General features: G+C 62.5%; 55 protein-coding genes (1 of these 55 running past the window's edge). 16 read left to right on the plus strand and 39 right to left on the minus strand.

Features of this window, described 5'->3' with window-relative positions:
* The 3 genes in view from NKJ81_RS07200 to NKJ81_RS07210 are tightly spaced (each overlapping or abutting the next) and all read left to right on the plus strand, a layout consistent with a single transcriptional unit that may run on beyond the window.
* Window positions 1-214 carry the 3' portion of a sarcosine oxidase subunit delta gene (locus NKJ81_RS07200; RefSeq protein ID WP_352470571.1) on the plus strand. It extends 68 nt beyond the left edge of the window, so the window shows 214 of its 282 coding nt (coding positions 69-282); its start codon lies off the left edge, out of view; it ends in the stop codon at window positions 212-214.
* On the plus strand, window positions 211-3165 hold the full coding sequence (locus NKJ81_RS07205; RefSeq protein ID WP_352540081.1) for a sarcosine oxidase subunit alpha family protein: 2955 nt from the start codon (window positions 211-213) through the stop codon (window positions 3163-3165). Before NKJ81_RS07200 ends, NKJ81_RS07205 begins: the two co-directional genes overlap by 4 nt.
* Entirely contained in the window at window positions 3158-3661 is a 504-nt protein-coding gene (locus NKJ81_RS07210; RefSeq protein ID WP_352470573.1) for a sarcosine oxidase subunit gamma, read from the plus strand. Before NKJ81_RS07205 ends, NKJ81_RS07210 begins: the two co-directional genes overlap by 8 nt.
* A gap of 65 nt (window positions 3662-3726) precedes the next feature.
* On the opposite strand, the gene NKJ81_RS07215 is transcribed toward NKJ81_RS07210, so the two are convergent.
* The 21 genes from NKJ81_RS07215 to NKJ81_RS07315 form a co-directional block, all read right to left on the minus strand.
* A complete protein-coding gene (locus NKJ81_RS07215; protein WP_352470574.1) occupies window positions 3727-4191 on the minus strand; it encodes a cupin domain-containing protein in 465 nt (154 codons plus the stop codon).
* Between the two features lie 203 nt (window positions 4192-4394).
* On the minus strand, window positions 4395-5270 hold the full coding sequence (locus NKJ81_RS07220; protein ID WP_352470575.1) for an aldose 1-epimerase: 876 nt from the start codon (window positions 5268-5270) through the stop codon (window positions 4395-4397).
* A gap of 5 nt (window positions 5271-5275) precedes the next feature.
* A complete protein-coding gene (locus tag NKJ81_RS07225; protein WP_352470576.1) occupies window positions 5276-6076 on the minus strand; it encodes a FadR/GntR family transcriptional regulator in 801 nt (266 codons plus the stop codon).
* Window positions 6077-6078: 2 nt separating this feature from the next.
* Window positions 6079-7023, minus strand: a complete 945-nt coding sequence (locus tag NKJ81_RS07230; RefSeq protein WP_352540082.1) for an ABC transporter permease — start codon at window positions 7021-7023, stop codon at window positions 6079-6081.
* Between the two features lie 53 nt (window positions 7024-7076).
* Window positions 7077-8600 carry a sugar ABC transporter ATP-binding protein gene (locus NKJ81_RS07235; RefSeq protein WP_352470578.1) on the minus strand — a complete coding sequence of 508 codons (1524 nt, stop codon included), beginning with the start codon at window positions 8598-8600 and terminating at the stop codon, window positions 7077-7079.
* Window positions 8601-8694: 94 nt separating this feature from the next.
* On the minus strand, window positions 8695-9678 hold the full coding sequence (locus NKJ81_RS07240; protein ID WP_352470579.1) for a substrate-binding domain-containing protein: 984 nt from the start codon (window positions 9676-9678) through the stop codon (window positions 8695-8697).
* 30 nt (window positions 9679-9708) lie between these two features.
* A complete protein-coding gene (locus tag NKJ81_RS07245; protein ID WP_352470580.1) occupies window positions 9709-10485 on the minus strand; it encodes an SDR family oxidoreductase in 777 nt (258 codons plus the stop codon).
* A gap of 5 nt (window positions 10486-10490) precedes the next feature.
* Entirely contained in the window at window positions 10491-11663 is a 1173-nt protein-coding gene (gene dgoD / locus NKJ81_RS07250) for a galactonate dehydratase (RefSeq protein WP_352470581.1), read from the minus strand.
* Between the two features lie 207 nt (window positions 11664-11870).
* Complete coding sequence (locus tag NKJ81_RS07255) at window positions 11871-13376, minus strand: aldehyde dehydrogenase family protein (RefSeq protein ID WP_352470582.1); 1506 nt, start codon at window positions 13374-13376, stop codon at window positions 11871-11873.
* Window positions 13373-13861, minus strand: a complete 489-nt coding sequence (locus tag NKJ81_RS07260) for a (2Fe-2S)-binding protein (protein ID WP_352470583.1) — start codon at window positions 13859-13861, stop codon at window positions 13373-13375. The genes NKJ81_RS07255 and NKJ81_RS07260 overlap by 4 nt, the downstream gene beginning before the upstream one ends.
* Window positions 13858-17004, minus strand: a complete 3147-nt coding sequence (locus NKJ81_RS07265) for a molybdopterin cofactor-binding domain-containing protein (RefSeq protein ID WP_352470584.1) — start codon at window positions 17002-17004, stop codon at window positions 13858-13860. The genes NKJ81_RS07260 and NKJ81_RS07265 overlap by 4 nt, the downstream gene beginning before the upstream one ends.
* Window positions 17001-17867 (minus strand): aromatic ring-hydroxylating dioxygenase subunit alpha, encoded by an 867-nt coding sequence (locus NKJ81_RS07270; RefSeq protein WP_352470585.1) that lies wholly within the window; start codon window positions 17865-17867, stop codon window positions 17001-17003. The genes NKJ81_RS07265 and NKJ81_RS07270 overlap by 4 nt, the downstream gene beginning before the upstream one ends.
* Window positions 17868-17881: 14 nt before the next feature.
* Window positions 17882-19255 carry an amidohydrolase family protein gene (locus NKJ81_RS07275; RefSeq protein WP_352540083.1) on the minus strand — a complete coding sequence of 458 codons (1374 nt, stop codon included), beginning with the start codon at window positions 19253-19255 and terminating at the stop codon, window positions 17882-17884.
* Window positions 19256-19294: 39 nt separating this feature from the next.
* Complete coding sequence (locus NKJ81_RS07280; RefSeq protein WP_352470587.1) at window positions 19295-20863, minus strand: GMC family oxidoreductase; 1569 nt, start codon at window positions 20861-20863, stop codon at window positions 19295-19297.
* Window positions 20864-20870: 7 nt separating this feature from the next.
* On the minus strand, window positions 20871-21479 hold the full coding sequence (locus NKJ81_RS07285) for a thiamine pyrophosphate-dependent enzyme (protein WP_352470588.1): 609 nt from the start codon (window positions 21477-21479) through the stop codon (window positions 20871-20873).
* The gene (locus NKJ81_RS07290; RefSeq protein WP_352470589.1) at window positions 21476-21976 is read right to left on the minus strand and encodes a thiamine pyrophosphate-binding protein; all 501 of its coding nucleotides are present in this window, start codon (window positions 21974-21976) and stop codon (window positions 21476-21478) included. Before NKJ81_RS07290 ends, NKJ81_RS07285 begins: the two co-directional genes overlap by 4 nt.
* Window positions 21977-22066: 90 nt before the next feature.
* Complete coding sequence (locus tag NKJ81_RS07295) at window positions 22067-22987, minus strand: LysR family transcriptional regulator (RefSeq protein WP_352470590.1); 921 nt, start codon at window positions 22985-22987, stop codon at window positions 22067-22069.
* On the minus strand, window positions 22988-24790 hold the full coding sequence (locus tag NKJ81_RS07300) for an adenine deaminase (RefSeq protein ID WP_352470591.1): 1803 nt from the start codon (window positions 24788-24790) through the stop codon (window positions 22988-22990).
* Window positions 24791-24826: 36 nt separating this feature from the next.
* Window positions 24827-25462 (minus strand): glutathione S-transferase family protein, encoded by a 636-nt coding sequence (locus NKJ81_RS07305; protein WP_352470592.1) that lies wholly within the window; start codon window positions 25460-25462, stop codon window positions 24827-24829.
* Complete coding sequence (locus tag NKJ81_RS07310; RefSeq protein WP_352470593.1) at window positions 25459-26181, minus strand: Rieske 2Fe-2S domain-containing protein; 723 nt, start codon at window positions 26179-26181, stop codon at window positions 25459-25461. Before NKJ81_RS07310 ends, NKJ81_RS07305 begins: the two co-directional genes overlap by 4 nt.
* A complete protein-coding gene (locus NKJ81_RS07315; protein ID WP_352502545.1) occupies window positions 26178-26405 on the minus strand; it encodes a hypothetical protein in 228 nt (75 codons plus the stop codon). Before NKJ81_RS07315 ends, NKJ81_RS07310 begins: the two co-directional genes overlap by 4 nt.
* 299 nt (window positions 26406-26704) lie before the next feature.
* Here NKJ81_RS07315 and add point away from each other — a divergent pair, with 299 nt between their 5' ends.
* The 8 genes from add (at window position 26705) to guaD (ending at window position 36378) form a co-directional block, all read left to right on the plus strand.
* Window positions 26705-27745: an adenosine deaminase gene (gene add, locus NKJ81_RS07320; RefSeq protein ID WP_352470595.1), complete on the plus strand. Its 1041-nt coding sequence runs from the start codon at window positions 26705-26707 to the stop codon at window positions 27743-27745.
* A gap of 27 nt (window positions 27746-27772) precedes the next feature.
* Window positions 27773-28894, plus strand: coding sequence for a BMP family ABC transporter substrate-binding protein (locus NKJ81_RS07325; RefSeq protein ID WP_352540084.1), 1122 nt, complete (start codon window positions 27773-27775; stop codon window positions 28892-28894).
* Between the two features lie 115 nt (window positions 28895-29009).
* The gene (locus tag NKJ81_RS07330) at window positions 29010-30614 is read left to right on the plus strand and encodes an ABC transporter ATP-binding protein (protein WP_352470700.1); all 1605 of its coding nucleotides are present in this window, start codon (window positions 29010-29012) and stop codon (window positions 30612-30614) included.
* A gap of 2 nt (window positions 30615-30616) precedes the next feature.
* Window positions 30617-31669, plus strand: a complete 1053-nt coding sequence (locus tag NKJ81_RS07335) for an ABC transporter permease (protein WP_502893731.1) — start codon at window positions 30617-30619, stop codon at window positions 31667-31669.
* A gap of 10 nt (window positions 31670-31679) precedes the next feature.
* The gene (locus NKJ81_RS07340) at window positions 31680-32615 is read left to right on the plus strand and encodes an ABC transporter permease (RefSeq protein ID WP_352470597.1); all 936 of its coding nucleotides are present in this window, start codon (window positions 31680-31682) and stop codon (window positions 32613-32615) included.
* A 7-nt stretch (window positions 32616-32622) separates the two neighbouring features.
* Window positions 32623-34023: an 8-oxoguanine deaminase gene (locus tag NKJ81_RS07345; RefSeq protein ID WP_352470598.1), complete on the plus strand. Its 1401-nt coding sequence runs from the start codon at window positions 32623-32625 to the stop codon at window positions 34021-34023.
* 23 nt (window positions 34024-34046) lie between these two features.
* The gene (locus NKJ81_RS07350) at window positions 34047-34910 is read left to right on the plus strand and encodes an aromatic ring-hydroxylating dioxygenase subunit alpha (protein ID WP_352540085.1); all 864 of its coding nucleotides are present in this window, start codon (window positions 34047-34049) and stop codon (window positions 34908-34910) included.
* Window positions 34911-35010: 100 nt separating this feature from the next.
* Window positions 35011-36378: a guanine deaminase gene (gene guaD / locus NKJ81_RS07355; RefSeq protein ID WP_352470600.1), complete on the plus strand. Its 1368-nt coding sequence runs from the start codon at window positions 35011-35013 to the stop codon at window positions 36376-36378.
* 78 nt (window positions 36379-36456) lie between these two features.
* Here guaD and NKJ81_RS07360 read toward each other — a convergent pair whose 3' ends face one another.
* Both NKJ81_RS07360 and NKJ81_RS07365 read right to left on the minus strand, forming a co-directional pair.
* Window positions 36457-37512, minus strand: coding sequence for an alpha/beta fold hydrolase (locus tag NKJ81_RS07360; RefSeq protein ID WP_352540086.1), 1056 nt, complete (start codon window positions 37510-37512; stop codon window positions 36457-36459).
* A gap of 345 nt (window positions 37513-37857) precedes the next feature.
* Window positions 37858-38442, minus strand: coding sequence for a glutathione binding-like protein (locus NKJ81_RS07365; RefSeq protein ID WP_352470601.1), 585 nt, complete (start codon window positions 38440-38442; stop codon window positions 37858-37860).
* A gap of 360 nt (window positions 38443-38802) precedes the next feature.
* Here NKJ81_RS07365 and petA point away from each other — a divergent pair, with 360 nt between their 5' ends.
* From petA to NKJ81_RS07385, 4 genes are read left to right on the plus strand one after another with little or no spacing between them, the layout of a single operon-like run.
* Entirely contained in the window at window positions 38803-39384 is a 582-nt protein-coding gene (gene petA, locus NKJ81_RS07370) for a ubiquinol-cytochrome c reductase iron-sulfur subunit (RefSeq protein ID WP_502893738.1), read from the plus strand.
* 16 nt (window positions 39385-39400) lie between these two features.
* Window positions 39401-40696 carry a cytochrome b gene (locus NKJ81_RS07375; protein ID WP_352470602.1) on the plus strand — a complete coding sequence of 432 codons (1296 nt, stop codon included), beginning with the start codon at window positions 39401-39403 and terminating at the stop codon, window positions 40694-40696.
* A 23-nt stretch (window positions 40697-40719) separates the two neighbouring features.
* A complete protein-coding gene (locus tag NKJ81_RS07380) occupies window positions 40720-42237 on the plus strand; it encodes a mechanosensitive ion channel family protein (protein ID WP_352470603.1) in 1518 nt (505 codons plus the stop codon).
* 26 nt (window positions 42238-42263) lie between these two features.
* Window positions 42264-43175: a pirin family protein gene (locus tag NKJ81_RS07385; protein ID WP_352470604.1), complete on the plus strand. Its 912-nt coding sequence runs from the start codon at window positions 42264-42266 to the stop codon at window positions 43173-43175.
* A 67-nt stretch (window positions 43176-43242) separates the two neighbouring features.
* Here the strand turns inward: NKJ81_RS07385 and NKJ81_RS07390 are convergent, their stop codons facing one another.
* The 9 genes from NKJ81_RS07390 to NKJ81_RS07430 form a co-directional block, all read right to left on the minus strand.
* A complete protein-coding gene (locus NKJ81_RS07390) occupies window positions 43243-43674 on the minus strand; it encodes a DUF1810 domain-containing protein (protein WP_352470605.1) in 432 nt (143 codons plus the stop codon).
* Window positions 43675-43716: 42 nt separating this feature from the next.
* Window positions 43717-43998 (minus strand): GNAT family N-acetyltransferase, encoded by a 282-nt coding sequence (locus NKJ81_RS07395; protein WP_352470606.1) that lies wholly within the window; start codon window positions 43996-43998, stop codon window positions 43717-43719.
* A 52-nt stretch (window positions 43999-44050) separates the two neighbouring features.
* A complete protein-coding gene (locus NKJ81_RS07400) occupies window positions 44051-44785 on the minus strand; it encodes a sensor histidine kinase (protein ID WP_352540087.1) in 735 nt (244 codons plus the stop codon).
* A gap of 127 nt (window positions 44786-44912) precedes the next feature.
* On the minus strand, window positions 44913-45350 hold the full coding sequence (locus NKJ81_RS07405) for a CBS domain-containing protein (protein ID WP_352540088.1): 438 nt from the start codon (window positions 45348-45350) through the stop codon (window positions 44913-44915).
* A gap of 137 nt (window positions 45351-45487) precedes the next feature.
* Window positions 45488-46009 carry a carboxymuconolactone decarboxylase family protein gene (locus tag NKJ81_RS07410; RefSeq protein ID WP_352449835.1) on the minus strand — a complete coding sequence of 174 codons (522 nt, stop codon included), beginning with the start codon at window positions 46007-46009 and terminating at the stop codon, window positions 45488-45490.
* 266 nt (window positions 46010-46275) lie between these two features.
* A complete protein-coding gene (locus NKJ81_RS07415; RefSeq protein ID WP_352470609.1) occupies window positions 46276-46923 on the minus strand; it encodes an HD domain-containing protein in 648 nt (215 codons plus the stop codon).
* Between the two features lie 51 nt (window positions 46924-46974).
* The gene (locus tag NKJ81_RS07420; RefSeq protein WP_352470610.1) at window positions 46975-47376 is read right to left on the minus strand and encodes a cupin domain-containing protein; all 402 of its coding nucleotides are present in this window, start codon (window positions 47374-47376) and stop codon (window positions 46975-46977) included.
* A 46-nt stretch (window positions 47377-47422) separates the two neighbouring features.
* A complete protein-coding gene (locus tag NKJ81_RS07425) occupies window positions 47423-48181 on the minus strand; it encodes an SDR family oxidoreductase (RefSeq protein ID WP_352470611.1) in 759 nt (252 codons plus the stop codon).
* Window positions 48182-48247: 66 nt separating this feature from the next.
* Complete coding sequence (locus NKJ81_RS07430; RefSeq protein ID WP_352470612.1) at window positions 48248-49039, minus strand: alpha/beta fold hydrolase; 792 nt, start codon at window positions 49037-49039, stop codon at window positions 48248-48250.
* A 370-nt stretch (window positions 49040-49409) separates the two neighbouring features.
* Between NKJ81_RS07430 and NKJ81_RS07435 the strand changes: the two genes are divergently transcribed.
* Window positions 49410-49619: a DUF680 domain-containing protein gene (locus tag NKJ81_RS07435; RefSeq protein WP_352470613.1), complete on the plus strand. Its 210-nt coding sequence runs from the start codon at window positions 49410-49412 to the stop codon at window positions 49617-49619.
* Window positions 49620-49903: 284 nt separating this feature from the next.
* On the opposite strand, the gene NKJ81_RS07440 is transcribed toward NKJ81_RS07435, so the two are convergent.
* From NKJ81_RS07440 to NKJ81_RS07470, 7 genes are all read right to left on the minus strand, one after another.
* Window positions 49904-50653 (minus strand): glucose 1-dehydrogenase, encoded by a 750-nt coding sequence (locus NKJ81_RS07440; protein ID WP_352540089.1) that lies wholly within the window; start codon window positions 50651-50653, stop codon window positions 49904-49906.
* A gap of 113 nt (window positions 50654-50766) precedes the next feature.
* Window positions 50767-51012, minus strand: a complete 246-nt coding sequence (locus NKJ81_RS07445; protein ID WP_352470615.1) for a hypothetical protein — start codon at window positions 51010-51012, stop codon at window positions 50767-50769.
* 13 nt (window positions 51013-51025) lie between these two features.
* The gene (locus NKJ81_RS07450; RefSeq protein WP_502893737.1) at window positions 51026-52006 is read right to left on the minus strand and encodes an alpha/beta fold hydrolase; all 981 of its coding nucleotides are present in this window, start codon (window positions 52004-52006) and stop codon (window positions 51026-51028) included.
* Window positions 52007-52566: 560 nt separating this feature from the next.
* Window positions 52567-53250 carry a response regulator transcription factor gene (locus NKJ81_RS07455; RefSeq protein ID WP_031211078.1) on the minus strand — a complete coding sequence of 228 codons (684 nt, stop codon included), beginning with the start codon at window positions 53248-53250 and terminating at the stop codon, window positions 52567-52569.
* Window positions 53240-53629, minus strand: a complete 390-nt coding sequence (locus NKJ81_RS07460; protein WP_352470617.1) for a response regulator — start codon at window positions 53627-53629, stop codon at window positions 53240-53242. The genes NKJ81_RS07455 and NKJ81_RS07460 overlap by 11 nt, the downstream gene beginning before the upstream one ends.
* A gap of 2 nt (window positions 53630-53631) precedes the next feature.
* The gene (locus NKJ81_RS07465) at window positions 53632-54273 is read right to left on the minus strand and encodes a response regulator transcription factor (protein WP_352470618.1); all 642 of its coding nucleotides are present in this window, start codon (window positions 54271-54273) and stop codon (window positions 53632-53634) included.
* On the minus strand, window positions 54270-57107 hold the full coding sequence (locus NKJ81_RS07470) for a sensor histidine kinase (RefSeq protein ID WP_352540156.1): 2838 nt from the start codon (window positions 57105-57107) through the stop codon (window positions 54270-54272). Before NKJ81_RS07470 ends, NKJ81_RS07465 begins: the two co-directional genes overlap by 4 nt.
* Window positions 57108-57215: the final 108 nt, after the last annotated feature.

Genomic DNA, 57215 nt, shown 5'->3' on the forward strand with positions numbered 1-57215 from the left:
CTCGGTCACGCGTCCAACCCATGACGATGCCGATCCGGAGGCCTGGTACCGCTACGTCTATATCAGGACAAACCCGGCCGGCCCGCACCGTGAATTCTGGCAGCACGTGACCGGCTGCCGGCAATGGCTGGTGGTCGAACGCGACACCCGCAACCACGCGATCGCATCCGTCGACTTCGCCAGGAAATCGACTGTCAGGAAACAACCGGCATGAGTTCGAACCGCAAACGCCTGCCAGCGGGTGGCCGCATCAGTCGCGAGGTGCCGGTAGATTTCACCTTCGATGGCCGCAAGCTGATTGGGTATCGCGGCGACACGCTCGCCTCCGCGCTGCTCGCCAATGGCGTCACCCTGGTCGGTCGCAGCTTCAAATATCATCGCCCGCGCGGCATTTTTTCCGCCGGGCCCGAAGAGCCGAATGCGCTGGTTACGCTCGGGAGCGCCGGCAGGCGCGAGCCGAACCTGCCGGCGGCGACGCTGGAACTCGCCGACGGCATGGTCGTGGAGAGCCAGAACCGCTGGCCGTCGCTTGCCTTCGACGTGCAAAGCGTCAACGGCCTTTTCGCGCCGTTTCTGTCCGCCGGCTTCTACTACAAGACCTTCATGGGCCCGACGCGCCGCGCCTGGATGTTTTACGAACATTTCATCCGCAAGGCGGCCGGCCTGGGCAGAGCCGCCACCGGCCCCGATCCCGACCGCTACGAGGTTCATCATGCCTTCGCCGATGTCGCTATCGTCGGCGGCGGCCCGGCGGGATTGTCGGCGGCGCGGGCGGCCGCCGCGGCCGGCGCGCGGGTCGCGCTGATCGAGCAGGATTTCCTGCTTGGCGGCCAGCTTCTGGCGGAACCGTCCGACAGCGCAGCGGCCGCATGGCTGAGGCAGGCCGCGGCCGAGTTGGAGGGCTTCGAAACCATCACGCTGATGAAGCGGACGACGGCTTTCGGCAGCTATGACGGCAATGTCCTTGGACTGGTCGAACAGCGCGATCCGACCGATCCGAAGCCGGCCGGCGAGGCCCGGCAAACGGTCACTATGCTGCGCGCCCGCTCGATTGTTTTCGCCACCGGCGCCATCGAGCGGCCGATCGTGTTCTCGAACAATGACCGGCCCGGCGTGATGCTTGCCTCGGCCGCCCGGACCTATCTCAACCGTTTCGCCGTCCTGCCGGGCAGGAAAATCGTCGTCGCCACTAGCAATGACGGTGCCTGGCGCACCGCCTTCGACTATGCCGCAGCCGGCGCGGAGGTGACGGTTGCTGATCTGCGCGCCGTCCCGCCCGCAGCACTTGCCGCGGAAGCCGCACGGCTCGGCGTGGTGGTGCGGGCCGCAACGCGCATCGTCGACCTGCACGGCCGCCATACCGTCAGGCGCGTAACGCTCAATGGACCGGAGGGACAATCCTCGGCCGCCTGCGACCTGGTCTGCATCTCCGGCGGCTGGTCGCCAACCGTGCATCTCACCTCCCACCTCGGTGTCAAACCTGTCTATCGCGACGACATTGACGGCTTCGTGCCGGGCGTCTTTTCAGCCAGCCAGTTCGGCGCCGGCGCAATGATAGGAGCTTATGCGACCGCCGCTGCCGTCGAGCACGGCCATCGGGCCGGCATCGAAGCGGCAGCCTCCTGCGGCAAGTCGGCGCCGGTGCCCGCTCCATCGAAACTCGATCTCGATGAGACCGCCTCGACCGTGCTTCGCGAAGCCCTGCCCGCTGGACGCGGAAAGGCCTTCGTCGATTTCCAGATGGACGTGACGACCGGGGATATCGAGCTCGCCCATCGTGAGGGCTATGAATCGGTCGAGCATCTGAAGCGCTACACCACGCTCGGCATGGGCACCGATCAGGGCAAGACCAGCAATTTTCCCGCACTTGCCGCCATGGCAGCGCTGCGCGGCGCAACGATTCCCGAGACCGGCACCACGACCTTCCGCCCGCCCTATACGCCGGTGGCGATCGGCGCGCTTGCCGGACGCGCCGTCGGCCATCATTTCAAGCCGATCCGCCGCACGCCGATGCACGACTGGCACATGGCGAATGGCGCCGAGATGCTCGAGGTCGGGCTCTGGATGCGGCCCTATTTCTACCGGCAGTCGGGCCGCGACGTGAACGAGGCCTATGTTGCCGAAATGCGTACCGTGCGTCAGGCCGCGGGGCTGATGGACATCTCCACGCTCGGCAAGATCGATGTCCAGGGCCCGGATGCGGCAATCTTCCTCGACCGCGTCTATGCCAACGGCTTTGCCAAACTGGCGATAGGCCGCGCCCGCTACGGCGTCATGCTGCGCGACGACGGCATCGTCTTCGACGACGGCACCACGACGCGGCTAGCGGAAAACCGGTTCTTCATGACCACGTCGACCGCCAAGGCCGCCGATGTGCTGTCGCGTCTCGAATTCCTGCTCGACACGGCCTGGCCGGATTTGCGCGTGGCCGTTACCTCGGTCAGCGATGAATGGGCGGCGATGTCGGTTGCCGGGCCCAACAGCCGCGCAATCCTCGGTGTTGCTTTTCCTGGTCTCGACGTTTCCGACGCGGCGCTTCCGCATATGGGGCTACTCGAAAGCGAGTGGCAGGTCCGTGGGCTCCGCATCCTGCGCCTCAGTTATTCCGGCGAGCGCGCTTACGAAGTCTATGTCGGCGCCACTGCCGGTGAACAGCTCTGGAGCCGCTTGCTCGAAGCCGGCAGACCCTTCGACCTGAAGCCTTACGGTGTCGAGGCGCTCGGCGCGCTGCGGGTCGAAAAGGGCCATGTCGCCGGACCGGAGATCGATGGGCGCACGACGCTCGACGATCTCGGCCTCGGCCGCATGGCCGGCAAGCGCAGCGGCTTCGTCGGCGATGTACTGCGCCGCCGCCAGGCCTATCAGGCGCCTGAGCGCCAGCGGCTGGTCGGACTGGAATGCGCCGAAGACGGCAAGCGCCTCCGCGGCGGGGCGATCCTGTTCCTGCCCGACGACAAGATCGAGGGCCATGGCCGCGGCCGGGTGACCTCGATCACCTTTAGCCCAGAACTCGACCGCTATGTCGGATTGGCCCTGCTTGCCGGTGATGTCGCGGCAGAAGGAAGCGAGGTCGTGGCGGTCTATCCGATGAAGGCCGAAACGGTTCGCGCCCGCGTTGTCTCGCCGGTATTCATCGATCCGCAGGGAGAACGGCTGCATGGCTAGCTTGACCTCTTCTCGGGATTTCAGTCTGTCCGTGGCGGATTGTCCGCTTATCCAGATCGAGGGCTGGGACGCGACACTGAGACAATTCGAAAAGAGCGTCTCGGCGTCGCTCAACACGAAACTTCCCGCTTCGGTGGGAGAGACGGTTCGCCACAAGGGCCTTTTGACCATCCGCGTTGCACCTCGCCGCCTTTGGCTGGCTCTCGACGAAGGCACAGAAGCGCCAGCCCTTGTCGTCGACCCCGATCTCGGCTGTTCCGTGCCCCTTGGGGAAGGTCGTGTTCGTTTGAAAATGGCCGGCCCTGGTATCGCAAGGCTTCTGTCCGGCTGCATTGCCGTCAACTGGCACGCGCCGACCGCCGCTCCGGGCCGCGCCGTGCAAACATCCTTCCATCACGTGCCCGTGCTCTTCCTGCGCACCGGCGAGACCGCGTGCGAACTCATCGTGCCGCGAAGTTTTTCGCGAAGCCTCTCGGATTGGATTGCCGACGGCTAGCCAATACCGGTTCTTCGGGCAAGGGCCGGCTTTAGCGGCGATCCAAGCCGCCATCACGAAGCCATCTACTCTCTTGCCGGCCAGTCCTGCAGGAGCGTAATCCCAAACTTCGGCGCGGCTACTTTGAGCCGCTCGATATCGGCAGGCGTCGGCGGCCCGACCACCTCTCCCTTGCTGCGTTCATGGCCACCTTCGGCAAGAAACTGCTCGAACACACTTGGCGTGTCTATCAGGATATAGCGAACGAGCTGGTTGCCGGGATTCATAAGCTGGTGCGGGATGCCCCGCTTCAAAAACATGCTCTCGCCGGGCGAGAGCGTTCGGACCACACCGTCCACAATTGCGGTCAAGTGCCCTTCGATGACGTAGACCGTCTCGTCGTCATTCGCATGAACATGGATTGGCGTTTTGGTGTGCCCGTCGCTTCTGTTTTCGAACAGACTCAACAAGCCTCCCGTCTGTTCGCCGGAGACCAGTCGCTTCATGACGATGCCCGCGAGCACGAATTCTTTTGGTTCAACATCCGTCATTGATCCAATCCTGCCAGGCACATTTGGTGGGCCGTCAAGCAGACGAGCTGCGCAGCGACATCCGGCAAACGTCGAACTGGCTCGCGGGTTCCCGGTCGCCGGAGTTCCCTCTTCCCAAGCTCCGTTTGGACGAAAAGACGGCTTCGTTGTCACCGGACATGCAGGCCGACATCCGCCAATTCGAGGGCGCCGCAGAGGTCCGCCTAACTGACGGCAAAGCTGCAACGTGCTGCCAGGCTCTCGCCGGGCCCAAGCACCGACAGTCCATTCCATTTGTCGATCGAACCCCGATTATGAGCATCGACAACATGACTGACCGGTTCAAAACAGAAGAAGTCGCTCTCGTCCGATGGCGAATAGACCAGGTACAAATTCAAGGGCGATGAAGCTTCAATCCGCAGGCTGCAACTGTGCTCTGGCCAAGATATGGAGGCGACACCATCCCAGCCAGCGAACACATTGTTTATCCATCCGCTCGGCAAGGCGGCCGGGGCGCCGAAATTCCAATCGGGATGGGTTTTGATATCCACAAACCGTTCAGGGAGGTGGTTGGGCCGTTCGAGGCAAACCTGTGATGCCGCGGCGTGAAGCGTGGTCAACGCTGTTCTCGGGAACCATGGATGGATGCCAAGCCCGAACGGCAATCTGATCGATGCCCGATTGACGATGCGAAGTTTCAGCTCGAGCCCCTGTCCGGCCAGCGCGTAGCTCACCTCGGCGCGATATCGGTATGGGCCAGGCCCGTTGCTGATGAGCGACAGCTTTGCGTTGTCCTGCGTTACGCTGTCGACGTCCCACTCGCTCGAAAATCCATTGCCGTGAATGGGAAATGGCTCGCGTGCAACATTGGCAGGCAGTTCGTGGAATTTGGAGTCGAATGTGAACCCGCCGCCCGAGATGCGATTTGACCATGGCAAAAGCAGGTTGCAGGCAAGGTCGAACGGGTTGCTGCTCCCGCCGTTCGGCCAAGGCCTGAAGAGCGGCACGCGTCCATGGTCCAGTCTCGCAAGACCTGCCCCAAGCGATGGGACGATTTCAGCAGACAGGTCTCCGCTTCTGATCTTGATCGTCCCGACCATCCGCTTCAGACGGTATTGGCCTTGGCAGCGGCGATCGGCTGTTGATGGCGGCCTTTGCGAGCCACTGCAAGAAGGTCGTTCGACGCGATCCCGATGAGCGCCTTCATCTGATCGTGTGCATCGTCGGCCCTCCGCATCCTGATTGCCTCCAGCACGTCGCCATGCGCGCTCAGCGTCTGCTGGTAATTAGCGGTGGCCGATGTGGTCAAGCGGAAGGAGAAGCTGAGGGCGGCCGCAAGCATATTGCCGAGATTGGCGAACACCGGGTTGCGGCTGGCACGCAGGATGGCCGTATGAAACCTGACGTCGGCATCGAGACACGCAGCGAGATCATCCTGCGGAGCAATGCGCATGGCTTCATAGGCCGCTTCGATGACCGCGAGATCGCCTGACGTCGCCATCTTGGCCGCAAGTTGGGCGGCAGCGGGTTCAATGACCAGCCGCGCCTCGATCAATCCGCGGACGAAATCGAGATCGGGCTCGATATCGCGCATCCATTCCAGAACCTGTGCATCCAGCCTGTTCCATTCGCTCGACACGCGCACACGCGTCCCGGCCCGCTTGCGCGCCTCGATCAATCCTTTCGCCGAAAGCGTCAGAAGAGCATCGCGAAGCGCGGTGCGGCTGGCCCCGTAGATAACGCAAAGCTCGGCTTCCGTCGGCAGGACGGAGTGCTGGGCGTAGGAGCCGGCGAGGATGCGCTGTCCGAGATCGCGTGCGATGCGATCCTTGAGCGATGACGTGGTGCCATCTGCGGCAGGAATGTCCTGCTTGCCTTGGCCAGTCGAAGCGATCGCCGCGTCCATCGTCATGTCCTGTTCAAGTGGTACTCGGCAATTACCACAGCAAGTATCAGCAGCGAGCCCTTGGCAAGCAACTGATAGAAGGTTGGCACGGACGTCAGTATCATTCCGTTGTTGAGGACGCCAATGATGGCGACGCCCAGCAGTGCGCCGACGATCGTGCCCTTGCCGCCCTGCAAGGCGCAGCCACCAAGAACGGCCGCTGTGATGGCCTCGAGTTCCAGGCCTTGGGATCCGGATACGGGCTGCCCGGAGCCGGTACGGGCAGCCAACAGAATCCCGGCCAATCCGGCCGCCACTCCACTCATGATATAGATGCCGACGCGGTAGCGGTTGATGTCGATGCCGGAGAAGCGTGCGACAACGGGATTGCCGCCCAGGGCATAGATGTTGCGGCCAACGATCGAGCGGGCAAGGAAGAGATGGAACACGATCGCGGTCAGCAAGAGAATCCAGATCAGCAGAGGCAGGCCGAGGATTCGTCCGATCCCGATGAAGCGGAAAGTCTCGCTGAAAATCGCGATCGATTGCCCGTCGGACATGATGAACGCGATGCCGCGGAAGATCGCCATCGTACCGAGAGTCGCGATGACAGCGTTGACCCGCCCATAGGTGATGATGATGCCGTTCACGAGGCCGGCAAGACCGCCCAGGACCAGGCCGGCAAGAATGCCCGCGGCGGGTGATCCGGTGGCCTGGATGGCCATTGCCGTCGATACTGTGGTCAGACCGACAATTGCGCCGACGGCAATATCGAGCCCTCCGGCGACAATAACCACGGTCTGGCTCATCGCCAGAACGCCCAGGATGGTAATGCCTAGACCGATGTTCAGCAGGTTTCGGCTGGAGAAGAACACGTCGCCTCTCAGGGTGCCGAAAATGAGCACGAGAATGGCGAGAGCAACAAGAAGGCTTATGTTGTGAATGCCGATGCGCTCTGCGATGCGCAAGGAAGCGCGCCTTTTGCCGGTTTGCGTTGTTGCTGTCCTGAGCTCAAGGCTGTTCACTGAATTTGTCCTCCAAGCGATGCTGCAGATTGAGGCATGGCATGTCTCAGGATCGTGGCCTCGTCGATGTCAGGGCGGGAAAGTTCGGCCGTGATCCGGCCTCCAGCCATAACAAGCACCCTGTCGGCCAGCCCGATCAGTTCCGGCATTTCCGAGGAAATCAGGATTATGCCGATGCCGCTGGCGGCGAGTTCGTCGATCAGGCGATAGATTTCCGCCTTGGCGCCGATGTCGATGCCGCGGGTCGGCTCGTCGAGGATGAGAAGCATCGGCTGCCGCGCAAGCCAGCGCGCGAGAACGACCTTCTGTTGGTTGCCACCCGATAATTTCGAAACCTGTTCGTCGAGGTTAGGCGCCTTGATCGACATCTTTGCTGCAAGCGGTGAGACGATCTCCAGTGCCTTGCGCCGGTTGAAGAAGCCGAAGGTCGACGTTCTGTCGGGCACGCAAAGCGAGGCGTTATCAAGAATGCTTCGGAACAACAGCAGCGCCTCGTGCTTGCGGTCTTCTGGGGCAAAGCCGATGCCCGCCACGATCGCTGCATGCGGACTGTTGGGGCCAACGGGCACACCATTCATCGTTATGGTTCCGTCGAGGCGCCTATCATAGCCGACAATCGCCTTTGCCAGTTCGGATCGACCCGCACCCATAAGGCCGGCAATGCCGAGCACCTCGCCACGGCGGACCTTGAGGCTCACATCGGTGACGTGATCGGTGGTCAGGCCCGCCACCTCCAGCAACGGTTGCCCCGATTGCCACGTCTCGCGCGTAAACAGATCGGCTATGTCGCGGCCCACCATGAGCTTGGCTATGGTCTGCTCGCTGGCACCGGCAGCGGGGGAATCATCGACCAGCCGGCCGTCCCGCAACACGACAATGCGATCCGCAAGGTCGATGACCTCGTTCAGCCTGTGAGAGATGTAGACGATCGAAGTGCCCTCGCCGCGCAGCCGGCGAATTACTGAAAACAGACGGCGCGCTTCGTCGTCGGTCAGTGACGAGCTCGGCTCATCGAATGCGATCAGCCGGCCGCCGGCACGTATGGCGCGCATGATTTCGATCATCTGGCGCTGTGCCGGACCGAGTGTGCTGCAGAGTTGACGCGGCAGCATATCCTGCTGCATGCCGAAGGTCGCAAGCACCTTATCGGTCTGGTCCTCGAGCCTGTGCCAGTCGAGCAGGACGCCTGCCAGCCGCGGCAGTTCGCCGACGAAAATGTTCTCGGCCACGGTCAGGTTCGGAACGATCTCCGGCTCCTGATGGATGACGCGTATTCCGGCTCTGTGGCTGTCGCGCGGTTCGCTGAAAACGATCGGCGTGGAGCCATGCAGCACGGTGCCGGTGTCCGGTGCGAACACGCCCTCGAGAATTCGCATCATTGTCGACTTGCCGGCGCCATTCTCGCCAACCAGGGCAAGCACCTCTCCTGGCCGAAAGGCAATCGAGACATTGTCGAGCGCCTGCACGACGCCGAAGCGCTTCGATATCCTGTCGAGCGAGAAGAAATCCGATTGCGTCAAAAGCTCACTCCCGAGGATCGATCCCGTGTGCCCGTCGACGAACTGCCGGCCCAAAGAGCGTCATGCGCACTGCGGCGCATGACGCATATCTGGTTCAGTGGCAGAGCTTGGCTTTGTAGTCCGACGCAAAATTGTCGGCGGTGATGTATTCCGGGTCAGTGAAGGATTGAACGGGAAGCTTGGTTCCGTCCTTGATGGAGGCCAAGAGAATCTTCACCGCCAGCGCGCCATGATTTTCCGAATTGAGCCACATCGTACCACGGAACGCCGAGGGCTTTCCGGATCCGAAGGCATCGCAGGCGCGGCTCCCGTCGATGCCGATCCCCATGCCCTGGTCTGCGGAATAGCCAGCATTCTCCAGTGCTCGCGCACCACCCAGCACGCCGTCATCGTTGCATGAATAGAATATCCAGTTCGTGACGCTGGGATTGGCCGTCAGTGTGGTGGTCATCACGTCGATGGCGTTGACCATCGTGTTGTCGTAGGGGACGCGAACGATGTTGCCCGGCTTGAAATCGGGCACCGCCTTCAGGAACGCTTCTTCCGCGCCCTTGTTGCGCTGCATGCAGGTATCGGCCTTGCGGTCCTCGATCGAGGCGATGCGCACCTCTTTGCCCGCCCAGCCTTCAGCCTTGTAGAGCTTGGCAAGCTCTTCGCCCACCCGCGCACCGATATTGTAAGCATTCATGCCGACATAGGGGACCTGGGTGCCATCCTGGTAGTAGATATCGTCGTCCACCGCCACCAAGGGAATTTTTGCGGCCTTTGCTTTCTCCGCGATGACCGGTCCCAGTGCCTTGTCGGGGACAACGATGGCGATGCCTTTCACGCCATCGCCGACCATCGTATCGAAGGTCGTGATCGTCAAATTGGCGTCGAACTGAACGTCCTGCGACACGAACGCGGCCCCTGCCGCCTCAGCCGCTTTCTTGGCGCCGCCGACTTCGGCGACGAACCATGGGTGGTCTCCCATCTTGTTGATGTAGCCGATCTTGATGTCGTCTGCGCTTGCTGCGCCACTCATCAGTCCGGCAGCCAGTACCGCAAATGTCGCCAAAGCCTTTGTTGTGGTTTTCATGAAGATCCTCCCTGAGCTCAATGGTGGTTGCTAGTCGTGGTAGAGAACCGAGCGCCCACCATCGATGGTGATCGTCTCGGCATTTATGAACGGCGCTTCGTCCGAAGCGAGGAAAACCGCCGTCATTGCAACCTCGTCCGGCCGGCCAATTCGCTTGGGCGGATGGAGGTCGTAGGCTCGCCGCTTCTCCTCGGCGGGGTTCGGGAATGTGTTCCAGTAGGCTTCCGCGATCGGCGTCTCGATATAGCCGGGTGCTATCGCGTTCACCCGGATACCGCGTGCGGCATATTCGATGGCCAGCGAACGGGTCAGGCCCAAAAGTGCATGCTTGGCGACCGGATACGGGAACGTATGGGGAATGATCTGGAAGGCGTGGCAACTCGCTATGTTGACGATGGACCCCGAGCCCTTCGCCAGCATCGTCGGCAAAACCGCCTTGGCGCAGAACCACGCGGCCTGGAGGTCGAGCTTGAGGCAGCGCTCCCATTCCTCATCCGGCATCAGCAATGGTTCGTAGAACACGTTGGCACCGGCATTGTTGACCAGAATGTCGACGCCGCCATAGGCCGTGATCGTGCCGGCGACCATGTCCGCGACCGCGGATGTGTCCGTGACATCCGTCTCGACGAACAATACGTCGGCGCCTCCGGCACGCAATTCGTCGGCGACCGCTTTGCCGCTTGCCGCATTCAGTTCGGCAATGACGGTCTTTGCCCTATGTGTTGCAAAAGCCCGGGCGGTGGCGGCACCTATGCCTTGGCCGGCGCCCGTGATGATTGCGATCTTTCCTTGCAGCCGGCCTGCCATTGCATTCACCAGTCGACCACGGTGCCGTCCGGCATGACGGCATTGCGGGCATGCAGCACTTCCTGCTTGAAGGGGTGACGCGCGATGACGTCCTCATTGACGGTGACGCCAAGGCCCGGCAGATCGGGCAGGTCCCAGCGGCCTGGTTTACGCCGAATTGGCCAGGTAACGACGTCGTCGTACCAGGCGACGGCACCGGACATCTCCTCCTGAATGACGACGTTTGGCGTCGATATGCCGAAGTGAAGAGCAGCGACGCCAGCGATCGGACCGAGCGGGTTGTGCGGCGCAAGGCCGATGCCTGCCGTTTCCGCCATGGCCGCGATCTTCTTTGTCTCCAGCAGACCGCCAGTGTGGCAAATATCAGGCTGGGCAATGTTGAAGGCACGGGCTGCGATCGAGTGCGTGAATTCGCGACGCCCGATCAGCCGCTCGCCGGAAGCGATCGGCACGGCCGATCGCGCCGTGATATGCGCCAGTCCGGCAACATCTTCGGGCGGCACGGGTTCTTCCGCGAACATGATGCGGGCCGGCTCGATTGCTCTGAGGTAGTCCATCGCAGCGTTAACGGATGCAGGGCGTCCATGGAAATCGACCATGATGTCGATGTCCGGACCTATGGCCTCGCGAAGTGAGCCAACCATGTTGGCGACAGAATCAACGGCTTTCGCAGGCGATGCGTAGTGGGTGTAGGGAATGCAGACGACCTTGACCGCATCGTAGCCTGCCTGCGTCACGATGCGTCCGCGTTCCACGATCGCGTCCGCGGATCCGGTCTCATAGACCGCCTTCATGTCTCCGAGGCCGAGATGCGTATAGGTGCGCAGATAGTCGCGAACCTGTCCGCCCAGAAGGCGCCAGACGGGGACGCCCAATGACTTGCCCAGGATGTCCCAGAGCGCGATCTCGATGCCGCTGACGGCAGACATTCCCTCGACGCCAAGACGCCAAAATCCGTGGCGCGTAAGTATCTGGTAGCACTGCTCCACGTTGCGCGGATCCTGCCCGATGAGCAGGGCCTCAAGGTCCTGAAGCGCCCCAACGACGGCTCGGGTCTTCCATTCCAGCGTTGCCTCACCCCAGCCAAACAGCCCGGGCTCGTCGGTTTCGACCCGGACGAAGACCCAGTTGCGCATTTCCGCATTGCAGACGCGCGCCTTGATGGCCGTGATTTTCATCGGTCCTCCCAGACCTGCCGCCTTTTTTCGATGGCAATATGTATGATTTATTACGGATAATATGGACGAGTCAAGCGCAACGTCGATGTGGACCAGCGCCGCCAAGGGACTGGTCCTCAGGAGGATCCGAGCAATTTTCGATCAATCCTTGTCCGCCGATGGAGGGCTGTCAGCCTCCGATCCGCGAACATCGCGGAAAAGGCGCGGCTAAATCACCGCGCAGACCGTTTTCGTTTCGAGATAGTTCTCCAGGCCCGGTGCGCCGTTCTCATAGCCCCAACCGGATTGCTTGTGGCCGCCCTTCGGCAGTTCCGGCGAGAAGTAGGAATGGCAATTGATCCAGACGGTGCCCGACCGGATACTTGCGGCAAGGCGATGCGCAGTGGATAGGTCGCGGGTCCAGACGCTTGCGGCGAGGCCGTAGGGCGAGTCGTTCGCAAGGCTTATCGCCTCCGCGACATCGTCGAACGGTGTCACGGCAACGACTGGGCCGAAGATTTCCTCGCGCATCATGCGCATGTCCGGGCGCACGCCGGTAACCACGGTCGGCTCGAAGAAGTTGTCGAAGCGCCGGCCGCCGGCGATGATCTCGGCGCCGCTGGAAGCACCATCGCCGACGTAGAAGGCGACGCGCGCAGCCTGGGTCCCGTTGACCAGCGGACCAAGGTCGGTATCCGGGTCAAGCCCGTGTCCGAGACGCAGCTTTCGCGCTTCTTCCGCCAGCCCCTCCGCCAGACGGTCGTAGATCGAGCGATGCGCATAGACACGCGAGCCGGCGACGCAGACCTGGCCGGCATTGGCGAAGATCCCCCGAGCCACTCCGGGGATTGCGAGCCCCATGTCCGCATCGGGCATGATGATGGCCGGCGACTTGCCGCCCAGCTCGAGCGTCAGCTTCTTCAGATTGCCGCGCGCTGCGGAGACGATCATCTTTCCGACTTCCGTCGAGCCGGTGAAGGCGACCTTATCGACATCGGGATGTGCAGCCAATGCTGCGCCCACGGTTTCACCGAGACCGGTCACGATATTGACGACGCCGTCCGGCAAGCCGGCTTCGATCATCAGTTCGCCCAGCCTGAGGGCGGTGAGCGACGTTTCCTCAGCTGGCTTGAGCACGATCGTACAGCCGGCGGCAAGCGCCGGGGCGAGCTTCATCGAGGCCATAAGCAGCGGCGAATTCCAGGGCGTTATGGCAGCCACGACACCGATCGGCTCTCGCACCGTGTAGGCGAAAATCTTGCTGCCCACCGGTTGGTAGCTGATGGAGGTGGGGATGGTCGTGCCGAGGATTTTCGTGGCAAAACCGGCAAAATAGCGGAACTGCTCGGCCGAGGCGGGAATCTCGGCGAAGCGCGAGGTCTTCAGCGACTTTCCTTGGTCAAGCGTCTCGAGTTCTGCAAGCTCATCGGCATGGCGTTCAATCAGGTCGGCGATGCGCCATAGCAGCTTGCCGCGTGCCGACGGTGTCATGTCGCGCCAGCTCTCGCCTTCGAAAGCAGCACGCGCCGCAGCAACGGCGCGCCCGGCGTCATCGGCTGTGCCTTGCGCCAGCAGCGCGAGCGTGTCGCCATTCGCAGGATCGGTCGCGGGCAAGGTTGCGCCATCGCTGGCGTCGCACCAGCCGCCGCCGATCAGGTGCCGCATTCTGGGTTTGGCCAGGAACGCCTCGACGCCTGCGTGCCTGGCTGCACCGTTTCGAATGATGACCGTCATGTCCGTGCTCCGCAAGCGAACGCCTCGACCGCCGCGAGGGCACCGCGGATGATGGAATGATAGCCGGTACAGCGGCAGATATTGCCTTCGAGCGCAGTGCGGATCTGAGACTCGTCTGGAGCCGGATTCTCCAGCAGCAGAGCGGTCAGCGCAACAGTAATGCCGGGTGCGCAGTAGCCGCACTGGAAGGCGTTTTCGGCCGCCAGAGCCTGGCGCAGGACAATGGCTTCGGGAAGGTCGTCGAAACCCTCCGGCGTGATGATGGTGGCCCCGTCGAGTTGCCACGACATGAGCAGACAGCCATTGACCGCGCGATCGTCCATCAGCACGGAACAAGCGCCGCAGCGGCCGATGCCGCAAGCCATCTTGGCGGCAGTCATGCCGAAATGATCGCGCAGCAGGTCGATCAGGCGCAACTCGGCGGGCACGGCCAGCGCCTGGCGGCAGCCGTTGAGGTTAAAGGTAATCGCGATCTCGCCACTCACGCTGCACTCCTCTGCAGGGCGTCGAGTACCCATTCAGGATCGACCGGGAGGCGCTCGGGCCAAGCCCCTGTGGCGTCCGCAATCGCGTTGACGACGGCTGGCGACACGGCACCAATGCCAAGCTCACCAACTCCGCGCGGGCCGAACGGGTCGTCCTCGTCCAGATCCTCCAATGCGAAGGTCGCGAAGCTTTCCGGCGTGTCGGCAATGCCTGGCAGCATGTAGAAGTCGAGGTTGCCGGCAAGATACCGGCCATCCCGCATCGCCGCGTCCTCAGTGAGGGTGAAGCCCAGCCCCTGGACGCCGCCGCCTTCGATCTGGCCAAGATAGGCGGCGGGATCGAGCATCGGTCCGGCCGCGGTGTGCTGATGGAGGTCGAGCACACGTACCTGTCCGGTGATGCGGCTCACGGCAACGCGCGCCAGTGTCGCGCCGAAGGCGAAGATCAGGCGTGCATTGCCTTCCAGATAGTCCGATTTCGGAAACTCGAAGCTGACGGCAGCAGCTGGCAGCCGGTCGGGAGGCAACGCCTCGGCAAGCTCGGCGAAACTCATGAGCAGTGAGCCGCTGTTGGAATGTCGCTCGACGATACCGCCGGTTGCCAGCGCCAGCGTCCCGGCTTCGCGGCAAAGCAGCTGGCCCGCTGCTGCCAGCAGGTCGCGCGTAAAAGGTGGTGCGGCGACTGCCGCGACCCGCCAAACCACGTGAGTGCCGCGCGAGGCGGTGGAGGAGCCGGATTCGGGCGTCGCCGCCGTATCACCGGTGACCGGCCGGACATCGTCGCGGCCGCAGCCGAGCGCTCCGGCGACCGCGGCCTTCACCGAGGTGAGCAGGCCTTGTCCCATCTCGTCCAGGCCATAGAGCGCTTCGATCATGCCATCCGGAGCCAAGCGCAACGCGCCTCCGGCCGGGTCCGGCGGCAGCGTGCCTAGTCCATTGCCTTGATAGTTCATCGCCATCCCGACGCCGATCGTCTCAGAGCCGTCGAACGACGGACCACGCGGCTTGGCCCAGATCGGGTCAGCAGCGGCGGCTTGCAGCATCTCGGCCAGACGTTCGGACGGCGCGACCTGCTGGCCGAGATGGCCTCGCGTGCCAGGCTCGCGCAAATTGCGGCGCCGTATCTCGATAATGTCGATGCCGGCGGCTTCGGCCAGCCGGTCCAGCTGGCACTCTACCGCGAAGGCCATCTGGTTGGCACCGAAGCCACGAAACGCGCCGCAGACGCCGTTATTGGTATAGGCGAGCCTGCCCGAGCTGAGGACGTTGGGAACGACATATGGCCCGCAGGCGTGTTCGAGCGCCGTCTCAAGCACGCCCGGACCGAGCGACGCGTAGGCGCCGGCATCCGCGATCACATCCACCTGTTGGGCGAGCAGACGACCCTCGGCGTCGCAGGCGGTGCGCATATGGATGTGCATGGCATTGCGCTTGGTACCCGCGATGACGGATTCCGCCCGGTCGAGATGCAGCCGCACGGCGCGTCCGGTCTTCAGCGCCAGCAGGGCCAGGGCCGGCTGCACGGTCAGCTCGTCCTTGCCGCCGAAAGCGCCGCCAGTCGGGCTGGTGACCACCCGTATCCGCTCTTGCGGCATACCGAGGATGCGCGAGAGCTGCATGCGGTCGCGGCGGCCATGCTGCCCACCGGCAAAGACGTTCAGGGTACCATCCGTGCCGACGAAAGCGTAGCCGCCCTCCGTCTCCATAAAGCCGTGCATCTGGCTCGGCGTTTCGTAGACAGCCTCGACGATATGAGCTGCCTTGGCAAAAGCCGCGGCGGCATCGCCACGCGTGAACTCGAAGCTGCACTGCAGATTGCCTGAGGCGTGGACCGGCTCGGCCCCAGCGGCGAGTGCCTGTTGGGGATCGCTCACAATTGGCAGCGGCTCGTATTCGACGCTGACGAGAGCAAGCGCGCGTTCGGCCGTCCGTGTGTCAACAGCGGCAACGGCAGCAACAGCGTCGCCGAAATAGCGGACCTTGTCGAAGCACAGTGCCGGCTGATCCTGCACGACAATGCCGAAGGCATTGCTGCCGGCAATGTCGCGGTGCGTTACAACCGCCGCGACTCCTGGCAGCGCCTCGGCCGCGCTCGTATCGATGGAAACGATCCTTGCATGGGGAATGCCGGCACGCCGAATGCGCCCGACCAGCATGGCGGGCTCGCGACGGTCGGTCAGGTATTCGAGCCTGCCTGCGATTTTCGGCGCAACGTCCGGCCGCTGGTGCCAGCGTGCGCCGATCTCCGATCGCGACACGAGAATTTCGGCAGGTGGATTTCCGGACGGCACGGTCCGCCGGCGCGGCGAATGTGCTCCTTGGGACAACTTTCCGCCGAGCCCGAAGACCAGCGCATTCGCCACGACACTGCGCCGATAGCGGTCGGACCGCCATGCATCATCGATCGCCGGCGCCTCTTCGAGAATTGCGGCGTGCAGCTCGGCCCAATCGATCTCTTGGAGGCGCCGGCCGATGAGCAGCGCTTCGGCGTGACCGAGACGGGCTGCTTCCCCGCCGCCGCTGGCCGCGAGCCGCGCGATCGTGACACGATCGTCCGCCGTTTCGATCAACCCGGCGACACCGGCCACGCTTGGGGTGAAGGCGGCGCGCAGGCCGACTTTGCGATGGGTCCAGCGAGCGGCAGGCTGCGGTGGAACGATGACCGTCTCAATGAGGCCCGCTGACGGTGCGTCGGCCAACCATTGCGCGAGCGGCACGACGGCGCGCCCAGCCGGTGAGACGATCTCCAGCTTCGCATCGATCGCGAGCAGGGCCGGCAGAAGGCAACCCGTGCCCCCCGCGACGTTGCCGCCCAGCGTTGCGAGATTGCGGACGGCGGGTCCCGCCGTGGCGCGGACTGCGGCTGCGAGCAGAGGCAAAGTCTCGCCTATCGCCCGGTCACGCTCCAAGGCACCCAGGGTCGTCAGTGCGCCGATCCGAAACCCGTCGCCGGCCAGTTGGATGCCCTTCAGGCAGGCGATACGGCCGATGTCGATGAGGCGCCGCGGCTTTGGCAGGCCCTTCGCCCAGCCGAGCTGCAGCGCCGTGCCCCCGGCGACCAGTTGCGACGCGCCCTCGCCTGCCAATGACAGCGCCTCGGCAACGGAGGTCGGGCGAAGCACCTGGAGACCCGATTCGGTCATGTGGCTCTCGCGGTCGTGCCGAAACGGATGCCTTTTTCCTTCAGCCAGCGGCGGTAGGCGATGGAGGACCCGTCGGCGCGGGTCGGGATTTCCATCCGCGGCTCGAGTGGAAGGCGCAGCGGCCGCTGGTTCTCCACGATGATCCGGTCTTGCAGGAAGATGACCTGTTCGAAGTTGAGCAACGCCGTCTGCGTCGAAGCCGAGTCGACGAGATACATGACCGGCTGGGCGCGGCAGCGGTCTTCCTCGATGGGCTGGATGAACAGCGCGATTGCGTCGAGCCGGTCCGGCGCCACGGGGCACACGCGATAGAGCATCACCACGAATGGGCTCGGCACGCGATAGGTCAGATGCACGAACGCGCCGGAGCTTTCCGTGGCGGCAATGCGCGGCTGGAAAAACGTGCAGTTGGTCGCCCAGACCTCGTCTACTTCGCGACGTATCTCGCTCAGATAGGCCGGTACTTCCGTGTGCGGCTCCGAGCCGAGAATGTCGGTATGCACGAAGGGGAAATGCGCCATGTCGAGGAAGTTCTCTACGACACGCAAACCCGACGCCCGCATCGTCACCCAGCCGCAGGGCACGTAGCGGCGGTCGGGTTCCGATGCCTCGGCGATCTCGAAGATTTCCTTCCCGGGCAGGCCCAGCGTCGTCCAGACGCAGCCGTAGCGCTGCCGGACGGGCAGCGCGGGGCCGCGGTTGCCGTCGTCCAGGACCTCCCGAACCGTGATTTCGCCCGTGATGTCACGGACCAGTTCGATGTCCTGGCCGAGCAGCCGCGTATGGCTCGGCGCGCCATCCAGGTCGGCGACCGTCTCCACCGCGTACCAATCGTCCAGTGCCGCCCTGTCCGTCGTCTTCATGACCGGGGCTCGCCTTATTGAGTCCATTGCAGGCTGCCGCCGGAATTCTGGGCAAGGAAAGCGGCGCGCCGGGCGAACAGGCCAGGCGCGACGCGATGGATTTCGGCGATGATCTCGCGCAGGTCGCCGGTGCGCAGCGCGCCGTCCTCGGCCAGGATCTCGCCATCGACCATCGTCAAAGACACGTCGCTGCCGCGCACGGCGTGGACAAGATTGTGATGGAAGTTGAAATAAGGTCCGTCGCGGAAGACCGGCGTCATGCGCGGTGTATCGGTGCGGACCGCGATGATGTCGGCGCGCTTGCCGACTTCAATCGAGCCGATCTCGTGGTCGAGACCGATCGCCCTGGCGCCGAGAATGGTGGCCATGCGCAGCACCTGCCAGCTATCCATGGCGGCGGCGTCGAAGTCCTTCAGCTTGCCCAGCAGCGAAGTCACCTTCATCTCTTCGAACATATCGAAATTGTTGTTCTCCTTCTCGCCGTCGGTGCCGATCCCGACAGGCACGCCGGCCTTCAGCATCTCGGCCACCAACGCGATGCCGCTTGCCAGCTTCATGTTGGAAACAGGATTGTGGGCCACCGAAACGCGGCGCTTGGAAATAAGCTCGATCTCTTCCCGATCGAGCCAGACGGCGTGGGCGATCATGGCGCGCGGCGTTTCGAAGAAGCCAAGGTCGTCCAGCGCGAACATCGGGCGTTTGCCGTAGCGCCGCTTAAATTCCGCGATCTCGATCTCGGCCTCGCTGCAATGCGTGTGGAAGCCGGTGTCGTGTTTCCTTGCGAGTTCGATCGCCCGGCGTTGGCCGGTTTCGTCGGCATAAAACAGATGCTCCAGCCCGACCCACACATTGATACGGCCGCCCGCCTTGCGATGCCAGCCCTCGATCATCGCCTCGTTCATGTCGAGCGTGTCGAAGTAGTTGTAGTCGGGATGCTCGCCGACGTAAGGCACGGCGACCAGGCGGTTGCCGATCGCCTCGGCCGCCCTGGCGCTGCCTTCCATGAACCGCCACATGTCGACGACGGTGGTCGTGCCGCCGAGCACGGATTCCGCGTAGCAGAGCCACGATGCCGCCTCGGCCTCGTGCGGCTGCAGCACGCGATGCATCGGATTGATATGGAGCGTCAGCCAGTCCCAAACCGGCAGGTGCTCCGCCGTGCCGCGCAAAAAACCGGAATGCGCATGCGCATTGACCAGCCCAGGCAAAAGCACCGCATTGTCGAGTTTCTTCACGGCCACGGCCGGATACGCAGCGCGCAATGCTGCGAGTGCGCTGACCGCGGCGATACGACCATCCTCGACCAGCACGGCGCCATCAGGCAACGCGTGGTTATCTTCATCCATGGTGAGCAGCGTGTCGGCAGCAAGGATGAGGCTTTGGGTCATCGCGGGTACTCCGTGTGCGGTCCGTCGGTCATGACATCCTCAAGCTGCCGCCGCGAGCAGGAAATCGGCGGCGCGCTCGCCGATCATCGTGGCGGGCGCGTGGGTATTGCAGGTCGGGATCGTTGGGATCACCGAGGCATCGGCAACGTGCAGACCGTCCAGCCCGTGCACGGCGAGACGGCTGTCGACGACGGCCATCGCGTCCTCGCCCATCTTGGCTGTTCCGCAGGTGTGGAAGAACGTCGTGCACGCCTCGCGGATGAAGGCGATTGTCTCGGTGCGGGTCAGTCGGCGGTCAGGTGCGGCAAAGTTGCGGAAGACACCGGCGTTCGCCCTTGCAGCCGCCATCTCCATCACCATCTCGATCGCAGTGACCATGGCGTCGAGGTCTTCCGGTTCCGCCAGAAAGTTCGGTTGGATTTCGAGCGGCCCGCCGGGCTTGCCGTCGAGCAACTTCAAGTGCCCGACGCTCTTCGAGCGCATCAGGCCCGCACCGAAGGAAAAGACATCGCCGGATAGATCGTAGCGCGCGCGGATCGCCGGTTCGGCGCTGTTGCCCTGGACGGGGAAGGCATGCAGGTCGGGCTGCGGCAGGTCCGGCCGCGACTTCCAGTTGACCATCGAGCCACCGCCATTGCCCACTATCGGTCCGATCGGTCGTTTCGCGCGGAAGACGCAGGCCTGCGCCAGCGGATGGTCCTGAAGATTCCTGCCGACACCCGGCAGGGCGCGAACGAGCGCAATGCCAAGGCGCTGCAGTTCGATCGGATCGCCGATGCCCGACAGCATCAGCAGGCGTGGCGTGTCGATGGCCCCGGCCGCGAGCACGATGCTCTCTTGCGCGCGCGTTTCGCAGATTTCGCCGCCGACGAGGTGCTTGACCGCGACGCATCGGCTGCCTTCGACCGTCAGGCCGATGGCCGCGGATCCGGTCAGCACCGTCAGCATCGGGTGATCCAGGATCGGCACGAGATAGCCCGTCGCCGAACTCCAGCGCTTGCCGTCGCAGATGTTGAAATTCGCGGCCGCCGCCCCCTCGTTGCTGGGGCCGTTCGGATCGTCGATTACGGGGATGCCGATCTCGGCCGCGCCATCGATCAGCGCATGCGCGACCGGGTGCAGTGCCGCCGGCCGCTCGATGTGGAGCGGACCGCCCGCCCCGCGAAACTCGCTTGCACCGTCGCGCCAGTCCTCGCAGCGCCGGAAATAGGGCAGCACGTCGGCGAAGCTCCAGCCCTTGGCGCCGCCAGCCTCCCAGGCATCGTAATCTTGCGGATGGCCGCGATACCACATCATCGCGTTGATGGCGCTTGAGCCGCCAAGCAGGCGCCCGCGCGGGATGCCGATGGTACGCCCATTCACCCTCAGTGTCGGAGCATAATCATAGCCCCAGTCATAGGTGCTGCGGCCAAGCGGCACCCACTTGCCGGGGTCCTCGATCTCTTCGAACCCAAGACCCGTCGGGCCGGCCTCGATCAGGAGGACGTCGGCGCCGGCATCGACCAGTCGCCGCGTCACCGCACAGCCACCGGAACCCGAGCCGACCACCACGTAATCGTAGCTGCGTTTCAGTGCGCGTCGGGGGACGACAGGTCCGAGGGTGCCCATGATCTCGTCAGTTGTGCTCGCTCGGGCCCATGATGACGATGCCTTCGCTCGCCTCGACATGGCGGACGAAGATATACTTGTCCTCGCGGCCGTCGCTGTGTTTGCGCTTGATGTCCGGCTGGACCGTTCCCGAGACCTTGGCGACCACGATATAGGGCGCATCCACAGCGAGCCCCCTTGCACAATGTGCGTCGAACTCCTCCACCGTGCGCGCCGTATGGGCGTTCTCGAGGCCGGCGCCGCGCGCGATCGCGGCAAGGTCGACGCGGCCCAGCGCCGTATGGGTCGGCGGGCCGCCGATCGACTGGTAGCACTCATTGTCCCAGACCACGACGAAGAGGTTCTTCGGCTGCTCGTTTCCGAGCGTGGCCAGGATGCCCAGGTTGAAGAGCAGGCCGCCATCCGTATCGAGCGAAATGACGCGGCGGTGCGGCAGGCCGGCGGCGAGCCCGAAGGCCTGCGGCGTGACGCAGCCGAGTTGCTGCTGGAACAGGCTCGCCTCGCGCATATGCGGCGCGGCGTTGTACCACTCGTCGACGCTGCCGCCGAGCGAAAGGACCACCAGCTCATCCTTCAGCCGCGCGGCGAGTGCCTTCATGCAGTCGAAGCGTCTCACCGCACCACCTCGCCGCCGAGCGCCACAGCCGAATGGTAATAGGACGCATAGGACCAGGAATAGGCGTCAAGGATGGCGCGCTCGATCTTCGCCTCCTCGGTGACGATCCGGTACGGCACGCGCAGCGCGTTCAGCACCGGCTCCATGGTGATGCCATGCGGGACTGCCCACCAGTTGTTCTCGCCGAGCTCGCCGCGATAGCTCATCAGCATCATGACCGGGATGCCGGCTCCAAGGCCCATGCGGGCCAGCGGCTCGACCGAGGCGCGCAAGCCGGAATTTTCCATGACCAGCGCCGCGCGCTTGCCCGACAGGAAGACCCCGCCACATATCGCCGCGCCCTCACCCTCGTTGGTGACGCGGATCGTGCGGATATCCGGATCGGCATCAAGGGCCGGGTAGAGCTCCTTGAACAACGAATCGGGCAGATAGCAGACGATGCTCACTCCCGCCCGCTTAAGCCCCCGAATGACCGCGTCGACCGCACTCTGCTTCATGACATCCCCTTCGGCCGGGAAGTCTCGCAAAGCTCAGTTGTTCGAGATAGGGACAAATTACTCTCTTTATCGATGCGCAAAATGCAACAACTAATCATGCAACGCCTCGACCATGCGGGCCAGCAGCGCCGCGAATGCGGAGGCCGCATCCGACATTTCGCGTTCAAGCCGGGCGAGCAGCATCAGCCGGTGCGGGTTCATGCGAGAATCGCGCAACGGCACGAAAACGAGCGATCCGTCAGCCACTTCCGGCTCGATGCCGAGCTTGGTGCGAAGCACCACGCCGAGGTTGAGGCGCACCATCTCGGTCATCAGTCCGATCGAGTTGGTCCGTGACCGTCGCGTGATGTCGATCATGGAGCGCCCGATCGCATCGTCGATCGAAATGCCCAAAGCAAGGCTGTTGTCCGAGACGATGACCTGTTCGCCGGCAAGATCGAACAGCTTCACTTCCTTGCGGCCGGCAAGGCGGCTGCCCGGATGAGCGACGACGCCCAGCGGCAGAGGCGTGCTCGCGATCTTGCGCACGTTGCGCGGCACGCGCACGTCGAAAGCAAGCGCCAGATCGCATTCGCCGTCGGCAACCGCATCGCAGGCGCGCTGCGACCCGGCGACATGCACGTCGACCGATATCTGCGGGTGGCGCTTCCAGAATTCCTTCAGCGCGTTCGGCACGAGCCCGCGCGCCGCGCTCTCCACGATCGCCACGGACAACGAGCCGCGGTTGAGGCCACTGAGATCATTGATCTCGGACGAGGCGCGCGCCAACTCGGTGATGCTCTGACGCGCGTGGTAGAGCAGAAGCTCGCCTGCGCTGGTCAGTTTCAGTCGCTGGCGCACACGCTCGAAGAGCGGCGTGCCCAGTTCGTCCTCCAGGCCCTTGATGACGCGGCTGATGGAGGATGGCGCCACGTTGAGCGCCTGCGCGGTCTGGCGAACCGAGCCCAGCCGCGCGACCATTTGGAAATAATGGATGCGCGGTGAGACCAGCCCAAGTCGGAAGGGATCCACTCAGGCGGCCTCAAAGGCGGGGACGATCTCCATTTCCGGCACCAGCACGAGACCTTTGTCGGTGATACGGATTTCGGGGATGACCGAGAGCGGGATGAGGTTGAAGCCCATATAGGGAATGCAGCAGCCGGCCGCCTCCCATTCCCGTTTGAGGATCTTCACCTCCTCCGCGACCTCAGTGACGCGCTTGTCGGACAAAAGGCCGGCGATCGGCAGTTCAACCATGGCAGTCACTTTGCCGTCGACGACGACACAGACGCCGCCTTGCGTTTCCTCGATCGCCCGCAGCGCCACCTGCATGTCGGCCTCGTTGAGGCCGGCGATGATGATGTTGTGGCTGTCGTGACCGACAGACGATGCGACGGCGCCGCGTCGCAGCGTGAAATTGCTGAGCAGCCCGTAGGCGACGTTGCCGTCCGACTTGCCATGGCGCTCGACCACAGTGACGAAGCACAGGCCGTGGCGGTCGAAATGGTTCTGCCAATCGTTGGACGGATCGAGCGTGATCTTCTGGTGGCCGAGCGTGATCCCCGGCAGTTCGGTGCGGATGGTATGCGCCACCACCTTGCCGGTTGGCAGCTCCGGCGTCAGCTTGATCTGCTTCGGCAGCTTCACTGTGTGGTAGGCCGTGTCCGGATAGCGGTAGCGGGTCGAGAGGGCCTGGTCGAGCAGCGGCATGATCTTGCCGTCATCGACGACGAGTTCGCCGCCATACCACGTGCTAACGGGATCGAAGCCGTCGTCGAGCAGCACCAGGTCGGCACGGCGGCCACCACCGAGGCCTCCGATTTCGCCTTCCATTGCAAAGCGCGTCGCGCCATGCAGCGAGCCCATCGACCAGGCCTGCTCCGGCGTCATGCCGGCCTTCATCGCCTCGCGCGTCACCCAGTCCAGGCCGAAGAGCATCAGGTCGTCAGCATCGCGGTCGTCGGTGCAGACCGCGATGCGCTTATGCGAGGCTCCGAGTTCCGTAATCGTCTTGATCGCTGCGGGCAGGCTGTGCCACGGTGTCGTCGGCGGGCCGCCACGCAGGAACAGCCAGATGCCGGCCTCGAGCATGTCGTCGGCGATCTCGCGGTCGATCGCCTCATGGGTATCGGTGACGCCGGAGGCCGCATAGGCCGACACGAATTCGCGTCCATAGACGTGTCCCGACACCGGGCGGCCGCGTCTCAGCGCCGCAGCGAGGATGGCATGGCTGCGTTCATCGCCCATAGCCACTGGCACGAAATCCATCTTCTCGCCTAGCGCCACGGCTTCCGGCCATTTGTCGAACAATGCGCCGATCTTCTCGGCTGTCAGGTCGCCACCGGCCGTTTCCAGCAACGGCGAAGTTGCCGGGACGGTGCTCGGAACCGTCAGGAAAATGGACAACGGCGCCAGGCGCGCGTCCTCCAGCATCGCCTCGATGCCAGCAACGTCCATGACGTTGCCGATCTCGTGGCTGTCGCAGAAGAGGGTCGTGGTGCCGTTGAGCAGCGCCGCCTCGGCATAGGCGCAGGCCGTCACCATCGAGGATTCGATGTGGATGTGCGGATCGACCAGGCCGGGGGCGACGATGCCGCCCCTGGCGTCATATATCCTGGCGCTGCCACCCTTATAAGTGCCGGCCGGCTTCACAGCGGCGATCCGCCCTCCCGACAACCAGATCTCGCGGCCTGGAAGCACGCGCTCCGAATAGGTCGACAACACGCGTGCGCCGGCAATGACCAGATCGGGATCGGCTCGCCCGGAAGCGACGCCGGCCAGCCGCCGGGTCATGGACGAGAGCGGCTGGACGGAAAAGCGCGTGAGAGAGGTCATTCTGTTGCTTGCCTCGTTCTCGTCGAATGTTGGGCGTCAATGGTAATCGGGGATGCCCGGCATGGTCGTGAAGCCCGGAAGCGCGCGGAAGCGACGCACCCAGCGGCGCAGCGCCGGATACTCGTCATGGTCGACGCCGAAATCGCGGCTCAGCGCAAACGCCGGAAAAAGCGCGATGTCGGCGATGGTCGGGCGGTCCGCAGCGAACCATTCTTTCTTCTCGAAACCCCGCGCGGTCATATGGTCGTCCATGGCGCGGAGTGCGTGCGCGGCACCGGCCCGCAGCGCAGCCTCGTCGCCGCCGGCGCCGAACATGGCATGGCGGCGCGCGGCGCTGGCAACGCCGAGATCGCCGGCCGCGAAGAAAAGCCACTGCATCACCTTGGCGAAATCCGAACCATCCGCCGGCAGCCATGCACCCGTTGAATCGTGGCTGCGCGCCAGATGGACGATGATGGACTCGGCGCCGAACATCGTCACCTCGTCGTCGCGGAGAATGGGCAGGCTGCCCGCCGGGTTCATGGCCAGGAATGGCGGCGTCTTCTGCTCCGCCCCCGGAAATGCATCGACTGCAACGGTCTGCCATTCCAGGCCGAGCATGGAAAGCGCCAGCCGCACCTTGTAGCAGTTTTCGTCCAGCTCGTAGTTGTAGAGCGTGATCCTCGCCATCATGCAGCCCGCGTCGTCGAGGTCGCGCCGGTACGCCCGGTCTCGAGATGATGACGCAGCTCGCTCGTCCAAGCGAAGAAATGCTTCTGCCCCTTGCCGGCATACTTGGCTGCCGGTCCGTCAATCACGATGTGTAGGGCCGATCGTTTGTCGGTCAGTTCCTGCAGGCCAAGAAGCAGCGTGTCTTCGCCGACCGTCAGGCTGAACAGCATCCCGCTCAGCGCCTTCAGCTCAGCGAGCCCGGATCCGCGGGAGAAGGGCCTGGGCGGCATGGCCCTCACGACATCGATCACCATTGCGGCGGGACTGTCGAGATGCAGGCTGCGGACCGGCACCACCTCCTCTGCCAAGGCAGGCAATTCGGGCAATGCTGCTGCCGGATCCAGTGCCGTCCAGACTATCCCAGCCGCCTCGGCCGATCTGTGGGCAGACACGGTAATGGACGCCGGCACCCTGAGATCGGGGTGGGCCGGAATGTATCGGCACTGGCCGGCCGCATCGTACTGCCAGCCGTGATAAAGACAGGCAATATGATCGCCGCGGACAAAACCGAAGCTCAGCTTCATACCGCGATGCGGGCAGCGATCCTCCCACACATGCGCTGCGCCACTGTTGTCGCGCCAGACCACCAGCTCGTTTCCGCCAAGGCGGATTCCGGCCGAACTGCCCGGCTCGATCGATCCCGACAGCGCCACTGGGTGCCATCCAGCCTGTATCGTCATTCTGCGTCTTTCCCTCTGGAATATTCCCAAATTTCGGCCCGTTCGCAGTCCATCACCAGACAGTCGATTGGCCCCAAGCTACATGCCATCTCGAAGGCATCGATGAGATCGGGCTGGCCCGAAACCTGGACGACAAAAAAATCGTCCGCGGCTTCGTGCACCAGCAGATCGAGATTGAGCCGAGCGGCACGCCTGTCGGCGAACTCGCCAAAGCTCGACGACACCAGTCGGCCGATGAAGCGCAGGCGCGTTGTTTGAGGCGGAGGCGCAGGGTTCTGCGCTTCCCGTAGGTGCTTCATGCCTATATTTCTCCCGGCCTGCACATTTTTTAAGCAGTTTTAGAATGTGTCTAGTTAGGCATCATTTTTTGGCTTGTGCAAGCCCCGTTTCCCTGACATCTGTTGCGTATCAGGTGATCGGACAGTTGGAAAAAGCCGCGATTATCGAACAACTCGGCAGCCGTCCGTCGCCCAAGAAAACCAGGTACGGCTTTGGGGTTGCCGATCCGGGCGAGTGAGCGTCGATGTCGTTGTCAAGTTTCATTCAGCTCATGCCGAAGGTCGAGTTGCACTTGCACCTCGAGGGCGCCGTATCCGCGGAGACATTCGCCGAGCTGGCGGCGCTGAACGCGGTGCCGCTGCCGGACGGCAGACTGACATCGGAGCTCTACAGCTACGGTAACCTGCTGGATTTCCTGAAGATTTACGATCTGGTTTGCGCCTCGATCAGGACTGCGGACGATTTCTCTCGCATCACCTTCGAGGCACTGGAGCGCTGCGCTAAAGCCGGTGCGCGCTACGTCGAACTGTTCTTCAGCCCGCATGCGCATCTGGCTCATGGCGTGGCCTATTCGACTATGCTCGAAGGCATCCTCGACGGCTTTCACCGCGCAAAGGAGCGCTATGGGCTTATGGCAAAGCTGATACCGGCGCATGCGAAGCCGCTCGGCGCGGCAGGTGGCGAGCGCTTCCTGGACATGGTTCTGGCCGAGCGCCCGGCTGAGGTGATCGGCATCGGCTTCGATTACGACGAACGCCCGAACCCGCCGCCGATGTTTGCGCGCATCGTCGAGCGAGCGCGGGCTGCCGGGCTCAATGTCACCAACCATGCGGGCGAGGATGGCCCGGCGGACTATGTCCGCGATACCGTCGACGTCCTCGGCCTGAGACGGGTCGACCACGGCTACCATGTCGTCGACGATCCGGCGCTGATGGAGCAGTGCAAGGAGATGGGCATCGTCTTCACCTGCTGTCCGAGCACGACGCTGGCCACCACCGTCTGGCGTGACCTCACCGCGCCCGACCACGCGATCCGCCGCATGATCGAGGCCGGGCTTACCGTGACGATCCACTCCGACGATCCGCCCATGTTCGCCACGACGCTCGACCGCGAATACGCGCTGATCGCCGAAAATTTTGCGCTCGGGCCGTCGGCACTGAAGCGGATCGCGCTGGCTGGCCTGTCCGCAGCATGGCTCGATGACGACATCAAGCAGGCATGGTCGGCCGACTGGTCGGCAGAAATCGACCGCCTCATGGAAACCGAACTGTCTCTCCCGAACTGAACACGACACGGAACAAAGGACCGAAGCATGATCGACCTGCGCAATCTCTCCCGCCGAGGCTTCCTCAACATGGGCGCCGCGGCCGGCGCCTCGCTGCTCCTGCCGAAATCCGGCCTTATCACGCCCGCCAATGCACAGACGCCGCTCGCCGCCGTCGCCGAGGAAAACGCGGTCATCGCCTTCGGCCACACCGGTCCGGTGACCGATGAAGGCTGGACCTGGAGCCACGACCAGGGCATGAAGGCCGTGCAGGAAGCGTTCCCGAAGCTGAAGACGCTGTTCGTCGAAAGCATCCCCTATTCGGCCGACGCGACCCGCACCTTCCGCCAGTTCGTCTCGGAAGGTGCCAACATGGTGTTTGCCACCTCCAACTATGGCGACTTCCTCTACGACGTGGCCAAGCGTTCGCCGGACGTCGCCTTCTATGAATGCGATGGCCGCAACCCGCTCGAAAATCTCTCGACCTACTATCTCGCCCACTGGTACCCAACCTACGTCACCGGTGTCGCCGCGGGCCTGATGAGCAAGAGCGGCAAGCTCGGCTACGTCGCCTCCTTCCCTGTTCCGTCGGTCTTTTCCGGCACCAATGCCTTCCTGATGGGCGCCCGTTCGGTCAATCCCAACGCCACGATGCAGACCATCGTCATCAACTCGTGGTTCGATCCGCAGGCTGCCACCCAGGCCGGCACCGCGCTCATCGACAACGGCGCCGACCTTCTGTTCGGCATCATGGACGAAGCAGGCTATCTGCAGGTGGCCGAGCAGCGCGGCGCGAAGGCCGTGATGTGGAATACCGACATCCGCCGCTACGGGCCGAAGGCCTACGTCTCCTCGATCGCCATCGACTTCAAGAAATTCTATGTCGACCAGGTGCGCCTGCGCCTCGAAGGCAAGTGGACGCCATCGCAGACCATCCTGCCGATGGGCGGCGGTATCGACCGCGATGCCTGGGGCGAGACGGTGCCCACCGAGGTCGCAAAGCAGGCCGATGCCGTGCGCGACAAGATTCTCGGCGGCTGGAGCCCGTTCGAGGGCGAGATCAAGGACACCAAGGGCAACGTCAAGGTGGCTGCCGGCCATCGCATGACCGAAGAGGAACTCTACAACTGGGATTGGTCGATCGAAGGCGTCAGCGGCCTCCAAGCGTAGTCCTGAAAGATTGCAGAGTTTTCGGATAGACTATGCGGCAGAAGGCAAAGAGCTAAGCGGGATGAATGATTTTGTTCCAGTTCATCATGCTTCGAGCGAGCACCGCTACGGCGGCATGGAGGTGCCGTCCACCTCCCCGGGACGTTACGAGCCTGGCTCCGGCGCACCGCCGCTCGTGCTGCTCAAGAGCATCAGCAAATATTTCCCCGGCGTCGTTGCCAACCAGGACGTCGACCTGGACGTGATGCCGGGGGAGATCCACGCCTTGCTCGGCGAGAATGGCGCCGGCAAATCGACCTTGATGAACATCCTCACCGGCATCTATCAGCCGGATGCCGGTGAGATCGTCGTCGACGGCTATGCCAAGCATTTCGCATCTCCAGTCGATGCGATCTCCGCCGGTATTGGCATGGTCCACCAGCATTTCAAGCTGGTGACCGCCTTCACGGTCGCTGAGAATATTCATCTCGGCTGGTCCGAAACGCCCAAGCGTATTGGCTCGTCGGTGCTCGAGGCGCGGACTGCCGCACTGGCCGAGAAGCTGAACCTCGCGGTACGGCCATCCGCGCGCGTCGCCGATCTTTCGACCGGCGAGCAGCAGCGCGTGGAAATCCTACGCGTGCTCGCGCGCAATGCCCGTGTTCTGATCCTCGACGAGCCGACTGCAGTGCTTACTCCGGCGGAAGCGCGCGAGCTCTTCAAGGCGCTCAAGCAGTTCGTGTCCCGGGGCAATGCGGTGATCTTCATCAGCCACAAGCTCGACGAGGTCCTGGAAATATCAGACCGCATCACCGTGCTGCGCGGCGGCCGCAAGGTGGCCACCGAAAATACCGCGGACTGCGGCGAGAAGATGCTGGCGCGCCTGATGGTTGGCCGTGAGATCGTGCTCAGCAATCTGCGTGCCAGGCAGCCAGGCGCGGCCGGCATCTCCGCCGAGCCGGTGCTCAGCCTCAAATCCGTCGTCGCGCGTGACGACGTGGGCGGCATCCTTCTCGACGAGGTTTCGCTCGACATCCATGCCGGCGAGATTCTCGGCATCGCCGGTGTGGCCGGCAACGGCCAGAAGGAGCTGACCCAGGTCGTCACCGGCTTGCGGCCGATCCACTCGGGCCAGATACTGCTCGGCGGAAAGGGCGTCACGACCGCCGGCGCGGTCGATTACGCGAAGTTCGGCGTCGGCCACATTCCCGAAGACCGGCTGCACAGCGGTCTGGCGCCGGCGCTTTCAATCACCGACAACGCCATAATCCGCGAATATGCGTCGGCGCCTGTTTCAAAGGGCTTCGCGTTCCGACCGCGCCTAGCGGCTGCTCTTGCGCGCACGATCGCCGAAGCGGCATCCGTTGCGGTGCCCAATTTCGGCATGCCCATGCGCAACCTTTCCGGCGGTAATCAGCAGCGCCTCGTCGCACGCCGCGAGATGCGCATCGCAAGCAAGGTTCTGATCGCCGCCTATCCGAGCCGTGGCCTCGATGTCGGCGCGATCAACACGATGATGCACTATCTCGTCGAATTGCGCGATGCCGGCGTCGGTGTGCTCTTCATTTCCGAGGAGCTGGAAGAGCTGTTCAACCTGTCGGATCGCATCGCCGTAATGTTCCATGGCAGGATCATGGGCGCGGTGGAGACTGCCTCCACCGACATCGAGGAAATCGGCCTGATGATGGGCGGGCAGATGCGGTCCAGTGCTGGCGCCCAGGCCGCTGCCGGGAAGCACTGACCTTGGCGATCAAGCTCCAGCGCGTTCCATCCGCGCAGCCCTCCGTTGCCTTTGCGGCACGTGCCCTGGCGATCGTGCTGGCACTGGGGGTCGCCGGCCTGGTTCTGGCCGCTCGCGGCAATGCTCCCGTCGAACTCGCCTGGGAGGTGCTCAACTCGACTTTTGGCTCGAGCTTCGGGCTGGAAGATGTCGGACTTCTGGTCACTCCCCTGATCCTGACCGGCCTGTCGGTCTGGGTAGCGCTGAGAATCGGCGCCTGGAACATCGGCGCGGAGGGCCAATTCTATGCCGGCGCCTTCAGCGCCACGGCAGTCGCGCTGTTCATTCCCGGCCCGACCTGGCTGATCCTGCCTGTTATGTTCATCGCTGGCGCGCTCGGCGGGCTGCTCTGGATACTGGTGCCGACGCTGGCGCGCGCCTACGCCGATGTCAGCGAACTCATCACCACCCTGCTTCTGAATTTCGTGGCGACGCTGATGGTCTACTACGTCGCCACCGGACCATGGCTCGACCCGAGCGGCCATGCGCTCGCGACCACTGCACGTCTGCCGCATGACGTGCCTGAATTCTGGGGTATCGTGCACTACGGTTTCCCGCTGGCGATCCTGCTCACCTTTGTCATCGCAGGACTGCTCAACTACACGCGCTGGGGTTACGAGGTGCGGGTCGCTGGGTCGAACCCGAGCGCGGCGCTTTATGCGGGCATGCCGTTCCGCCGCCGCCTGATCGTCGTCCTGCTGATGTCGGGAGCGATCGCCGGCATCGCCGGTATGCTGGAAGTAGCTGGCACGGTGCATCGCCTGCAGGGCGGCATTTCCAACAATTTCGGCTATCTCGGCATCATGGTCGCGGTGCTGGCGCGCGGTTCCTCACTTGGCGTGCTCGCAGGCGCGGCTTTGATGGGCGTCATCCTGAATTCGGGCATCATCCTGCAGACGCAAGGCATCACCGTCTCGGCCGTGCTCGCCATCACCGGACTGATCCTGTTCTTCACGGCGATCGGCAACGAACTCGCTCACTACCGCATCACGCGGACCGAACCGGTCGCGAGCTGAGGAAACACCCATGGACATGATCGCCGGACTGATCCAGACCTCCATTCTCGCCGGCGGCGTGCTGGCGCTGGCGGCGCTGGGCGAGACGCTCTCCGAGCGCGCCGGCGTCGTCAATCTTGGCGTCGAAGGGCTTATGGCGCTCGGTGCAATCACTGGCATCGCGGTCGTCGTCGCCACGCCGCACCCTATGCTCGGCTTCGTCCTTGCGCTTGCCGTCGGTTTCCTCATTGGCTGCGTCTTCGCTCTTGGCACCGTCGTCATTAAAGCGAACCAGGTGTTGTGCGGCCTGGCGCTGACGCTGATGGGCACCGGCATGGCCGCAACGATCGGTCGCGCCTATTCCGGCATGCCGGCGCCGGCGACCTTCGCGCCGATCGCTATTCCCTATCTTAGCGACATCCCGCTGCTCGGTCGCGCGATCTTCACGCAGAACATCCTTGTCTACCTGATCTACATCGTCCTGCCGGTTGTGCTGCACTACATCATGTTCCGCACGCGCCACGGGCTGAACATGCGCGCGGTGGGCGAAAACCCCGCGGCAGCCGACGCCGCCGGCATTTCGGTGCTAAGCATCCGCTTCTGGTATGTCGCCGCGGGCTCGGCGCTGGCGGCCGGCGCCGGCGCTTACCTCACGCTTGCCTTCGTTCCCTCCTGGTCGGAAGGCGTCGTGGCCGGCCGCGGCTGGATTGCCGTCTCTCTCGTCATCTTCGCAGGCTACCGGCCCCTCAACGCCGTGCTGGCCGCTCTGCTGTTCGGTCTCATCACCTCGCTCGGCTTCGTCGGCCAAGCACGCAACTGGCCGATCGCGGCGCCGATCCTGTCGATGCTGCCCTATCTCGGCACGATCGCCCTGATCATCGTGCCGGTGCTTGCCTGGCAGCGCATGCGCCGGGTAATGGCCGCGCCGGCTGCTCTCGGCGAACCCTATTTCCGCGACATGCGTTGAGACCGTCATGCCCCGCCTGCTTGTCAAGAACATCGATCTGCTCGCCACCTTCGATGATACGCGCCGCGAGATTTCCGACGGCGCCTTGATGATCGACGACAACGTCATCGAAGCGGTCGGCACCACCGCGGAACTCAGTGCCTCCAGTGCCGACGAGGTGCTCGACCTATCGGGCCATGTCGTCATGCCGGGCATGGTGAACACGCATCATCATATGTACCAGAACCTCACCCGTGTGATGGCTCAGAACGACGAACTGCTTGTCTGGCTGAAGACGCTCTATCCGATCTGGGCCGAGCTCGACGACGATGCGATAGGTGTCTCGGCGCGCGTAGCGATGGCCGAGCTTATCCATTCGGGCTGCACGACCAGCTCCGATCACCTCTACATCTTGCCCAACAACTGCACGCTCGACGCGACGATCGGTGCGGCCCGCGATATCGGTCTGCGTTTCCACGCTGCGCGTGGAGCCATGTCGCGCGGCGAAAGCCAGGGCGGCTTGCCGCCGGATCGCTGCGTCGAAAAGGAAGAGGATATCCTGAAGGATGCCGAACGGCTGATCGGCGGCTATCACGACGCGTCGCGGCATTCAATGAGCCGAATCATCCTGGCTCCTTGCTCGCCTTTCTCGGTGACTCCGGAGTTGATGCGCGATGCGGCATCGCTGGCGCGCAGCCACAAGGGCGTGAACCTGCATTCGCACCTTGCCGAAGAGCTTTTCGAGGAGAAGTACTGCCTCGAAATCTATGGCAAACGGCCGGTCGAGTTCGCCGAATCCGTCGGCTGGCTCGGTGACGACGTCTGGTTCGCCCACTCGATTTTCATGACCAGCGACGAGATCGACCGCTTCGCCGAAACCGGCACCGGGGTCGCCCATTGCCCGTCGGCTAACATGCGCTGCGGCCAGGGCATCGCGAAAATCCGCGAGATGCTCGACAAGGGCGTGAAGGTCGGCCTTGGCGTCGACGGCTCGGCCTCGAACGACACGTCGAACCTGTTCATGGAAGCGCGGCTGGCGCTGATGCTTCAGCGTGTCGCGCCGCACCACTACCTCTCCGAAAAGCCCGGCGGCCGCGGCGGTTTCGGCGGCACGCCGACGGCGCTGTCCGCGCGCGAGGCCCTCGAAATGGCGACGCGCGGTGGCGCTGCCCTGCTCGGCCGCAATGACATCGGCCATCTCGCGCCCGGCATGTGCGCCGACTTCATCGCGGTCAAACGCAGCCAACTCGGCCTTTCCGGCACCGAGCGCGACCCGCTCGCCGCGCTGGTGCTTTGCGGACCCTTCAAGGTCGACTATTCCTACATCAACGGCCGGCAGATTATCGCGAGAGGCGACTTCGCCTCTTTCGATGTCGAGGCGGCGATGGCCGACCACCGGGCCGTGATGGACCGCATCTATCGGCAGTGAGATAGCACAGGAAGGACGCAACAATGACGATTAAGCGAGCTGCGGAGCAGGCGGCCCTCGACCAATGGTATTGCATTGACGCGCTGAACGAGATTCCGGTCGGCACGATGCCGAACCGGCTTCTGGGCGTCGATCTGTTGGTAGCCCGCGATACGGCAGGCCCGGTCAATGTGTCGCGTGCCGGCGACGGCAGCCAAGTCCCGGCCAAGGAACGCTACGGCTATCTATGGATCACGCTCGGCATGCCGGCCGGCGATGTGCTGTCGATCCCGGAGGCCTATGAGGACGATCGCCGGCCTGTCGTTTGCGGAGCGATCGCGGTAAAGGCGTCCGGCCTGCGCATCGTCGAGAATTTCCTCGACATGGCGCATTTCCCCTTCGTCCATACCGACATATTGGGCGCCGAGCCGCACACGGAAGTGCGGCATTACACAACCGAAATCCGCCGCGACGTGGATGAGGTGTGGGCGACCAACTGCGAATTCTTCCAGCCGCAGGCAGCACTCTCGGCGACCGGCGGCATCATGACCCAATACATGTACCGGGTCGCCAATCCTTTCGCGGTGATGCTCTACAAGACCTGCCCCAACTCGGCTACCCGGTGGGACGTGATCTGTCTGTTCATGCAGCCCCTCGATCCGGACCGCTGCCGCGCGCACCCCGTCATGTTCCTGATCGACGACGTATCGACCACGACCGAACTTGTGCAGTTCCAGCAGCTCATCTTCCTGCAGGACCGCATCATCCTGGAGAACCAGCGGCCACTTCTTTTGCCGCTCGAGCCGCGCGCGGAAATCCCGACGCGGGCCGACGGCTCGTCGATCGCCTATCGCCGCTGGCTGAAGGAGAAGGGCATCACCTACGGCACGACGGCGCAAGCCGCATGAGCGGCAGCCCTTCCGATATTGTCATCGGCATCGACGGACGGGCAATCACGCTCTGGCGCTTCGCGACGGCAGTGCGTAGCTGTTCTTCGGCGGAGGACAGGTGAGCGACCTGAGCGGCAAGACGCTTCTGGCCAGCGGCTTTCACGCGCCGGAGCGCGGGCTCGTGGAAGAGTTGCTCCATGCCCTGATCGCAATCGATCAATCAGGCATCATCGCCTCGGTGCTGCATCCGCATGATGCCGGCTATGACGAGGCGCTGGAGGCCGCGCGCCGGACCGGTTCGCTGGCGACCTTGCCGGCGCAGAGTTATCTGCTGCCCGGCTTCGTCGATCTTCACGTGCACGCGCCGCAATATCCGCAGCTCGGCAGAGCGCTGGACGTGCCGCTCGAGGCCTGGCTCCACAAACACACGTTTCCCCTGGAGGCGCGCTACGCCGATCTCGCCTTCGCGCGGCGCAGCTACGGCCTGCTGGTCGACGACCTGATCGCTAACGGCACGACCACAGCGCTCTATTTCGCAACCATCCACCAGGACGCGACAAGGCTGCTCGTCGACATTTGCCTCGAACGTGGGCAACGTGCGCTGGTCGGTAAAGTGGCGATGGACAATCCCGACGAGTGCCCGGCCTATTATCGCGATACCTCGGCGGACGCGGCCATCGATGGCACGCGCGCTCTGATCGACTACGTGCATGGGCATCCGGACAATGCCACGGGACGGGTAAAGCCGGTCATTACGCCGCGCTTCATCCCCTCCTGTACCGACGCCGCCCTCAAAGGGCTCGGCACGCTTGCGCAGGAATGCGGCTGCCATGTGCAGACGCATTGCTCGGAGAGCGACTGGGCGCATGGCTACGTGCTGCAGCGCCACGGGATCAGCGACACGTCTAGCCTTGATCGCTTTGGCCTGCTGCGCGCCGGCAGCGTGCTCGCGCACGCCAATTTCATTACGCTTGCCGACATGGAGACGATCCGCGTGCGCAAGGCGGCCGTGGCGCACTGCGCCGTCTCCAACGCCTACTTCGCAGGCGCCGTGTTCCCGTTGAGGGCGGCCCTCGAGAAGGGTGTCAAGGTCGGGCTCGGCACCGACATTTCCGGGGGACCGAGCGCCTCGATGTTCGATGCGATGCGCGCGACGGTCATGTCGTCGCGCATGCTGGAAACCGGCACCGACCCGGCGCTAGCGGCCGAGACGCGCGGCACGGCCGGAACAGCACGCGTCGACTTTCGCGAGTCCTTCCACCTGGCGACGGCAGGCGGTGGCGCGGCACTCGGCTTGCCTGTGGGGCGATTCTCGCCTGGCTACCATTTCGATGCGATCCTGGTCGACACCGCCGCGCCCAGAGGCACAATTCACCTGTGGGACGAACTCGACGACGGCGACGGCATCCTTCAGAAGATCGTCTACTCCGCTTCCAGGGCCAACATCGCGTCGGTCTGGGTCGGCGGGAGAGCTGTTCTCGCCTAAGCGGACCGGAGGCTGTGCCGAGAACCAGGACTCTTCCCGTTTTATTCCTTGCGGTCGGGGGCACGTCATGGATTTTGATCAGTATTCGCCGACGTCGATGACAGCCTGGGCAAAGGCTTGCGGGGCTTCTTGAGGCAAGTTGTGGCCGATACCGCCGGTGATGATCCGGTGCGTGTATCTGCCCGAGAATTTCTTGGCGTAGGAACTGCTGTCGGGATGGGGTGCGCCATTGGCATCGCCCTCAAGGGTAATGGTCGGCACTGTGATCACGGGAGCTTCGGCCAGCCGGTTTTCCAGAACGTCATATTCCGGCTCGCCCTGTGCCAGGCCGAGCCTCCAACGGTAATTGTGAATGACGATGCTGACGTGATCCGGGTTGTCCAGTGCTGCGGCGCTGCGCTGGAAGATGTCATCATCGAAATTCCACTGCGGCGAAGCGAGTTGCCAGATGAGTTTGGCGAAATCGCGCGTGTATTTCTCGTAGCCGGCGCGGCCGCGATCCGTGGCGAAGTAATACTGATACCACCATTGAAGCTCCGCCTCCGGTGCCAGCGGCACCATGCCGACCTGCTGATTTCCGATGAGATAGCCGCTCACCGAGACGATCGCCTTGCAACGCTCAGGCCAGAGCGCGGCAACGACATTGGCCGTTCGAGCGCCCCAGGCGCAGCCGGCGATCGTGGCCTTTTCGATCCCCAGCGCATCCATCAGGGCGATCGTATCCGCGGCGAGCGCCGACTGCTGGCCGTTGCGCATCGTCTCGTCCGACAGGAAGCGCGTAGTGCCGTAGCCGCGCAGGTAGGGCACAATCACGCGGTACCCCTTTGCGGCAAGCAGGGGAGCGACATCGGCGTAGGTGTGAATGTCATAAGGCCAGCCATGAAGCAGGATCACTGGGGCACCTTCGGCGGGCCCCAGCTCCGCATATCCGACGCTCAGATTTCCGGCATTGACCTGCCCGAGCGAGCCGAATGATTTCTGCGTGGCTTGCGTAGCAGATGCCCTCGCCTCGACCGTCCAAGTGGCCGCCGGCTCGCTCAAGCCGAGTTCGGTGGCGGCGAACGTCATTGCTGCAGCACCAACAATGCGCCGGCGGCGATGATCGACCGTGTCGGGAGCCTTACTCGCATTCATGATGAAGCCTCTGTAATGACCAACAAGCAGGAACGACCGGACCGCCCGCCTCATCGGCCGACAGGAAATGTTGCCTATTTCGATGGTGACTGCGGGCGGCGGACCAACCACTGTAACACTCGGCCAGGAGGCAGTGCGGCGAACTCTGATTGAATGCCGGTCAGGTCAAGCGTTTCCTCGATTTCCCTCCTCAGAAATTCGAGACCTAGGCCGTCCCCGCGCTTGGAAGCGGCTGGATGTAGATGTAGCATCCGCAGGAACGGCAGCATGAGAATGACTCCTGATCTTCTGTTTGGGCGAGAGGACATGTTGCATCTGGTCTTATGCTCGAAGTCGCCCTCAGCTTCAGACGAGGCCCTCACGATCCATTGCGATGCGCACGGCCGGTCGGGCAGCCATTCGGACGCGAAGGGCTTGCAAAGGCGCGGGAACAGGGACTTGGAAGCGGGCCGCCCAAAGCAGCATCACGAAAAGATAAAAATCCGCGACGCTCGGCTTGTCGCCGAACAGATAGTCGGTCTCGAGCCCGTCAGCGACGAACTCGAGTTGGCTCGTAATCGTCGCGCTCGCCCTGGCCTTTTCGGCATCGCTGCTTTGGTGCCACATCGGCTTGAAGCTTCGGTGTATTTCAGTTGAGATGTAGGTCAGCGCTTCGAGAAGGCGGGTACGGCCCAACGGCCCCGCCACTGCCAGTGGCGGGTATTGCGACGCAATCCAGTCGAGGACGGCGATATTTTCCGTCAGCGTTTCGCCGCTATCCAGCACGAGGGCTGGAACATAGCCCTTGCGCGTGACGGTAGTGAAATCATCCCCGGAGCCTGTCCGTTTGGTCTTGAGGTTCACACTTTCGCGCTCGAAGGAAACACCGGCCTCTTCCAGAGCGATGTGGTCCGCCAGGCTGCAGGCGAGAGGGCTGTAGTAGAGTTTCACCGCTTTTCCCTTTTCTGAACCCGATTGAATCCCGCAACTGGTCGTCGCCGAGCGGAAAACCTGCCCCGCGCCACGCGAGACAACCGCTCCAGAAACTCGCACTTGGCGGAGACGACGACTACGACACCGACAGCTAGACGTGCCTATGCCGAGGTATGGTCGGACTGAAGTTCGGGATCGCCGTGCGCAATGCCGGGACGTATGCCAGCTCAGCGGCCAACGGTTATCTGGAGGAATCCAGAACCTTCCATAATGGCATCATCGCCGGCCCGGCCAGTCCTTCGCTCAGGAAATCCTAAACGAAAGTATTGGACGCACGTGCCGTTGGCACGATGGCTCACACCCGGCCACGGCCGGCATATTCCGCGCGGCACGAGCAGACTGGAAACGCGAAAGCCGTGGTCTGACTTTTGCTCGATTGCCACCAACGCGATGACGCAGCTTCCGACAATAGGAGTCGCCATCATGGCCGACCTTTCCGAAACCTCCACAGCCGAGCACACATTGCGCGTCGAGGCGCCCGCCGCGATCGAGGTCGACGTCTCCTCGCTGACGCCGGGAACGTCGCTGATCGTCGACTGGCACGGCAAGCCGGTTGTCGTGCGCAACCGCACCGAAAAAGAGAGGAAGGACGGCCAGGCAGTCAGTCTCGCCGAGCTCAAGGATCCAATTGCCCGCAACGCCAACCTGCCGGCCGATGCGCCGGCAACCGACGCCAATCGAACTATGCCGGGCAAGGAAGCCTGGGTGGTGATGATCCAGGTCTGCACCCATCTTGGCTGCATCCCGCATGGTCAGGGAGGCGATTTCGACGGCTGGTTCTGCCCCTGCCATGGTTCGCAATACGACACTGCCGGCCGCGTCCGGAAGGGGCCGGCACCCGAGAACATGGCGGTACCGGTGTTCCAATTCGTTTCCGACACCAAGATCCGTATCGGCTGAGGCAGGGGGCATTTCGATGAGCGGCGGCAAACACTCGACCTATACGCCCAAAACCAGAATCGAACGTTGGTTCGACGCCCGCCTGCCGCTGCCGCGGCTGGTCTATGACAGCTTCATCGTCTATCCCGTCCCGCGCAACCTGAACTATGCCTATACGTTCGGCGGCATTCTCACGATCATGCTGGTTTCACAGATCCTGACCGGCATCGTGCTGGCGATGCATTACGCCCCTGATACGGGGCTGGCCTTCAACTCGGTCGAGCAGATCATGCGCGACGTGAATTCGGGCTGGCTGCTGCGCTATCTCCATTCCAACGGCGCGTCGTTCTTCTTCATTGCCGTCTACCTCCACATCTGCCGCGGGCTCTACTATGGTTCGTACAAGGCGCCGCGTGAGCTGCTGTGGGTGCTCGGTTGCACCAACCTCCTGCTGATGATGGCGACGGCCTTCATGGGCTACGTGCTGCCTTGGGGACAGATGTCGTTCTGGGGCGCTACTGTCATCACCAGCTTTTTCACCGCCATCCCACTGATCGGCGACTGGCTCCAGCAGCTTTTGCTCGGCGGCTTCGCGGTCGATAATCCGACGCTGAACCGCTTCTTTGCGCTGCATTACCTGCTGCCATTTGTGCTTGTGGGCGTGGTGACCTTGCATATCTGGGCGCTTCACGTCGTCGGCCAGAACAATCCGACCGGCATCGAGGTCAAATCGAAAACCGATGTCGTGGACTTCACGCCCTATGCCACCGTCAAAGATGCCTTCGGCATCCTCGTGTTCCTGTTCTTCTTCGCCTATTTCGTCTTCTACCTGCCGAACTACCTCGGCCATCCCGACAACAACAGCATCGCCAATCCGCTGAAGACGCCGGCCCACATCGTGCCGGAATGGTACTTCCTGCCGTTTTATGCGATCCTGCGGGCCATCACCTTCAATATCGGGCCGATCGATTCCAAGCTCGGCGGCGTGCTCGCGATGTTCGGCTCGATCGCCGTGCTGTTCCTGGTGCCGTGGCTCGACACCTCGAAGGTGCGCTCGGCGGTCTATCGGCCCTGGTACAGGGTGCTCTTCTGGCTGTTCGTTGCCAATGCCCTCTTTCTCGGCTGGCTCGGCTCCCGGCCGGCGGAAGGCGCATACGTCGTCATGTCCCAACTGGCGACGCTTTACTATTTTGCGTTCTTCATCATCGCCATGCCGGTGCTCGGGCTGATCGAAAAGCCGCGACGGCTGCCGAATTCGATCACCGAAGCAGTTCTCGAAAAAGACAAGGCCAGCGCCAGAGGCCCGATCGCCGGGCCGGAGACCAAACGTTGAACCGGGCATCGCGGTGATCGTTCATGAACTGGTGGAACTCTCCTCTGGTCTACATCGTGTTGCTCGGCCTCGCCGGGATCGTCGTTTGGTCTCTCATCCCCAGACGCTTCGCCAATGCGAAGCTGGTCGTCCAACTCGCCTTTTTCGTCGCGATGTCGGCCATGGTTCTCCACCTGCGCGTCGTGCCGTACGAGGCCGCAGGGGACAACGAGACAACCGGAGGAGCGATCCTCATCGGCTCGGTCAAGCTGCTCTGGTGGGTTCACCTTGCCTGGGCGCTGATCGGATTTGTCCGTATCTATCTCGTCTTCGAGCGAAAGCCGCGCGAGGCACGTCTCCTGCAGGACGTCGTGGTCGGTGTCGTCTACGCTGGAATGTTCCTGTCGATCCTGGCGTTTGTCTTTGCAGTGCCGGTCGGAACGCTCATTGCCACGTCGGGCGTGTTTGCCGTCATCCTGGGACTGGCGCTCCAGAATACGCTTGGTGACGTATTTTCGGCGATCGCGCTTAACCTCGGCCGCCCTTACGTGCTTGGAAACTGGATCATTCTGGGCGACGGAACCGAAGGCCGCGTTATCGAGACCAATTGGCGGTCGACCCAACTTCTGACCCCGACACACAATGTCGTGGCGCTGCCAAACAGCCTTCTCGCCAAGATCGGGGTAACAAATCTAAGCGGTCCGGACGAGAGCCATGGACTTGCCGTAACCGTCAAGGTGGCGCCAACGAAGACGCCGGCGATCATCGTAGACCTCATGCGCACTGTCTTGCTGAGCTGCAATTCGATCCTCCAGGACCCTTCGCCTTCGGTCACCATCAGAAGCCTGGATGCCACAGCTATCGAGATCGAGTTGTTTTTTCGCGTCGCAAGTATCGACCAGCGAAGTGCCGCTCGGAACGAAATCTTCGATCTCATTTATCGCCATTCAAAGTCGACCGGCATGCTGCTGGCGGAGCCATTTTCAGGCTCGATTGCCATGACCAACCGGCCGGGCCACGAGACGGCGGCCTCCCAAGGCTTCACCCCGATCGAACTCATCAATTCCATACCGGTATTCTCGGCGCTAACGGATACCGAGCAGGGTTCGCTCGCCAAAGCGGCCTCGGTTCGCACCTACCATAAGGGCGAAATCATCGCACGACAGGGAGAGATGCTGCCGTCGCTCATGATCGTTCGGACGGGCGTCATCGTCCGGCAAATTGGCGAGGACGATGATCAACTGCAGGAGATCTCCCGGCTTGCACCTGGCGATTTCTTCGGCGAGACCGGCTTGCTCGCCGGTATTGGCGAGATGTCGAGTTTGCGGGCAATGACCCCTGTCACGGTTTACGACATAGACCAGGAAAGCTTTGCGCCGCTGCTGCACGACAGGCCCGAAATGGCCGAAGATCTTGCCGCGATCCTGTCGATGAGGGTGTCGGCTTTTAATGAAAGCGGCATCGCCGGACAGCACCACGCGAGCTCCAAATTCGCGCTCCTCAAAGCCATTCAGACAGTCTTTCGAGCCGCTTCGTTCAAGCGCGTTCGAGCACCTGGCTGACAAGGCATGCAGAAGGACAGAGATCCATGACCATCCGCCAAAGCGGTATCACAGGCATCGATACACTCATCCAGCCAGCTATCCGTGATTTTGCGGACGGACTGAAGATAAGGCGCGTATTGCCGTCCTCGGATCGCCTGATGATCGGGCCCTTCATCCTGTTCGACCATTTCGGCCCCGCTATATTCGACGCAGGTCACGGTTTCGATATGGGACCGCATCCGCATATCGGCGTTGCGGCCGTGACCTACCTGATCGATGGCGAGATCGTCCATCGCGACAATTTGGGAAAAGTGCAGACCATCCGTCCTGGCGAGGTCAACTGGATGACGGCCGGGTCGGGCATCGTCCATTCCGAGCGCACGCCACCGGAAGTCCGGGCGTCGGCAAGCAATCTCTTCGGCGCTCAGGCTTGGATCGCCCTCCCCTCCCGCTATGAAGAAATTGCCGCCGACGTCGCACATTTTGGCGCTCCCGAAATACCGAGGATCTGTGCCGACGGCGTCGAGTTTACGTTGATCGCCGGCGCGTCCGACCGGTTGGTCTCGCCGGTAAGGACGTTCTCCGACATGGTCTATGCCGAAATTGTGCTCACGAGCGGTGCGCGCTACCAGGTGAAACCCGAACACCGTGAGCGTGCGATCTACATCGTCGCCGGTGAGGTTGGAATTGTCGGCCAGTTCGGTACGTTTCATGAGGCCGAATTAGTAGCTCTGGCGCCCGGCGCTGAGATTGTGCTCCAGGCGCCTGCCTTCCATGCGGCGAGACTGATGCTGATAGGAGGTGAGCCCCTGGCCGAGCCACGTCATATCTTTTGGAACTTCGTCTCCTCTTCAGCCGAACGGATCGAGCAGGCAAAGGCGGATTGGCGCGAACGCCGCTTCCCCGGCGTGCCGGGAGAGCACGAGCTCATGCCTCTGCCAGATGGCAGCGTGTGAGGGATAAGGCAGCGGATGGTGACCTCAGCGCCGCGACAGCTTTACGCCGGGTGGCGCAGGCAGACCACTACGATATCAAGTAGAGATCGTTCATCGTTTCCTCATCGAGCAAACCGTCGAACCAGACGTCGAAGATTGTCTCGAGCAGGAACTCGTCGTTGCTTGCTTCGGAAAACAGCGTGAGGGACGCGTGCAACTTCTTCGCATCAACGTCACCGAAGACAGCGCGAGCGCTTAGGCCGGAGAGCCGTTGCAGGGTGCCAACGCATTCCCGATAACGGCCTCCGAGGATCGGAAACGAGAGATAGGCGCTGGCTTCGTCGAGCGATGTGATTGCATATGGCTCAGGCGCTGTACCACTTCGCCTTGTGGCCAACCTTGGGAAGATGAACTCCATGTAGGGAGTGCACATCATCCCTCGAGGTAGAATGGCCAGCGCGTCGTCGTAGACCGGATCCTGTGCGCTGACGAATCTCTGCAAATCATACTCGTCAGGCATTTGGATGGATCCTTGGGAAACCCTCAACATTCGTGCCCATGACTAGCCGCCGACGACATCTGCATAGTCCGGGTGCTTGGCGAAAAAGCGGCTCATGAAGGGACATTTCAAGATCGCTTTACGGCCGGTCTTGCGGAGCAGTTCGAAGGTTCCTTGGGCCAATTGCGACGCGATCCCTTGTCCGGAAAATTCCGACGGGACTTCGGTGTGTATCAGCGCAACCTTCCCGCCCTCGAGCCGATAACAGGCCGCCGCAAACATATCACCGGCGATCGGCAGCTCGAAACGGTGCTGTTGGACGTTTTCAACGACTTGTGCATCCATCTTTATCTCTCGATTGTATGTCACGTGTCACCGGAGGCAGATTGGCGGGCCGCTATCGCATCGCAGGCAACCGCAGAGTGACGGTCGTGCCTGCCCCAAGTGTGCTCTGAATATCGATGCTTCCGCCTGATTGCTCGGCAAAGTGCTTCACCATCGGCAAACCGACGCCGCCGAGGCCTTCGCTTTTGGTGGTGAAGAACGGATCGAAGGCGCAGACCATCGTCTCGCTGGTCATCCCGATACCGTTGTCCGCGACGCGGATGTCTACCTGACCGGCGGCAGAGTTCTCAGAGGCCAAGCCGGCATCGATCGAGATGAAACCGCCGTCAGGCATTGCATCGCGCGCGTTGAACAGAAGATTCAGAACCGCATTTTGCAATCCAAAGCGATCGCATCTCACCAAAGGCAGGTCGGACCCAACCCGAAGCTCAAGACCGAAATTGGCATCCAAGGCGCTCCGTACGAGGGTTTCGATCTCAGCCAGGCAAGCACCTACGTTTGTGTATTCGATTTCCGCGTGGCTCTCTCGGGCCAGGCTGATGGTTTGCCGGACAAGGCCACCAGCCCGCTCCAAAGCCGTTTTGGCGCCGGCTATTACAGGCCCGAGCGCCGGAGCCGCTTGGATGCTCGGATCGCGGGCCAGGTGGTTCAACGCCGACGAGGCGACCTGAATGAGATTGCCCAGGTCATGGACGATGCCGGCCGTCGACATTTGCACGGACATACCACCTCCAGGGCCATCGGGCGGGCCGTCGAAGACATCTTCTTTTATGTCCGGACGAAACATTTCGTTCCCCGCTGGCTAAGTCGGCACCTATTGGCTTCAACACGCTATAATTTATGGCTTTTATTTTCCATTATATCTAAGAAGACGCCGATACATACTTCCGTATATTCAATCGCGAGACGATGCTCTATTGATAGCCGATCCCGCTGATGTAGTTGGCAAGCAGCCGTTCCTGCAGTTCCTCTTGTTTGAAGAGCGCCTTCATCGCATCACGGATATCGAGGACGCCTAGCGGTTTCGAGTCGGCCCCGAGCACCGGCACATTCTGAAGGCCTCGCGCGGCCATGGTCTGCCACACTGAATGAAGGTCGTCATCGGGACCACAGGACACGATGGACCTGCTCATCAAAGCCGCAATCGGCGCTTCTGTTGGCCCTGAATTCGCCAGATGGCGGACAAGGTCGGACTTGCTCAGCACGCCTGCCGCCTCCCCACTGCCGAGGCACACCACGACCAGGCCTATTGCGGGCCTGGAAAGTGAGAGTGCCGCACTGCGGAGTGGAGCGTCGACATCGACCACCATGAGACGGGCCGATATTACTGGATGCAGACTGTCAATTCGCATGACGCCCTCCTGAGAGCGCCTCGCGGCCGCGGCCGCGGGGCTGGGATCGGTTCCAGTGTTGGTCGCCGAGCTCGGCGCCTTCGTCCGGCCGGTCAGAATGGCGCGCAAACAAGCGCCATTCTGACCCATTCCAAAGATTAGCTCAGTGCTGCTTTGCTCAGGCCAAACTTCGCATCGCCCGAGCCCGGGACGGGTTTGAAGCCGATATTCAGACGGTTCCAAGAGTTGACCGCCATGACAACGAAGGTCAGATCGGAGATTTCCTTCTCGGAAAGCTGCGACCTGACCCGATCGTAGATCTCGTCGGGGACACCCTGCTCGGGCAGCTTGGTCAAGACTTCCGTCCATGCCAAGGCTGCGCGCTCGCGAGGAACGAACAAGGTCGAATCCCGCCAGGCTGCCAGGTGGTAAAGGCGCAGTTCGCGCTCGCCATGGATCTTCGCCTGTTTGACGTGCATATCGAGGCAGAAGGTGCACCCGTTCAGCTGCGCGGCTCGGACTGCAACAAGGTCGCGGATTGGCTCTTCGATCGACCCCTCTCGCGTCGCACCAAGAAATTCAATAAATTTCTTCAGAAGTTCCGGCGACTGCTCCGCATAACTCGCGCGTTGGGCGACGGCTTTTCCTTTCGGAGCGACCGGTGGCGCTGCAATATTCATTACTTATCTCCTTGAGGTGTTTGCAATCCATTGCACCGTAAGGATGACCGGTGAGACGAACTGTTGCTATCGTGCCGATGATATGTATTGCCACTCGATTGGGTTGGGGCGCCTAAACCGAAGTATAGGAGGTGGAAATTGGCACCTGACCGCTGCCCTCGGCAATTCGCTTTGCCGCATGCATCCGACAGACGCACAGCGTTTGGGTCACTTGAAGGGCAAGGCTGAACCGACCGGTGTCGATAGAACCTGGATCGAAACTGCGGTCACTCTTCAAAGGGAGCGTTCATCACAAGATCAACTGCCGAAGTCGCCTTGTAGCCTGAAACAAAGCGCTCGCCGAAGTCCCGGGCAAAGTTGTCGTAGGTGGTTTCGGGCCTGATCTCGGCGATATGGCAAAAGCATCGCGTCATCCGCCGCTTCATCCCGAGGCGCGGAAATTCGCCAACGATCTTTGCAATCTCGGCTGACGAAACGAGGCTGTATTGCAAGCCGACGACATCGAGGCAGATGCCGGCTGTGCACAGCGCCACCTCAGCCTCCTTGTAGAGGCCAATCGACGGCGTCGAGTTGAGGGCGACGCTGTCCCAGATCAATTGGGCGCGCCGCTCGTCGAAGCCGCCCTCCCGAACGAAGGCGCGGGCGAGATCGGCGCCTTCCACTTCGAAACGGCGCGGCCCGGCGAAGTCCTCATTGAGCGTGACGTCATGCAACAGGGTTGCAACCGCAACAACCTCCGCGTCGTGCTGGATATTCTGAATCTGTCCGATCCGGGCCGCGAAAAGCCAGGATCGGACCACGTGGTTGAACAGGTAGGGTTCACATCGAGCGCGGGCATGTTCGATCGCTCGGCCAACAAGCGGAGTATGGGGGACCAAAATCCCCGCAAGTGTGCGGATGGCGATCGAATTCATGTCACTGACCGTCCCTTCGCGTACGCCCCGATGGTCCTGGGGGCTACGATTTCATTTCGCGTTCGTCGTCAGTTCCGTCTCGCTGGTGTCGACGACGAAAATAGCAAGCAGACGAGCGCCTTCCGTCTTGCTGGCGTTTTCGCTGACGGCATGACGGTCGCCAGGGAATTCCGAGAAACTCTCGCCGGCGCGATAAGTCTTCACCGGCCCGTCATTGACCTGGCTTCGGATCGCCCCCTGCAGGACCGTGGCATAGATGAACGCGGATTTGGGATGGGTATGAGCCGGCGACGTACCCCCAGGCGCGTACTCGACGAGCACGGCTTTCATGCTCTTGCCGGGCACGTTTGGCAGAGCCTGGTCGTAGACAAGCTTCACGCTGGCGGCGTCATTGGCCATTGCTGCGGTGACGGAAGCGGCGGTGAGCGCGGCGCAGAGAAGTGTTTTGATCATGTCTGGTCTCCTTGTTGTGCGAATGGCGGGCCTATCCGATGATTACTTACTTCGGTGGTGTGTATCGGCTGAGCCAATCATCGAAACGCACGGCGCCGATGCGCGCGTTCTCGCCGGGCACCAGCGTTCGATCGTCGATTGCCACTTGGCCGTAGTAGAGCGCGCCGGGATCCGGGACGACTTTGCGCGGGTCCTTGGTGGCCTTCAGGAAGCGCTCGACAAGTTCGCTCATGCGAACACGCTCCGGGCCGGCAATTTCGATCATGCCGTTCAACGGCGCGGCAAGCGCGACGTCCGCCATCGCATCGGCAACATTATCAGCCGCCATGGGTTGGAAGTAGGCCGGCGACATATGAATGGTATCCCCGACGGCGCCCGTGTTTGCGATGGCGGCGGTGAATTCGAAGAATTGAGTGGCGTGAACGATGGTGTAGGGAATTCCGGACTCCCTGATCAGCTTTTCCTGAAGCAACTTGCCGCGGAAATAGCCCATGCCCTGCAGCCGGTCGGTACCGACGACCGACAGCGCCACGTGATGACGGACGCCGGCGGCCGTTTCGGCGGCAAAAAGATTACGCCCGGATGCCGAGAAGAACTCCAGGGCAGCCTTTTCCTCGAACGACGGCGAGTTCGCGAGGTCGATGACGACCTGCGCACCGGCAAGCGCGGCCGCCAGACCCTCTCCCGTAACGGTGTTGACGCCCGAATTCGGCGACGCCGCAAGTACGTCGTGGCCTTTGTTTCGCAGTCTCTCCACGGTCTTTGAACCGATCAGCCCGGTTCCGCCGATGACGACGATCTTCATGTCTGGTCTCCTGGTGTTGCGTGTCTATTTTCGTTGCTCGATCGGATGCTGGGCGTTTCCGGCCTGCTACTGACTGACCGATGCAGCAGCATCCTCGATGAGTGACGTGACCTCGTCGGGATGCGAAACCATGAGCGCGTGGGACGCACCTTCGATGACGACGGTCTTTACCGCGTGCGCACGCTTGGCCATGAAGCTCATGACGGCTGCCGGGATGTTGCGGTCATCCGAGCCGTAGATCATGTAGGACGGCAGCGTCTTCCATGAGGCGACGCCCGAGGCTTCAGCCAGAGCCGCCTGCGCAACAGGGCGTTGAGTGGCAGCCATCAGCAAAGTCTGCTCTTGCGGAACGTCGGCGGCGAACTGCGCGCGGAACTTGGCCGGCTCGATGAAGAGATCTTGTCCGCCGTCCGGCAACGCGACTGGAGCAAGCGCGCTCCCCAAGGTGCTACCGGGAAACATGCTGGACAACGTAAGGCTCGATTCGCCCGTATCGGGCGCGAAACCCGCCACGTAGACCAACGCCTTCACATTGGGATTGCCATTGGCGGCCTCGGTGATGACGGGCCCGCCATAGGAATGCCCCACCAGCACGACCGGCCCGGAAACCGACCGGACGATGGCTGAGACTGCTTTCGCATCGCTGGCAACGCCGCGGAGCGGATTAGCTGCGGCTTTCGCCACATAACCGTCTTTGCTGAGCTTGGTGATGACTGCATCCCAGCTCGACGATTCCGCGAAGGCGCCGTGCACCAGTACGATCGTCGGCTTGGGCTGAGAATTCGCGGCCTGCGCCATCCCGCCGCCCGACGCGGCAAGCGCTGCGGTGAGGGCCAGGACTCGAGTTATGTTTCGCATTTGCTTTCTCCCGTGTCGCCTGTGGTGACCAATGCTCAGGAGAATGCGCCGACGCGGCCCGCCAACCTATTGTGCGGAAGGGTCTGTCATACAATGCCAAGGTGCAGGGTAGGTCACCGGGGAGATCAGGTGCCCTGCAGCAAATTGAGGTATCTATGCCGGGTGTGCATTGTCGGCGGTCGCCGGAACAGACACTGAGGGCGCGCCGCAAAGCCTCCTCTCGTCAACGACATAGTCCCTGGCCTTCGGCCTGAATCGCCCAATGCCTTCGTATGGATCAAACAGCCGGACTGTCTGATCGTGTCGCTGCGTCACGACATTTATATTTGTATGGGTGAATACCATCCAAGCCATCAATGGAGTTACTGAAATGAAAATGACAGTCCTTGCTGTCGCCGTGCTTGTTATTACAGCAGGAAGCGCCACTGCCGGAAGCGACCACTATGGATCAAACGGATCCCAGCAGCCTGCGACTGCGTCTTACAACATGTATACATCCTCGATCAAGAAAATGAACAATGATATCGGGGTGCCGAAAACCGTACGCAAGCCGACTGTTCCCAACGATGAATATGGCTAGGGCATCTGGGGTCACTGATCCCGACCTACAGAAAATTGAAGGACCGGGGCGAGACCTCGGTCCTTCCGCCGTATCGGCGAGCCGACTTCTCTCTTGCGCGTCGATCCCTGCAATGCGACTTGCTGCTTACGTGGCTCAATTTGCGCCACGTCGACAAAACGTCTCGCCTCCGACCTATTTGGCGCGACTCGTGCGGCAGCTTCCCGGAAAATCGTCTTGAGGATGACCGATTGCTCAGCCATTTATTCGGAAGTCTATTGGCGCGACGACATCGCAGTCGTGGCTCAGAGCACTGCCATCCCGCCGTCGACCCGCAGATTGATGCCCGTTACGAAACTGCTCGCGTCCGAGGCAAGGAACAGGGCGGCTTTTGCCAGCTCTTCCGGCTGCCCCATCCGGCCCAGGGGTATTGCCCCTGCCATCGCCTTTTCAAACAGCCCGCGCTGCTCAAACGGTATGCCTAGCTTATCGAGAATAGCCGTATCCACCGGACCTGGGCTGAGCACGTTGACCCGGATGCCGCGAGACTTCAGTTCGATCGCCCAAGCGCGCGCAAAGGCATTTATGGCCGCCTTCGAGCCCGCGTAAACAGCATGACCGTCCAGAACCTTCTCGCTGGCCAGCGAGCCTGTGAGGATGATTGCGCCGCCATTCCGCATGATCGGAATCAGCTTCTGGACGCCGAAGAAGACGCCTCGCGTATTGACGGCAAATTGCGCATCATATTCCGCCTCGGAGACGTCGGCCGAGTGCGTGATGGTGTTTATGCCGGCGTTCGCCATATAGATGTCGAGCGCCCCGAACCTCTGACGGATCTGTTGCGCTACCTCGTCATGGTGCGACACCTCGGCCACATTTCCCTGAATGCCCAGCGCGCCTGCCCCGATCTGTGCGACCGCTTCCTCGACCGCCTGCCGCCGGCGGCCGGTAATGACGACTTGCGCGCCCTCGGCCGCAAAGATTTTTGCAGCCGATAGTCCGATCCCGCTGTTCCCGCCGGTGACCACCGCGATCTTGCCCGAGAGTACGCCCATTTCGTTCCTGCCTTCGAAAAATAGCGCCGGTGCTGCTGCGATAGTCGCAACTGCTGGCCAAGAAAATTTCACGCCTAATTGAGACCGCCAAAATGAGCGGCAATCGCAAACGGCTAGCGATTGATAAACTCCCGGTGCTTAGCCAGTTTGACGTCTTGGAGAGCGCTTTGGCCATCAAGGCAGAACAAGCGCGCGGCGGCGACCCCCGACAGCGCGACGTAGTGTCGAACGCCGGCGATCGCCTCCGGGCTGCACAGGCGCAGTTGCCCGAGTGGCAGCCGTGGCGCAGCATATGTTTCGCGCCCCTGCCAGCGCTCCAGCTCGATGGCGCAGTGGTTCGGTTCCACAATCCGGGACATGAGCCGACAGAAGCTATCCTTTGATGAAGGCGAGCAGGTCAGCATTGACCTGATCTTGGTGCGTGGCCGTGATCCCGTGGGGCGCGCCGGGGTAATAGATATCCTTTGCGCCTTTGATCAATCGGGCCGACTTGACTGCCGAGTCCTTGACGGGGACGATCTGGTCGTCTTCGCCATGCAGGACGAGGGTTGGTACGTCGAATTTCTTGAGGTCCTCGGTAAAATCGGTCTCGGAGAACGCCTTGACGCTTTCGTACGCGTTCACGAGACCCGCCTGCATGCTCCAGAGCCAGAACTGATCCAGAGTCCCCTGGGAAACCTTGGCGCCTGGCCTGTTCGCGCCATAAAACAACGGTGCGAGGTCCCGGTAGTACTGCGACCGATCCTTGACGAGGCCAGCCCTTATGCCGTCGAATACCTCGATCGGCAGGCCTTCCGGATTGGCCGGCGTCTTCACCATGATCGGCGGAACAGCGGCGATAAGAACAGCCTTGGCCACCCGCTTCGTCCCGTGCCGTCCGATATAGCGAGCAACCTCGCCTCCTCCGGTCGAATGGCCGACCAGCGTGGCGTTCCGGAGATCCAGCGCCTCGATCACGGCTGCAAGATCGTCCGCATAGCCGTTCATGTCGTTGCCGGACGTGGCCTGGCTCGATCGGCCATGGCCGCGCCGGTCATGCGCAACGACGCGAAAGCCGTTATGGGCAAGAAAGAGCATCTGGCCGTCCCAGGCGTCGGAATTCAGCGGCCAGCCGTGCGAAAACGTGACGACAGGACCCTTGCCCCAATCCTTGTAGTAGATTTCGGTGCCATCCTTGGTCGTGATGGTGCTCATCGTCTTGGTTCCTTTGATTGAGGGGGAAGAGGGAAGGTTTTGTTTTCGGCTCGTTGCCGAAGCAGCGCGGGGCAGTCCGGCGGCTGCCGTAGAGATCAGGCCTGCCAACATGACATCGCGGCGAGATCCGCCGACGGAGAAAAGTCCGTCTTTGTTCATCGTGTCCATCCATGTGCTTTGAACGTCCTGCTCACCATCACGACCGTCGAGTCGGCCTGAGCGGTCGCGTTCGGGGAGGAGCGAGCGAGGAGCGGTAGAAACGCGACGGTCGTGATGGCTTGCGAGGAACAGGATGCACCGATCCGGGCCGCGAACCTACTCTACGGAGGCATCTGTCATACGATGCCAAGGTGCAGGGCAGGCACGCCGAAGATAGGGCCGGGCTAAGGCAAGCTCTTATAGACACACGTCAATTAGGCTTGGGTAGCGGCGCGGGGACCGACGCGGCATGGCCGGCGTCAGTTGCTGTTGCATGAAATGTTGCGCGTTTTTCGGTCAGGCTGGCGCTGCCAAAGAGCGCCGCTCAGTAGTAACCGATGTTTGGCGCGGGCCTTGCCGCGAAACACCAAACAGGACCACCGATGTACATCAGGATCACCCGCAGCAGGACGAGCGTATCAACAGGCAGGAAGGCCTGGGCGCGCTGAGAAAGCACCTGAAATGGCCCGGCGCGCCGGGCGATCCTATTGGATGGGGCATGGATCGGCTTGTGCCAAATTCTAGACCTCGCGCATCGGCGCGGGCAGCGTTTCCCACGCCCGGATCAGCTCACCGATGGAAGCGGCTTCCATCTTGCGCATGACATTGCCGCGGTGAAGCTTGACCGTCACTTCACTGATGCCGAGGTCGAAGGCGATCTGCTTGTTGAGGCGCCCGCGCGCCACTTCACGCAGGACCTCGCGCTCGCGCGGCGTCAGCGTCTCGACGCGCTCGATGTTGCGCTTGACGATCACGGCATCCGCCCGCCGCTTGGCATCCACCGCAATGCCGGCGATCACAGCGTCAAGCAGCGTCTGATCCCGCACCGGTTTGGTGAGAAAGTCCACGGCGCCGGCCTTCATCGCCTGGACAGTCATCGGGATGTCGCCATGCCCGGTCAGGAAGATGATGGGTTTGGGGTTGCCGTTTTTCGCAAGATGGTGCTGCAGATCGAGACCGCTCGTCCCTGGCATGCGCACGTCGAGGATCAAGCAGCCGGGGCTCTCCAACACGTCGGCGTCAAGCAATTCACGGGTTGAGGTAAAGCACACCGGCAGGAAACCCGCCGACAGGATCAATTCAGACAGCGCCTCCCGAACAGAGGCATCATCATCGACAATAATGACCAGCGGCTGCTCGGCTTCAGCCCTTCGCTGCTGTGATGACGGCGTCGATCTCGGTAAGGGCAATTGGTCAACTCTCATGTTTAGCCTCCGTTTCTGGGTTGCGCAAAGCGTCGCCGATCGCCGCAAGCAGTGCCTGGCCATCGAACGGCTTGCGGAAAAGCCTGCCAATGCCCTTGGCGCGGTGCTGATCCACTATCTCGTGGCGGCCGGTGATCAGGAACACAGGCAGATCCGGACGCGCCTTCTTGACCAAGTCGCGAAGTTCAAAGCCGTCCATGCCGGGCATCCCGATGTCGGTGATAAGCATGTCCAATCCAGACAGGCCGCTGACCAGTAACGACCCTGCCGACGAGAAGCTGCGGGCCACATAGCCGGCGGACTCCAGAAGGTCCTCCAGCGACTCGAGCAGCCTTGGGTCATCGTCGACAATCGCCACGACAGGCCTCCGCTTGCTCACCCTCAGTTCCCCCCTGCCCGGCGCGAGTGCGTGATCGGTATTCCCAATCGCTCGGCGATGCGAACGAGGTCGGCGAGCGACGCCGCGACCATCTTCTGCATGACGTTCCTTCTATGAATTTCCAGCGTAACTTCGCTGATCCCCAGTTCAGCGGCCGCCTGCTTGTTGAGCAGACCGCTGACCACCAGCGGCAGCACCTCACGTTCGCGCGGCGTCAGCTCGAGATAACGTTGCTTCAACACGCCCAGCTCGGCGCGCTCCGATCGCTGTACCCGATCCTGGGCAATCGCCGCATGGATTGCGGCCATGAGGTCTGCATCGCTGAAGGGCTTAGTCAGGAAATCCACGGCGCCGTGCTTGATCGCACGCACCGAGGACGGGATATCGCCATGTCCCGTCAGGAAAACGATCGGTGGATGATCGCCCTCGGCAATCTGCCGCTGCAGATCGAGGCCGTTAATATCCGGCAACTCGATATCGAGGATGAGGCAGGCAGGGACGTCCGGCTTGTCAGCGCGGATATAATCGCCCGCCGATCCGAACGCTACGGCACACATGCCGTGTGCAGCCAGCAGCTCGCTGAGCGCCTCCCGAATGCGTTCATCGTCATCTACGATGAAGACAATTTGGCCGTCCGTCGTCATGACGCCGCTTTCGCTTCAATCGGCAACGTGAAGATAAACGTCGCTCCACGTGGTTCGTTCTTCTCGACCCATAAACGCCCGCTGTGCGACTCGATGATCGAACGGCAGATCGCTAGTCCCATGCCCATCCCTTGCTCTTTCGTGGTAAAGAACGGTTCGAATATCCGGTCGGGAAACTCGATGCCCCGGCCGCGATCTCTGACTTCGGTCTGGACAACATCCCCGATATGGCGCACGCGGATGCTGATGACTCCGTCATCCGCACCAGAGTCCATCGCCTCCATGCCGTTGCGGATGAGATTGACCAGAACCTGCTGGATTTGGACGCGATCGAACGCGACTAGCGGACTGTCGCTTCCGACATCAACGCTGGTGCGAACGCCCCGCCGCATCGCTTCCTCGGCCACGAGGTCGCGTGCCTCTGTGATGACACTGCTGAGCGTCGCATTGGTCCTCGTCTCGGTGGATTGCTTGAACAGCGCGCGGATGCGGCCGACGACGTCCGCCGCCGAATTGGCGTCCCGGATTATGCGCTCGGCCGTAATCTTCGCGCGTTCGACGTTCGGAGGGGCGGCGGACAGCCAACGGTGGCATGCATGGGAATTGGCGACGATCGCGGCCAGCGGCTGATTCACCTCGTGCGCGATCGAAGCGGAAAGCTCGGCGAGACTTGCAGCCTGAGTGGCTTGCGCGAGTTTGTCGGAGGCTTGTCGCAGCGCTTCCTGGGCGCGCACCTCTTCGTCGATGTCGAGGGAAACCCCGTACCATTGCACAACCGCCCCGTCTTCATCACGCCGCGGCTCCACCCTGCACTCCGCCCAGCGATAGCCATCTGTTTCGCGCCAGCGAAACCGCATCGCGGAACCGCCGCCTGTTTCGAAACAGCTCAGCAACGTGCGCAGCACCTCGGGAGCATCTTCGGGATGAACCAGTTCTTGCAGCAATTCCTCGATGCGCGGCTCTCCGAGTGTTTCGAAATTGGCGATGACGGCGCGGAAATGGTCCTGGTATCGCTTGTTGAAGTAGACCGGCCCGCCGGTCGGCACCGCGCTCCAAATGCGGACCGGCACAGCGTCGATCATCTGCTGAAGCTGCAATTCGCTCCGCCGCAGGGCCTCTTCGGCTTGCATCTGATCGTCTATGTCGTGACAGAGGCCGTACCACTGCGCGATCAGGCCAGCGTGATCGCGCATCGGCTCCGCCCGGCTCGACATCCAGTGATAGATGCCATCGGCGCGGCGCAAGCGATACCTCATGGAGAAGCGCTCACCGGTGGCGAGGCAGTGACTGAGCGTATCGCCGAATGCTGCTGCGTCGTCCGGATGGACGATGGCCGCTATCATCGCCGCCAGCCGGCTGATGCCCTGTTTGTCCAAATCCGTTACGTCAAGGCCGAGAAAGTCGACCATTCGCTTGTTGAAAAAGGTCGGCTCGCCGTCCGGCGTCAGGCGCCAAACGTGGCTCGGAACCATGTCGACAAGCTGTGAGAGCTCCCGCTCCCGGTCGCGCAATGCCTCCTGCGCGCGCACCTCATCGTCGATGTCGATGCTGGCCGTGTACCATTGCACGATCGTCCCACTCTGGTTCCGCAGCGGCTCGGCGCGGCCCTCCCTCCAGCGGTACACGCCGTCCGCGCGACGCAGGCGATACCTTATGGGATAGGGTTCGCCGGTGGCGAGCGAGCGGCTGAGCCATTCTCTCATCCTGGGTCCATCGTCGGGATGGACGGCTGCCGCGACCAAGGTCGCCAGGCGGCTCGTGCCCGGCTCGTCCCAGTCCGCGATGTCGTTGAGGCCGATATAGTCTGTCGTGCGCTTGCTGAAGAAGGTTGGTTCGCCGTTGGGCGCCATGCGGGCGATGTGAGCGGGGATCATTTCGACCAGCAACGAGAGTTCTCGCTCCCGCTCCCGCAAGGTCTCCACACTTTGGCGCAAAGTGAGCACCGCCGCCTGATGCTGCCTGGAAATGGCGGCCACGACGAGCGCCGAAAATGCAGAGATGGCCAGAAAAAGCTGCAGCATGATCTGGTTGTGCTTCTGGGACTCGGGATCGCCGGCAAATTGGCTGGCGCCGGATATCGTGAATACCGCCGTGATCAGAGCGAGGACGGTCAATGCTACGGCGGCGCCTCTGAACTCAAAACGCACCGCGGCCCAAAGAAGAGGCGGCATGATGATGTAGGCGAAGGGCAGATAGCCGCTCAAGGAAAGGGCGGCGATACCAAGAAAGATCAGCCCCAGGACGCAAGCTTCCATCCATCGCGCTGCCGAGAGCTGCGCTTTGCCGCGCCAGTTCTGGAACACGACCAGCGCCAGTGGCGCTACGATCAGGACTCCCGTCGCGTCTCCGATCCACCACAGCGGCCAAGCCGTCACAAAGGTTTGCGATTGTATGCCAAACCAAGCAAGCGCCGCACTTCCCACCGTTGCGCTTGCAACTGGCGCAATTCCAGCGGCCAGTACGACGAATGCGAGAACGTCCCGCAACGTTTCCAGCCGAACTGGGCGCTTGCAGGTCTGGTTCACAAGCCATGCGCCGGATACCGCTTCAAGAGCGTTGCCGGCAAAGATCAGGAAGGCTGCGGGCAGCGGAGTGTGGAACCACAAGAAGTTGCTGAACAGTTCTGCCACACAGGCCCCCAGCACCCACCACGGCCAGCTATACCTGGAGGCGAAGACAAGAGTAGCGATGAAAAGCCCGCTCGGAGGCCAAATGGAAATCCCTGTTCCAGGTATGATTGCGAGCGACTGGGCGAAGCCGCAGCCCAGGACATAGGCCGTAATAAAAAGCCCCAGATGCGGGAATTGGGGACGGTGCGACCAGACGCGCGACAACCTGCCTCTTTCAAGATCGCTGACCATGTTGCCGCGAATCAGGCCCGGTTCATTCGTCGCGAAAGGTCGGCCATTTCCCGGCGCGGATCGGTTCAAGTCATGCGCTAA

Origin of the sequence: Mesorhizobium sp. M0018 (assembly GCF_040323955.1) — a bacterium.
GTDB lineage: Bacteria > Pseudomonadota > Alphaproteobacteria > Rhizobiales > Rhizobiaceae > Mesorhizobium.

Excerpts from the sequence above, each read along its gene's own strand:
- NKJ81_RS07450 (WP_502893737.1), bottom strand. The coding sequence starts at position 52,006 with ATGAACAAAGACGGACTTTTCTCCGTCGGCGGATCTCGCCGCGATGTC.
- NKJ81_RS07395 (WP_352470606.1), bottom strand. The coding sequence starts at position 43,998 with ATGGATGCACAAGTCGTTGAAAACGTCCAACAGCACCGTTTCGAGCTG.
- NKJ81_RS07255 (WP_352470582.1), bottom strand. The coding sequence starts at position 13,376 with ATGACGGTCATCATTCGAAACGGTGCAGCCAGGCACGCAGGCGTCGAG.
- NKJ81_RS07205 (WP_352540081.1), top strand. The coding sequence starts at position 211 with ATGAGTTCGAACCGCAAACGCCTGCCAGCGGGTGGCCGCATCAGTCGC.
- dgoD (WP_352470581.1), bottom strand. The coding sequence starts at position 11,663 with ATGAAAATCACGGCCATCAAGGCGCGCGTCTGCAATGCGGAAATGCGC.
- NKJ81_RS07290 (WP_352470589.1), bottom strand. The coding sequence starts at position 21,976 with ATGAAGCAGAGTGCGGTCGACGCGGTCATTCGGGGGCTTAAGCGGGCG.
- NKJ81_RS07340 (WP_352470597.1), top strand. The coding sequence starts at position 31,680 with ATGGACATGATCGCCGGACTGATCCAGACCTCCATTCTCGCCGGCGGC.
- NKJ81_RS07440 (WP_352540089.1), bottom strand. The coding sequence starts at position 50,653 with ATGGGCGTACTCTCGGGCAAGATCGCGGTGGTCACCGGCGGGAACAGC.
- add (WP_352470595.1), top strand. The coding sequence starts at position 26,705 with ATGTCGTTGTCAAGTTTCATTCAGCTCATGCCGAAGGTCGAGTTGCAC.
- NKJ81_RS07220 (WP_352470575.1), bottom strand. The coding sequence starts at position 5,270 with ATGGTCGGGACGATCAAGATCAGAAGCGGAGACCTGTCTGCTGAAATC.
- NKJ81_RS07390 (WP_352470605.1), bottom strand. The coding sequence starts at position 43,674 with ATGCCTGACGAGTATGATTTGCAGAGATTCGTCAGCGCACAGGATCCG.
- NKJ81_RS07215 (WP_352470574.1), bottom strand. The coding sequence starts at position 4,191 with ATGACGGATGTTGAACCAAAAGAATTCGTGCTCGCGGGCATCGTCATG.
- NKJ81_RS07420 (WP_352470610.1), bottom strand. The coding sequence starts at position 47,376 with ATGATCAAAACACTTCTCTGCGCCGCGCTCACCGCCGCTTCCGTCACC.
- NKJ81_RS07360 (WP_352540086.1), bottom strand. The coding sequence starts at position 37,512 with ATGAATGCGAGTAAGGCTCCCGACACGGTCGATCATCGCCGCCGGCGC.
- NKJ81_RS07445 (WP_352470615.1), bottom strand. The coding sequence starts at position 51,012 with ATGTCCCGGATTGTGGAACCGAACCACTGCGCCATCGAGCTGGAGCGC.
- NKJ81_RS07310 (WP_352470593.1), bottom strand. The coding sequence starts at position 26,181 with ATGACGATACAGGCTGGATGGCACCCAGTGGCGCTGTCGGGATCGATC.
- NKJ81_RS07430 (WP_352470612.1), bottom strand. The coding sequence starts at position 49,039 with ATGCGAAACATAACTCGAGTCCTGGCCCTCACCGCAGCGCTTGCCGCG.
- NKJ81_RS07265 (WP_352470584.1), bottom strand. The coding sequence starts at position 17,004 with ATGACCGAATCGGGTCTCCAGGTGCTTCGCCCGACCTCCGTTGCCGAG.
- NKJ81_RS07300 (WP_352470591.1), bottom strand. The coding sequence starts at position 24,790 with ATGACCTCTCTCACGCGCTTTTCCGTCCAGCCGCTCTCGTCCATGACC.
- NKJ81_RS07405 (WP_352540088.1), bottom strand. The coding sequence starts at position 45,350 with ATGCGAATTGACAGTCTGCATCCAGTAATATCGGCCCGTCTCATGGTG.
- NKJ81_RS07375 (WP_352470602.1), top strand. The coding sequence starts at position 39,401 with ATGAGCGGCGGCAAACACTCGACCTATACGCCCAAAACCAGAATCGAA.
- NKJ81_RS07245 (WP_352470580.1), bottom strand. The coding sequence starts at position 10,485 with ATGGCAGGCCGGCTGCAAGGAAAGATCGCAATCATCACGGGCGCCGGC.
- NKJ81_RS07435 (WP_352470613.1), top strand. The coding sequence starts at position 49,410 with ATGAAAATGACAGTCCTTGCTGTCGCCGTGCTTGTTATTACAGCAGGA.
- NKJ81_RS07465 (WP_352470618.1), bottom strand. The coding sequence starts at position 54,273 with ATGACGACGGACGGCCAAATTGTCTTCATCGTAGATGACGATGAACGC.
- NKJ81_RS07350 (WP_352540085.1), top strand. The coding sequence starts at position 34,047 with ATGACGATTAAGCGAGCTGCGGAGCAGGCGGCCCTCGACCAATGGTAT.
- NKJ81_RS07345 (WP_352470598.1), top strand. The coding sequence starts at position 32,623 with ATGCCCCGCCTGCTTGTCAAGAACATCGATCTGCTCGCCACCTTCGAT.
- NKJ81_RS07305 (WP_352470592.1), bottom strand. The coding sequence starts at position 25,462 with ATGATGGCGAGGATCACGCTCTACAACTACGAGCTGGACGAAAACTGC.
- NKJ81_RS07455 (WP_031211078.1), bottom strand. The coding sequence starts at position 53,250 with ATGAGAGTTGACCAATTGCCCTTACCGAGATCGACGCCGTCATCACAG.
- NKJ81_RS07385 (WP_352470604.1), top strand. The coding sequence starts at position 42,264 with ATGACCATCCGCCAAAGCGGTATCACAGGCATCGATACACTCATCCAG.
- NKJ81_RS07380 (WP_352470603.1), top strand. The coding sequence starts at position 40,720 with ATGAACTGGTGGAACTCTCCTCTGGTCTACATCGTGTTGCTCGGCCTC.
- NKJ81_RS07410 (WP_352449835.1), bottom strand. The coding sequence starts at position 46,009 with ATGAATATTGCAGCGCCACCGGTCGCTCCGAAAGGAAAAGCCGTCGCC.
- NKJ81_RS07415 (WP_352470609.1), bottom strand. The coding sequence starts at position 46,923 with ATGAATTCGATCGCCATCCGCACACTTGCGGGGATTTTGGTCCCCCAT.
- NKJ81_RS07425 (WP_352470611.1), bottom strand. The coding sequence starts at position 48,181 with ATGAAGATCGTCGTCATCGGCGGAACCGGGCTGATCGGTTCAAAGACC.
- NKJ81_RS07330 (WP_352470700.1), top strand. The coding sequence starts at position 29,010 with ATGGAGGTGCCGTCCACCTCCCCGGGACGTTACGAGCCTGGCTCCGGC.
- NKJ81_RS07240 (WP_352470579.1), bottom strand. The coding sequence starts at position 9,678 with ATGAAAACCACAACAAAGGCTTTGGCGACATTTGCGGTACTGGCTGCC.
- NKJ81_RS07275 (WP_352540083.1), bottom strand. The coding sequence starts at position 19,255 with ATGACCCAAAGCCTCATCCTTGCTGCCGACACGCTGCTCACCATGGAT.
- NKJ81_RS07270 (WP_352470585.1), bottom strand. The coding sequence starts at position 17,867 with ATGAAGACGACGGACAGGGCGGCACTGGACGATTGGTACGCGGTGGAG.
- NKJ81_RS07280 (WP_352470587.1), bottom strand. The coding sequence starts at position 20,863 with ATGGGCACCCTCGGACCTGTCGTCCCCCGACGCGCACTGAAACGCAGC.
- NKJ81_RS07210 (WP_352470573.1), top strand. The coding sequence starts at position 3,158 with ATGGCTAGCTTGACCTCTTCTCGGGATTTCAGTCTGTCCGTGGCGGAT.
- NKJ81_RS07225 (WP_352470576.1), bottom strand. The coding sequence starts at position 6,076 with ATGGACGCGGCGATCGCTTCGACTGGCCAAGGCAAGCAGGACATTCCT.
- NKJ81_RS07325 (WP_352540084.1), top strand. The coding sequence starts at position 27,773 with ATGATCGACCTGCGCAATCTCTCCCGCCGAGGCTTCCTCAACATGGGC.
- NKJ81_RS07400 (WP_352540087.1), bottom strand. The coding sequence starts at position 44,785 with ATGTTTCGTCCGGACATAAAAGAAGATGTCTTCGACGGCCCGCCCGAT.